This window comes from Herpetosiphon sp. (assembly GCF_003512625.1).
Lineage (GTDB): Bacteria > Chloroflexota > Chloroflexia > Chloroflexales > Herpetosiphonaceae > Herpetosiphon > Herpetosiphon aurantiacus.
Genome location: NZ_DOPT01000069.1, coordinates 56,057 through 113,727, shown reverse-complemented (window position 1 = coordinate 113,727; position 57,671 = coordinate 56,057). Strand labels below are relative to the sequence as shown.

The window sequence follows — 57,671 nt, the reverse complement described above, 5'->3', positions numbered from 1 at the left end:
ACGTTGCAATAGCTAAATACATGGGGTGAGAGAATGTATTTGGTTAAAGCAGGCACACTCAGTAAGCGCAAAAATCACTAATCGAAAAACTCGTTTCTCGACGGATACGAATTTGATTGATTGGAACATTTTTGTAACAACTCTATCGCTTTGGTGGCAATAACAATCGATAAACCCCTATTTGGTCTTTTTATACAAAAGCGACAGGGTTGGGCTGATGGTGTTAGAAGTAGGCACTTGCGAAACTCGAACAACGCTTGACAACCACGGAACAATTCAACTATTAGCAATATCGGTCGCTCGGCATATCAACTCAGACTCAAAAGGAAAGGCTCGACCAACTACTTTCGTCAGATTGATGTAACCCGCAAGTACTGTGGATGTGTGGCCCAGTGCAGCCAACTTGGCTCCGAACACACAAGGAGGATTTCTCAATGGCAGCAGAAACCGTACAATTTGACCGCAATGTGTTGGATCAAGTTGCCAGCCGCTTTGGCAAACTTGCTCAATCATCACAACAATTGATGCAAATGCTCACTCAACTGAGCCAAACTCTTCGCACAGAGTGGCTTGGTGATGCAGCAACAAGTTACCATGCAGAATGGGAACAAGACATTAAACCAGCCTACACACGCTTGATCGAAGCCTTCAACACCTTCCAATCAACCACCAACGAAATCAAGAAGACCTTCGAGCAACATGAAGAAGAAGCTGCTGGTATCTTCAAAGCTTGGCAAATCTAAACTTTCGCTATTTTTTTATTCTAAGGAGGCTCTCTCATGGCAGAGAAAACAAAATTTGATCCACAGGTTATGCAACAAGCTGCAGCAACCTTCGGCAAAGCGCATGAAGGCTTGCAAGATGTCAACCAAGAAGTATTGTCGATTGCCAACACCCTCCAAGAATCACTCAAAGGTGATGCTGGCAATGAATTCGTCGAAACCCTGCAAATCATGGCTCAATCAGTCGCCAAATTTGCTGCTAAGATGACCGAGATTCAAAACGATATCAAGGTTTCAATGCAACAAATGGCCGATACCGACAACAAAAATTCCCAAATGTTCTAAATTTAAAAAGTCATTTCAGAATATCAAGGAGTTAATTAATGAAAAGTTTCCTAATGCGCTTAGCTCGCAAGGTTTTGGATAGCGTTCTGCAACAATTGATGCAACAATTCAATGTCATTCAAGAACAAGCCTTGGCTCCAATCAAGCAAATTCTTGGCATGGTTGACGGAGTATGGCGTGGTAATGGGGCAACTCAATTCAAAGACGAGTTGCTGAATTTGATGACCCCCGAAGTTACTCGCATCGGGACTGGCATCACCAACTACCACAAAAACTTGACCAAAGCCCGTGATTTGATCGACCGTGCTGATAGCACCGCTCGCAACTTGGTCAACTCAAAATTGCGCAGCATTGCTAAATTCTACTAATTTTGACATTGAATTCTTAAGTATAGATTTTAAGGAGGCCATTTCATGGCAGAAGTAGAAGTATATCTAGAACAAGGCCCAGTTGAAAAAATTGCCAAGACTCTCAATACAATTGGGCAAGTCTTGAAAACTGTGGCTAAGGTGTTGGAAGTGCTTTCAACCACGCTTAAAGCTACCGCATTCATCGGTTTGGTCGGCGGTTATGCCGTTGCTCAATACATCGATCAATTCCGCCCAACAATCGAAAAAATGTCGGAAAAATTGCTCGAAACTGCAGGTGAAGTCAACAAAGCAGTTCAAGCATACATCAACCAAGATTCAACCCTCTCAGGTCGCTTCGGCTAGTTTTATATCCAAGTCATTTTACCCTGTATTTCAAACCGATCATGCACCTGCATGGTCGGTTTGAATTTAAATTCCCTCACCCCCTAACACCTCTCCCACTGCGGTGAGCAGGGGGATTTTCACTAGTAGGGTTGATCAGATTATAAGTATGCGCCTGAAATAAAATACCCCTCTCCCACAGAGCGGGAAAGGGGTTAGGGATGCAATGCAGCTTAATCAATGATCAAATAATATTGAGTTGGTTGAGTGTTACGAAGAAGGTAATCAAAAAGGCCACGGTCAAGAGGCTAATCACAATGATCAAGATCGTGTTGAGGCTGGGCCAGCGGCTCTTTTTAGCAGTTGGTACTTCGCCGAATAGCTTGAGCAATTCTTGCACAACTTGAGCGGCATTCTGTGGACGATTAGCCACTTGAGTATCAACCATGCGCACCGCCAACTCAGCAATCGCTCGCACGTCAGCAGTCCGGTTCATATTAATCCGATGGTTTTTCAAAACCGCTTGATAGACCTCTTCATCGCTTTTGAGCTTAAAGGGGTAAGCTGGAACCCCAACCAACATTTCATACAAAATCAAGCCTAGGCCATAGACATCGGTGGCATAGCTCGGTTTTTGCAAATGTGGTTGCATAATTTCGGGTGAGGTATAAGCGGGCGGAACCATAAACGAATACCAATCATTATTGATATTTTGCGGCGTGCTGGCTATCCCCAAATCAAGCAAATAAACCGTTGGGACTGAAGGATTATCTTCAAAATGCACCAATAACGAATCGGGGGTAATGCCAAAGTGCAACACACCTTTGCTTTGGAGCAAGGCCACTGATGAGGCTAACCGCATGACCAACCAACCAATGTGGTTGACCCACATTTGCGGGTTTTTGGTCAGCGCATCACGCAACGATTCGCCAGCGAAAAAATCTGACAAATAATAGTAAAAGAGGTGTTCGCCGAGCATGGCCCGACCATAGGCTTCGGTTTGAGCGCTAACGGTTGCATTGGCGTAAGGTGGCCGCCAGTTTGGCAAAAAAGTGTTGCGTTCGTTGGAAACCCGCACTGTTTTAAGAAATTCAGCTTCTCGTTTCAAGCGTTCGGTATTTTCGCTACCAACGTGGGCAACTTTCAGAAAAACCCGCTCTTTTTGATGGCTTGCTTCATATAAAACCGATGAGCGTAATACCACAACTGGCCGCACGATTTCAATATCGCCCAGCCATTTTCCATATCCGAGAATTGTTGGCGATTTTTCAGCTTGACAATAAACTTCTTGACAATACAAATTATTATCAAACGATGTTCGTTCACATAACAGACATACCTGTTTCATGGGCGCTTACTCCGTTCCATGGGTAGTCATGGGAAACCAGATTACGGCTCTATCGTACCGCAACGTGGATTGCTAGGCGAGGATTGTTGGCACTACTCTACTCATTTATTCAAAAGCTGTCAACCACTAGCCGAAATATAGGATTGTATGGTATAGTTGGCACGTTACACCAGCTAAACGCTATTTCTCTCTCCTCGTGCCATTTTGTAGAGTGTGTTCAAGATTAGATCCGATCAGTGATTGATCGATGGGCGGAATTTTGGAGATGCACCGATGAAAAACTCTATCCAGATGATAGATCGTCCTCCACGGATTCAACCAGAGCTACCTTTTAATAAGTTTGAAATCCCATCACCCCCAGAAAATCCTGAGGATGCGATTTCTAAGTTAATCCAATTGGCTCTGCCGATGACGATGATTGTTGGCTATGTCTTTGTAACCATGTTCGGAGGGCGGGGCGGCGGCGGCGCTTTGATTCTGATTCCGATGGCCTTATCGGTGTTGGCCTCCACAGGGTTCTCGATCTATTCGTTTATTCGCGAAAAAAACCAACGCTTAGAGCGTGAACGGCAATATCATGAACAAATCGTCGAGCTTAATAAGGATATGCACGGCTACCACGATTTGCAACGCCGTTTCTATCGCTATAACTATCCCGATACCCCGAGTACCATCAGGGTGATTACTGATGCCAAGCACGATTTAGAAAAACCTGAACGTACTCTTCGTTCAAATGCCCGCATTTGGGAACGACGGGTTTCTGACGATGACTTTGGTTCAGTGCGGCTTGGCATGGGAACACTACCCTCAACCGTGGTCTATGAGGTGCGGGGTGGTGGTAATTTTAGCAGCCCACTCGCCCGCGAAGCAATGAAGCTCGATGCTGATTCGCGCTATGTCTCAGATATTCCAATTATCATCACGTTGCGGCACAAATCTGAGGACGAAGGTGATTCAAAGGAAAAGTCTACCCCAATTACGCCAACAACCCATGCCTTGGGGATTGCTGGCGCACGCGATGCTGTCTATGAGTCGATTCGCTCAATCTTGGCCCATTATGTGGTGTTTCACTCGCCCTCAGATACTCGGTTGTATGTCTTGGCTTCAAAGTACAATGAGTGGGATTGGGTCGAAACCTTGCCTCATTGCCAGCCAGGCGAATACGAACAACTCTGTTTTGTTAGCGAAATTAAACAAGTTGCTGATGATGCCGATGAAGAAGGCGATGAATTAGATCAATACATGGAAGGCATTCGTAAAATTCTATCGCAACGTAAGATGCGCATGGAAGATAACGAAGAAAATAGTAATAATTCGGGCCGTGGCAACCCAGGCTTACCATTTATGTTGCTGGTGGTTGACCTACTCGATATGTATGAAAAAGCTGGCGAACGCCTGCGTAATATTGAATCGGATGCAGCACTTTCAATCTTGATCGAAGAAGGCCCACAGCTTGGCGCTGCGGTGATCTTCCTCGTGCCAGAGCGCAGTAAAGTGCCTGGTGGTTGTAAGTCGGTGATCGAAATTGAGCGCACCACGCCAGCAACCAACAGTAAACAAGCCCAACATCAACAATTATTCTTCCGCTACGCTGAGCAAGGGGTCAATACCTTCCGCTATATCGGGGCTGCCGACAATATCGTCAATCGCGAAGAATCACGCAAATTAGCCGAAGAATTATCAACCCTCAACTTGCGCCAAAGCGCTGGAGCTAACCTCGCCGATGCAGTAGCCTTCTTCGACTTGATGGGCTATAGCTCGCTCGATGAACTCAAAGTTGATGCCCTCAAGAATTGGCAACGCAGCATCCAACCCAAATATGCCAACTGGCTTCGCGCTAAAGTTGGCCGTATGTCGGGGAATAAAGCCCGTACTTTGGTCTTTTCGGCCAAAAAAGATGGTGTCCACGGGATGGTCGCTGGGAGTACCGGTTCGGGTAAATCGGAGTTGCTGATCTCGCTGATTGCCGTGATGGCCGTTACTTACGATCCGTCAGTGGTTAACTTTGTCTTGGTTGACTATAAGGGTGGTGGTGCATTCAAGGAATTTGAACGACTGCCCCACTGTGTCGATATCATCACCAACTTGGCTGGCGATGGCGTAACGCGGATGTTTACGGCAATTAAGTCGGAAATGCAACGCCGCCAAGTGCTCAACAACGAAACTGATACCAAAAATATCGTTGAATATCGCAAAAAGAATTTCCATACGACCCACTATCCCTACCCCTATCTGTTTATCATCATCGACGAATTCGCCGAAATGATCGCCGATCGGGCTGAATATCGCGGTGAGTTGGAAAGTATCACGCGGATTGGGCGTTCACTTGGGGTTTCGTTGATTCTGGCAGCCCAACGGCCAAGCGGGATTACCGACCAAATGCGCTCGAACATCAAATTCCGGATTAGCTTGCGGGTGGAAACTCAGGGCGAAAGCCGCGAAATGTTGCGCCGCTCGGATGCCGCCTTCTTACCAACTGGGATTCCAGGTCGTGGCTACTTGCAGGTCGGTAACGAAGAAATTGAATTGATTCAAGTCGCCTACACTGGTGATCCGTATGTTGATCCCAATTCAGTTTCCCAAGAAAAGGTTATTTGGCCGGATCGCCGCCGTGCTGAAGGGGTTGACCCAGGGATTGATACCCAAGATCAAAGCCCACCAGAACTTTACAAAGTGATCGTGACGACGCTCGATGCCTTGTCACGTGATAACAATATTCCAATTCAACGGGCACCATGGCCAAACTTCTTACCACGTGAATTGGCCTTGACCCAACACTTGATCTCCGATGATCCCAATGTGAATGCGGTTACCTTCGAGGAATATCTCTTAGGGATCGACGATATTATGGTTGGCTTGCCGCGTGAGCACGACCTCACCCTCAACCCAGCCTTGAATAAATGGATCAATGGTAGCTCAGGCTGGGTCGAAGATCTCAACTGGCGGGAATATGCGATGCGCCCAGTCGTTGGCTTGATCGATAATCCCTATGCCGCCAAACAAATACCATTGACGGTTGACTTCCCACGTGGTCATGCGGTGGTCTTTGGTGGTTCGGGTTGGGGTAAAACCACCTTCCTGCGCTCGATGTTGATGAGTTTGGCCGCGACCCACTCGCCCAATCAGATGCATATGTACATTCTCGATTTGGGTGGACGGAACTTTAGCGTTTTGGATAAATTGCCTCACTCGGGTGCGGTGATTATTCCGGATGGTGAAGGCTATGAAGAGCGGGTTGAACAATTGCTGCGCGAAATCAACGATATTGTTGATGCGCGAAAGCTCTTGCTCAACGATGCAGGGATCGCCGATATTTACCAATACAATGCGGTTAATCCTAAAAATACCCAACCAGCAATTTTGGTTGCAATCGACAACTTTGCCGAATTTACTGAAACCTTTGGCGAAGGTCCAGATGCCAATGTGGAAAGCGTATTGGATAAACTTGTTTCGATTGCTCGCCAAGCTAAACCCTACGCCATTCACTTTATCATCACAATTGGCAGCATGGCCGAGCTATCGACCCAAGTCTTTAGCTTGTTTACCGAGCGCTATACCTTGAAGCTCAGCGATAACACCGAATATCGGGCGATCGTTGGCGGTCGGGTTGATGATATTAATGATATTCCTGGCCGTGGCTATACCAAAGTTGGGCCACAGCCGCTGAGCTTCCAAGTAGCAGTATCGGCAGGCATCAGTAGCGATGGCTCACTCGATTCAACCATCGAAATGAAGGAAATCGATCAACTAGCCCAATTTATGAGCGATTATGCTCGTACTAGTGGCAAGCACTATGCGAAGCCACGTCGCGTCGATGCCATGCCCAAGGCGATTCTCTTCAAATCGATGCTGCCTGAAATGTATGCCACCATGCTGCAACGTGAGATTCGCTTTGAGCCAGATTTACGGCCCCAGCTCAATGCCTTGATGAGCGAAGCATGGGAAGATAGCATCAAGCCTGAAAACGCCGATTGGCTCAAAGTAACGGTTGGGGTAATGTCCGGCAATCGCCCACGCACGCTGCAACTCGAAGCCAAAAAAGATGGTGTCCACGGGATGATCGCTGGGGGTACTGGGGCTGGTAAATCGGAATTGCTGATGACCTTGATCATCGGTTTGGCCGTGCGTTACGACCCCAGTATTCTCAACTTTATTCTGGTTGACTACAAAGGTGGTGGTGCGTTTGATCCCTTCAAGGATATGCCACACACCGTCGATTTGGTAACCAACTTGAATAAATCGCGGGTACGGCGGATGTTTACCGCGATCAATGCAGAAATGGGTCGTCGCCAAGCATTAAATGCCCGTACCGGTACCAAAGATATTGTTGAATATCGGGCTAAGGGCTTCCACCTTGACCCACAATGGGGGCCATTCCCGCATCTATTCATCATCATCGACGAATACGCCGAAATGATCAGCGATACGCCAGAATTCCGCGATGAATTGGAAAGTATCACGCGGGTTGGTCGTTCGATCGGGGTTAACCTCTTGCTGGCTTCACAACGGCCAATTGGGGTTACCGACCAGATGCGGGCCAATATCAAGTATCGGATTTGTCTGCGGGTTGAAGATATTGACACCAGCCGCGAAATGTTGCGCCGCTCAGATGCAGCCTTCTTGCCTAGCGGGATGCCTGGCCGTGGCTATCTCCAAGTTGGTAACGAAAATCTCGACCTGATTCAAGTATCGTACACTGGTGAATCCTACGATTATGCGGTGGCGGCTGATGGAACTAAGGCTAAGTTCTATGAATTGATTGTGAGCATGGCGCAGGAATTGCTCCATCCACGCCCACGGCCACAAACGCCATGGCCAGCCCCATTACCCGATGCGATTACCTTTGAACAATTGCTCAACCCACGTTATGTCGATAAAACCTATCTGCCGTTGATGACGCTTGGCCGCTCGCAGCGGATTTCCTTGAATGCCTTCGTTGGCGATTGGTTTGAGAATAAAGGTCAATGGTTTGGAGTCGATTGGAATCACGTGGCCATGCGAGCGATCGTTGGGGTACTCGATGATCCAGGCAATGCCCGCCAAATGCCGCTAATTCTCGATTTCAATAAAGGCCATGCGGTGGTCTTTGGGGCTTCTGGTTGGGGTAAAACCACCATGATTCGTTCGATGGTGTTGAGCTTGGCAGCAACTCACTCGCCAAATGAATTCAATGCTCATGTGCTTGATCTTGGTGGGCGCAACCTTGAAGTGCTCCGCGCAATTCCCCACGTCGGGACGGTGATTCTGCCCGATGAACAAGGCTATGAAGAGCGGATTCAACAGCTTTGGCGTGAATTGAATAATGTGGTTGATGAACGCAAGAAGCTGTTCAGCGATGCTGGCGTTTCAACCCTTGCTGAATACAATAGCCAAAACGCTGCCAAACCCAAGCCAGCGATTTTGGTCGCGATCGATAACTTCGGCGAATATATCGAAACCTTTGGCGATGATAAGAATAACGATGCCAATAACTTGCTTGAGGCCTTTGTGGCTTTGGCACGCCAAGGGAAAGCCTATGGCCTACACATTCTGATCACTGCTAGTCGCTTGAACATTCTGTCAAGTAAACTATATAGCCTCTTTACTGAACGTTTGACCTTCCGCATCTCTGATGCAGGCGATTATTCATCAATTGTAGGGACGCGGCTGTTGGAAGTCGAAGAAATTCCAGGCCGTGGTGCAGCCAAGGTTGGACGTGATGCACTGAGCTATCATATTGCGCTACCACCAGGCACGATTGGCAAAGCTGATGTGCTTGGGGCTGATGGTCAACCACAAGTCACCGAAAAACTGCAAATTCGCGGTGAGGCTGGCCAAATTCGGGTTATTGGCAAGCATATGAATGCCTATATTGCTAATAATCCTGGCAAATACCAACCACCATTAGGGATTGCTGCCTTACCTAAGAGTTCATCGTATCGCCAAGTATTGCAAGAAATGCACAATATTGGCCGTGGTGATCGCCCATTCGTCGAAGAACTCAAGGAAGCCACCGCCAAAACATGGGATTATAACGGTGGAACGGGCAAGCAAGCTGGTTGGTTGGCGGCCTGTTTGGGGATTGTCTCGGGCAATCGGCCACGCACGCTGCAACTTGAAGCCAAACGCGACGGTGTTCACGGGATGGTGGCTGGGGGTACTGGGGCTGGTAAGTCGGAATTGCTGATGACCTTGATTGTTGGTCTGGCACTGAATTACTCGCCAAGTATTCTCAACTTCGTCTTGGTGGACTTCAAAGGCGGCGGTGCATTCAAGCCCTTTGAAAACATGCCACACTGTGTGGACATCGTGACCAACTTGAACAAATCGGCAGTTGATCGCATGTTTACCTCGATTGATGCTGAAATTCGTCGCCGTCAAGCGCTCAACGCCATGACCGGCACCAAAGATATTGTCGAATATCGCGAACGTGGGTTCCATCTCAAGCCAGAGTTTGGTGCATATCCCCACTTGTTCATCATCATCGACGAATATGCCGAAATGTTCGATTCAAACCCTGAATATTTGCCATCATTGGAAAGTATCACGCGGGTTGGTCGTGCCCAAGGGGTTAACCTCTTGCTGGCCTCGCAACAACCCAAAGGCGTTACCGACCAAATGCGGGCCAATATCAAGTTGCGGCTCTGTTTACGGGTCGAGCAACCTGACACCAGTCGCGAGCTCTTGCGCAAACCTGATGCCGCTTTCCTACCAAACGGTATGCCTGGTCGCGGCTATTTGCAAATTGGCAACGAAAACCTTGAGTTGATTCAGGTTTCGTATACTGGTGAAAGCCAAATCGACGATCGTGAAGTTGGGGTGCTTTGGCCTGAGCGTGAGCCAGAACCAGTTTCGACCAGCGAAGATACACCCAAGCTGTTCGATACCGTGGTGCAAATTTCGCGCGAGTTGGTCAATTATCAACCAACGCCTAAGCCATGGCCCAATTTCTTGCCTGAACGAGTAAGTTTGCAATCGCCAATTGTCAATGCTAAAGACAATACGATCATCGTCTTCCAGCCAGCGGTTACTGACTGGATCAACGGCGATACCGAACGGCTCTGGCCTGGGGTCAATTGGGAAACTGAAGCCATGCGCACAGCCGCATTGCTGGTCGATGACCCAAATGAAGCAACTCAATTGCCATTCGTCTTTGATTTCAGCACCAACCACTTGGCGATCTATGGCGACTCTGGTTGGGGCAAGACTTCGTTGTTGCGTTCGATCATTACAAGCTTAGCGGCAACCCACAGCCCCGATGAACTCCACGCCTATGTGGTCGATTTGGGTGGGCGCAACTACCGTAGCTTGCGCAACTTGCCCCACATTGGAGCCTTGATCTACGCCGATGACGAGACCTTTGAAGAACAAATGCTGCGCTTGTTCAGCAAAATGGAACGTTTGACCCGCGAACGCCAACAAATCTTTAGCGATGCTGGGGTCAATACGATCTATGAGTATAACCAGCAGTTCCCTGACCAAGCCTTACCAGCAATCGTGGTAGCAATTGATAATATTGCAATCATCCACGAAAATTATGATGCGGTTGAAGAATCGATCCTAATTCCGTTGGTACGACGCTCGCTGAGTGTTGGGATTGCCTTTATCGTGACTGCCAACTTCCCAAATAATATGTCAAGCAGATTCGGTAGCTTGTTTGGTGAACGGATCACCTTTAAACAAGGCCAGCAAGATCGTTATATGGATATCGTTGGTCGCGGCGCAATTGAGTTTGGCGATATTCCAGGCCGTGGTTATATTCGGGTTGGCAAGCGTCCATTGCTCTTCCAATCGACCTTGCCAGTTGGCTTAATTGGTCCCGATGGCCGCGATCATCGCAACGAAGCCGAAGAACTGGATCTGATGGGCCTGATGATGCAAGCTAAAGTCCAACAACTTGGTGGCATGAAAACCACACCTGATCCAATTCAAATTCTGCCGCAAATTGTGCCATTGCGTGAGATGCTGGATGCCGCCAATGAAGTTGCTGAAGGTAAAGTCATTTGGAGCGTTGTTGGCCAAAGCAATAATCTCCAACCCGCCATGTACGATCTCAAGAAGATTGGGCCACACGCAGCGATTGCAGGGCCACCAATCTCAGGGAAAACGACCTTACTCTATAACTGGGTACTTTCGTTAGCCGATCGCTACACACCTGAACAAGTCGCAATGGTCTTGATTGATACCCGTGGACGCTTCTTCAAATATGGTGGCAAGCGCAGCTTTGCTGATTTGCCGCATGTTTTGCAAACCGTCAGCGAAATCGATCAAATGCCGAGTTTGCTCGAAAATCTGCAAATCGAATGTCAAGCATTTGCCCAACAAGCAATTAGCCGACCAGTCTACATCTTCATCGATAACTTTGAAGATTTCAGCGACGAAGCCGAAAGCAAACGTTCAGTCATGAACGACATTGCCGTGCTTACCCGACGCTACGGTGGCGAAGGCGTGTTTGTGATCATCGCAGGGACACTGGATGGCTCAGTCAACGATTTACGCCGACGAGTTATGAGCGCTAACTTTGGGATTGGGCTGCGCACTGCGCAAGCAGTTGAATCGCTGCGGGTTATGCGCACCCCAAGCGAAGTTCGTGGCAAAGAATTACCAATGGGGCGTGGCTTTATGGTCAAGGCTGGTCAAACCACCCTGATTCAAGTTGCTAGCCCATACACTAATGGAAGCCAAGTAGTCGCCGAAGATGCCAGCGATGAAGCCGAACGGGTAATCAATGCGCTCGATGGCTGGGTCGAAACGATTGCTGAACGCCACCCTGAACGGGCAGCTTGGTCAAGCGGGGCGATCACGATTGGCGATAAACCAGTTAACATCGAACAAGATCCACGCGTTGTCCAAATGTCGGCGCTGATTCGTCAAGGTATCCAACGCTTAATGCCACGGCTCAAAGAATCCAATGGCGAAGGCAGCATTACCGAAAGCATTATGCAAAACTACATTACGATGGATTTTGTCAGCTGGAATAGCTCGGAACGGCTGCGATCAATGCTCCATCAAATGTTAATTGATCAGCATATGCACGATGGGCTTGATCTTGAGACTGCCACGATGATGGCCGATATGACCAACAGCGACGATGAATCGTTGATTCTGGCCTTTGAATCAACCCTAGTAGAAAGCTAGCAGTATTTGGGTGGCGGGCTGAATTCAAAGCTTGCCACCCAAGTATAATCCTGTGCGAGGAGTTACGTTCATGGCTAAACAAGCCCGCTTTGAACTTTTCATCGATGTTTATGAAAAAAAGCAACAAGTTGCCCAAGCCCTCACCAATATGCCAACTGGCGAACTTGTTGAATCGATTCTGAAGGAATTTCGGCGTGATTTCGATTTTCTCGGCCAAAACCCTGATGCTTATTGCTTGATGAAAGCTGATGGCACGGTTTTGAGCAATAATCGCACGCTCGATAAACAAGTATCCAATAAAGATCGCTTGATTTTTAGCGAAGCCATGCCAAATATGCCTGCCGACGGCCAACCAATGGCACGGCGGATTTATCTGCGCGAACATCCAACAGGCAATAGTTTTCGCTTACACTGGCAACCAGCGGTGGTTGGCCGCTTTGATAATCAATCGAACAACGATCTTTTGGCAGTTGATTTGGGCAGCCATCCTAATGGCTTACGGGTTTCGCGTCGCCAATTTGAAATTACCGAAACTGGCGGCCATTTCTATATTGAAAGCCTTTCGCCCAACCCAACCACGATCACCGATTCAACTGGGCGGCCAATTCAAGTTGATCGTCGCCAAGTGCTGCAACATGGCGATTTGATCACGCTTGATCGCAGCCAAATTACCTTTAAAGTGATCATCTCGGATTAGGTTATTCGCCGAAAAATCAATATGCAGTTAAAATAGCGCTTGGTTCAGATCAGCGCTATTTTTATGCGCAATGTAGCATTTAGGAGCAATAATGAGCGATTTAGAACATCTGCAAAGTTTGGTCGAAGATGCCTTTTTGGAAGCGCCCTTGATGTATGCAAATGGCTTTATCAACGGTTTAGGAGCAACCGATGCCTATACCGTGTTACAAACCAATGGCCGCGCCGTTGCCGTCGTAAATATGTCGTTGCCAGTCGCGAAAACCCTTGGCCAAGGGCTTTTGGCTATGATTGCAGCCTACGAGGAGCAAACTGGGGACACCGTAGCAACCCTCGATCAAATCCACGGACGTTAATTATGTAGCCTGATCAAACGAGATGCAATTACTTCATCTCGTTTGATCGATTTACGGGCCACGAATTAACTTAAAAATCCATCAAAAGCCCCTCTTGTAAAGCACTAATCCATCGAGTATGCTGGAACAGATGCGATTCTATTATTCCTTGGTAAGGCTGCGCCATTTATTGCAGTCTTAACTAAGAAGGGTGTACGCTTAATCATGGTTTAACCTGAATAAGCCCATAGCATAATCATTGGCTAGTATCTCTAGCAATGATCACAATCTTCTGTTCTTTTTATACCCGATGGAGTTTACCTCATGGCTCAAGACACCATTCAGGCCAAGTACGATGAGTTGGATCAAGTTGCCAGCCGTTTTGGCAAAGCCGCTGACACCACCACAGCAATTTTCAAATCGCTTGAAAGTATGGCCAATCGGCTTGAGGGTGGTGATTGGCAGGGCGATGCTCAAAAGGCATTTAGTGCTGAATTTCGGGGCGAGGTTCAACCAGCCTTTAACCGCCTTCACACTTTTTTCCAACAAGCACAAAGCACAACCTTAGAGATCAAAAAAGTCTTCCAACAAGCTGAAGAAGAAGCGGCTGCCCTTTTTCGTGGCGATGTCTTTGGCGGTGGTGCTAATGGTAATGGTAGCGGCAATGGGACTGCTGGCAATGGCAATGGCAGTGGCAGTGGCAGTGGCAGTGGCAATACTGGCGATGGTGGCACAGGTACAGGCGGCTCAGGCAGTGGCCCAACCTTCAAGGGTAAAGTTAAAGTTCACACCTATGATTACAAAACCAAAACTGGTGAAACCAAGCCGCAACTCAAATTAGGCGTTAGCGGCGCACTCCTTGAAGACAAAGGCGATCTGATTAAGGTTGATGGGCCGATTCCTTACACCCTCAAAGGCAAATACCAAGTTGGTTATGGCGAAGCTGGGATCGGCTTAGGGGTCAATGGCGATAAGAAATTTACGATTGGGCCATACGTCGAAGGAACTGTTGCCAAAGGTGAATTAACCAATGTTTATGGCGACAAAAACTTTGGCTATACCGAAACCCTCGAAGGCAAAGCCCTCTCAGTTGAAGGTTTTGCTGGCCTCAAAGATGGCTCAGTTGGCGCAACCATCGGCGGCACGCTCGTCTCAGTTCAAGCCACCAAAGGCTTGAATGTTGCTGGGGTCAACGTTGGGGTTACCGCCGAAGTTGGCCTCAAGGCCGAGCTTGGCTTTAGCATCGGTAAAGAAACCAAAATTAAATTGCCATTTGTCTCGTTTGGCTTCTCGTTTGGTGGAGCCAAATAACCTAGAGAAGGGGTTAACTCAATGGATGGACTTATTTTAGAGCGTAACGAGTTTTTAGTGTTACTCGAAGCAGCTCGTACCAATAAAATCATTGGCTTAGATAATGAAACGTTGGTTCCGCATGATCAAGCAACCCACCTTGCAGCGCTCAATCAAGGCGTACAAGGGTTGGTTGCCAAAGAATTAGCCACAATCAACGAAGATGAAGTCGTCATGATCGAACGCGAAATTTTAGAATTTTCGCAAATTGTGGCCTTTCCCGATATTGCCTTTATCACCACCCGCGATACACCAAATGTCGGCAGTCAATTATTCCTACACTATGTCAATCAGTTAGGTGTAGTTGAGCAAACTTTGCCAAACGAGCAACAGCATCGCTTGGCATTCTTGCCCGATATGTTGGTGCTCTTTGATCGGTTGGCATTTTTGCTCGAAGTTCAACCAAGCAAAGCCTTTGAGGCCAGTGTGCGGCTCAGCCAAAGCGAGTTCATGGCAATCAAAGAGCTAGCTGAAAATCGCGCCGAAGCCGAGGCTTTCAACCGCCTAAGCCGCGCCGGGCTTGACGAGCAAGCAGCTCAAGCCTTAATTGCAGCAATTCAAGCGCCGATCTTTAGTGCGTCGTTGGCAATTCTGCGCTGCGAAGATACTGAAATTGTCGATGCGATCAACCCAGCGATTTTGCAAGGGCCAACCAGTGCTTGGGCAATTCAGCTTGATGAAGCTGATCTCGAAACCTTCGAGGTTCAATCAATCGATCAAACTTGGCTGCGTCAACACATTCAACACTGGTTTGAGCAACTGGCAACTGCCGCCTTATAAACTCAATTGGCCGATTTAACGGCCAGCGAAGAACCATGAACCAGCGCTTAACGCCTGATTGTTCATGGTTCTTTATTTTGATCGTTGTCCAAAAGGTAGGACTTTGGTATACTGACAGTGGAGTACTAGAGTGTCACTTGGCCTCATGGGTTATTTTCTATTTAATCAAAACTTGTTCTTTTTATTGGCTCCCAACTCATGAGTCGCCCACCCTAGGAACTCTAATCGATCATCAACCCCATTTACAACCTAGGAGTATGTGTCATGAGCAAGGATGTTGTTCAGATACAGTATGAGCAAACTGCCCAAGTTGCTCAGCATTTTGGCCGCCTCAAGCAAACGGTTGAACAATTGCAAACGACAATTCGCAACGTCAGCCAATCACTGGTTGATGGCGATTGGCAGGGCGATGCCAGCGTTGCCTTTGCGAAAGAACTCGATGGTGAAATTTATCCAACCTTCAATCGTTTGATCACTGCATTCCAAACCGCCCAAGAAGTCACGCTCGAGGTCCAAAAAATCTTTGGTCAAGCCGAAGAAGAGGCCGCTGCCTTATTCAAAGGCGAGTTATTCGGCAACGCTGATGGCGGCAGCAAGGGTGGCGGAAGTTGGCTCGATAGCGTTGGTGGCTTCTTCAGCAGTGTTGGCAATGGCATCAAAGATTTCTTCGTTGGCGCAGGCAAAGAACTCAAGGATATGGTGGTTGGGGTTTGGAACATGGTCACCAGCCCAATCGAAACCGCCAAAGGCATTTGGCATGCGGTAACCCACCCAGGCGAATTCTGGGAAGCCTTCAAAGCGCCGTATGTTGAAGCCTGGGAAAATGGCCGCCCATGGGAAGCAATTGGCCGTGGCACGATGTTTATTGGCTCGTTGCTAATTGGCACTAAAGGTGCTGATAAAGTTGGTAAAGCGGCTAAGATCAGCAAAGCAGCAACCGTTGCTGATGCAGCATCAGACATTGCCCGGGTCAGCAACCCACTCCAAGCCGCCAGCGATATTGGCATGCTCGCCAAAGGTGGTGGCGCTGAAACTGCCATGGCTCGCTATATTGCCAATCAATCAAGCCATGTTGGTGCAGGCACAGCCTTGACCGATCGGGTGGTTTTAGGCGCATTCAAGGCAGATCCGGCCTCGGGCTTCCTTGGCTATATCGGTGAAGCCAACGCTCATGGTGGCCGCTATTTCAGCACCACCAGCGATGTGTGGAATAAGCTCAAACCAATTGCCGAAGGTGGCAATAATCGGATTTGGCCGGTCAATCGCGAATTCTTGCAAGCCCAGCTTGAAAGTGGCATTAGCCGCATCGATATCAAAGGCAGCTCAATCGACGATATTCTGACCAAACGGCCTCAATCATATAGCGCCATGGAAGTGCGCTTTATGCAAAGCCAAGCCTACCAATATGGCTATCGTCAAGTTGGCAATAGCTGGATCAAGACTGGCGATTGGCGGGCCAGCACAACTGGTCGGGTCATTGGCGGCAGCATCGGACCAGGTGGCGAGATTTTACAAACCAGCCAATCATTGAACGATTAAGAGGTTTTCTGTGAGCAACGATTGTGGCCAATGCCAAAGCTACATCAATTATGTTGAGCAAGAACTAAGCAGCTATCTGCAAGCTGGGCAATTTCAACGCGTTGAATGCGATTCGCAAGCCGATGGGCAGGAATGTTTGGCCTTGTATCATTCGCCAACATGCCAATTGCTGATTCAACGCACCGATGGCGCTGATTATTGCGCTTTGGGCACGTTTGAAGCCCCGTTTTTGACCGATCAAGTGCTTGAGGTCGATGGCTCACAAGGCTGGTTCAATTTGGTCTATTTGTTGGAGTTTCGTGCCAACAAAAAGATCATGACCCAACGGGTCATTGAACAATTTTGGGATGGTACTTTAGATTATCATCAGTGGTTGGCCCAATTGCTCACAGGCCAATTCGCCCAACTCTTGGCGATGTTTGAGCCTGGTGTACCAGCCACATGGTTGGCAGATTACATTCAGTTTATGCAACGCCAACGCTATTACGGCACATAAATAGCTGCCTGCCTGTAACGATACATTATAGGCAGGCACTAACTAAAGGATGTTCATGGATTCGCATTGTGCAGCATGTCAAGGATTTATCAGCTATGCCGAGAACTGTTTGCAACGCCATTTTCAAGACCAACAGTTCGTGCGCCAACAATGCGATGCCCAACATGGTGGCAGAGAATGTCTTGTGCTCTACCGTTCACCAATCTGTAGTGCCTTGCTGGTGCTCTCAGATGGCGAGTATCACCTGGCACTTGGCAAACACACTGCCCCATTTATCACCAACCAACAACTAAAACTCGATGGCTCCCAAGGTTGGTACAATGTGCTCGATTTGCTTGATCGTCAAGCCAACCCATTGCAACGCTTATGGCAGACGTTCAAGCGCCATAAACCGAATGATCTGGCATGGGTTGCCAAGCAACTTGATGGAAAGCTAGCACAACTTACAACGCTCTTTAAATAAACCGAAATCGTTAAGCCAGCCCTTGCAAATCAGGGTCAATCAGCGGAGCAACGCAGCCAACCTGAATGGTCGCATGCAACAACCCATGACAATTCATGCGGATAGTCCTTTGAAACGAAAAGCTGGTCGCGCATCAACATCACGTCTGGCGCGTATTCCTGAGTGAGTTGTCTGAACTAGTATCGAGGTGGCCCGAATGAATCGTTTTGTACTCACCCAGGCAGAATTGGCGATTATCTTGCATTATTTGGTTGGCGAAGCCCTTGCCATCCAAAATACAACCAATGATCTGGCGGTTAGCACCGAGCAATTACAAGCCGCCGAGGATGAATTGTATGATCGCGGGATTTTACTACGCGATCCATTTAGCAATCAACTGACGATCACTGGGGAGTTAGCGCTGCTGTTGGAGGCAACCTTACAGCCAAGCACGCTGGCAATTTTGAGCATTACCGAGCGTGAAGGCACAGGCTTACCCAAATATTTTAGTTTTACCGATGAATTAATCGTGCTCAATTATGTCGATTCACAAGGCTTGCAAACCTTTCTCGAATTGGGTACACTCGATCATGTGATTAATCAGATCATCGAACTAACAACCCAGCCATTCTTGGCTCATGCTAATCTACCAAGCACCGCCGAACTCACTGCATTGATGCCAGAAGCTGAAAAAGCCGCTTTACTGTTGATCATCAAGGAGCCAGCCGCCGCTACCAGCCAACCAACCAGTCTTTCCTGGCTTGTAGCCCACGATAGCCTTTGGCTGGCCGACCCACAGGCTGCCAAACCTGAAACAACGCCGGTACAGCGGATTGATCAAGCGCAGTTAAGCGACCTCTTACATACGACAATCTTGGCGCATCTTGTTCAACAACCATCCTAACTAGCCTACAGTACTAATGGATGGTATACTGCGCCGTATCCTTAATTGGTCTAGCCGTTTTTAGTTGCTGGAATGAGTGTTAACCATGAGAAAGCATAGTTGGTTCACCATCATCGCGTTGCTCAGCCTCTTGTGGGTTTTGCCAGCGCCTGCCCAATCCCAATCACAAGACGACAAACCCAAAGTCGTCATTACCCATCAAGTCGTTACCGAAAAGAACGCCTTGAGTGTCGAGGCCTATTTTAGCGTTCGCTATAACGATGGTCGCGCGGTTCCGGTCAACGAGATCTCCTCAACTGTGCTTGATCTCAAAAATGGTGAACCACCTGTCCAAGCTGTGCCTCAAGATCCAACCACCCCAATCAAAATTGCCTTGGTCATGGATCAGAGTGGCAGTATGAATCCGTTCATCGAAGAAGTTAAACGAGCAGCCAACCAAGCCATCGATCAAGCTCCAGCCAATGCCAAAATCGCAGTCTTTACCTTCACACGGATGAACAGTGTTGATGTGTATTTGCCAGCCTTTGACTTTAGCGATGATCGCAACGCCGTTAAAGATTATATCAATCAGAACTATCGCTCTGAGCCAGGCGGCGAAACCTGTCTCTACACCGCTGCGCATCAGGCTACTGATTTCTTATTAAATACGCTCAAACCAGAAGAACGGCGAGCGATCATTCTCTTTACTGATGGTAAAGATGAAGATATTAATGGCAATCAATGCAGCGATAAAACCGTAATCGATGTCACAACCAAAGCTGGCCCAACCCAAGGCACGAAAACGCCAATTTATACAATTGGGCTTTGTTCAGCCGATTGTGCGCGAATTCAACCCGAATCTTTGCGCCAAATTTCAGAAAACACCCAAGCTATCTCGTTGGTTGGCCCGCGTGACCAAATGTCAGCAGCCTTCATCACGATTATGGATAGCATTAAGAACCAAAAATATACCAGCGGGTTCTTACGGCCATGTGTTGAAACTCAAGTAACCTTGGAGGTTCAACTGATTAGCGGCGATACAATCGCTGGGATTATTCCAATCGGCGCACATAAATGCTATAACCCAACCGTGAGCGAGGCCAAAATCGCCAACCTCAATCCATTGCCTGAAAAACAAAAATACTCGTTCAATTTCACCACCACCAATACTAGCCCAGTGAATATGGTTGGGGTCGAGTTGCAAGTGCTTGGGCCAAGCCAAACCTTGGTCTATACTGAGCCGATCGCGGTTAGTATTTCACCCCAAGAAACTAAAACGATCCCGATGGAAATGAGCGATACCAAGTTGACCGTAGCTGGCAACTATACCTTACATGTGTTGGGCTATAGCAGCGATGGCTTTACCTTCCGCATTGGCAGCCCCAGCGAGCGCAGCGAAATCTTGGCAACCCAAGCCTTTGCTCACTCGCCGATTCCAATTACCTTTGAAATTCGCTCAAACCCAGTCGTCGATTATGAAACCAATACTATTCGAATCGATGATGTCGAAATTACCGATGAACAAAGTATCATCGACCCTAAATTTACCTACTATAAAGTCCGGCTATTCCGCGAAGATATGCAGCTTTTTGAATCAGAGCGGATTCAGCTCGATCCAACCAATCCTAAAATTGCAATTCCCTTAGCTGATATTCCCCAAGAGTTGATTCCAACTGAACAACAGAGCCAACTCAATTTACAGATCATTTTAGAAACCTCGAATATTCAGCCAATTGAATCGCCGTTCAAGAGTTTCTTGTTCCCAGTCAAGCCCAAAGAGCCATTCCTCAAACGTTATGGGGTCTATGTGCTGATCGCCTTGGTGGTAATTGCGATCGCGGCTGGTTTCTGGTATCTCTGGCGCAATCGCAAGCCCAAAGCTGGCAATGTGCCGATGCCATATAACCCACCAACCCAAGCCTTTAATCGGATCGACTTGCCAGGCGTGAACCCAGCTTCGCGTCAAAATGCCAATGTGCCACAACAACCGCAGCAACAATCGGCGGTTCGGCCAGCCCCGCATTCAGCAGTCAATCAACCAGCCCGGCCTCAAAGCCCGGTCTCAAACGCCAATGCCAGCATTCCAACTGCTCATTTTGACGGAATGCAAGATAATGGCGCAACCATGATTTATAACCCACCAGCAGCGGCAAGCCGCCAGCAACAGTTGCATGTGCGCGTGGTGCAAACCCCTGATCCCAGCCAGATTCAAAATAAAACGATTACGATGTTCCCATGTACGATCGGGCGTAGCGAAGCCAGCGTAATCGTGACTGGCGATAAATTACTCTCCCGCCAGCATGTCGAAATTAGCTTGATCGGCGGGCAATTCTATGTGGCCGATTTGAGCAAGAATGGCTTGTTTATCAACGAACAACGCCAGCAAGCCAATACGCCAATTCAGTTGCGCTTGCCCACAACCATTCGACTTGGCCAAGATACCTATATCGAGCTAAGTCAATAGCAGTGGTCAATTTCAGCAACCAGGGTAGCAGCAATGCTACCCTTTTTATTTGTCATCAAAACCAACACTGAGCAGTGGTGACAGCGCAGCCGAGGCTTTATGCTATACTTGTCATATAGGCCGTGTCAACGAGGACAACGCCAGTTTTTCCTTGCTTGCCCTTGCCTCGGTCGCCATACCGGGGTTTTTAACTTAACAGGGTTCGACGGACGAACAAAGTAATCCTTCATATGAGGAGTTGCCTTCATGGAGCAAGAACGCGATCAAACGCGGTTGTTAGCGATGTATCACACGATGGTTTTGGCTCGTTCGCTTGATGAGCGAATGTGGCAATTGAATCGTCAAGGCAAAGCCCCTTTTGTTATTTCCTGCCAAGGTCATGAGGCTGCTCAAGTAGGCGCAGCCTTTGCAATGCGCCCCAAACACGATTGGATTGTGCCCTACTATCGTGATTTAGCAATGATGTTGGCAATGGGAATGACCCCGCGCGAGGTGATGCTCGGCTTGTTGGCGAAAGCCGAAGATCCTAGCAGTGGTGGCCGCCAGATGCCCGCTCACTATAGCCATCGTGCTTTGAATATTGTTTCGCACTCGTCGCCAACGGGCACCCAAGTGCCGCATGCCGTCGGTGTCGCTATGGGCGCACAAATGCGCGGCGATGATATTGTGGTTTGGACGGCGTTTGGCGAAGGTACATCATCACAGGGCGATGTCCACGAGGCCATGAACTTGGCTGGGGTGATGAAATTACCAGTAATTTTCTTCTGCGAAAATAATGGCTACGCCATCTCCGTGCCGCAGCACAAGCAAATGGGCGTAGAAAACGTCTCGGATCGCGGCCCAGGCTACGGGTTTCCTGGGATCACGGTTGATGGCACCAATGTGCTTGAGGTTTACGAAGCTATGACCGCTGCGGTCGAACGCGCCCGCCGTGGCGACGGCCCAACCTTGATCGAGGCCAAATGTGTGCGTTTGACCGCCCACTCCTCTGATGATAATGACCGAACGTATCGCTCACCTGAAGATATCAAGGCCATGCGCACCCGCGACCCAATCGCGAGCTTCGAGCATTTCTTGCGCGATGAAGGCATGCTCGATGATGCCAAAGTTGCCGCAATTCGCGCCGAAATTAAAGAAATTGTCAATGATGCAACAGCCTATGCTGAAGCAGCACCCTTGCCCGACCCCAGCACCGTGCGCAAATATGTGTTTGCCGAATAACCGTGCTCGCAGGCAGTTTCGCTATTTATCATGTGCATAGAGGTATCAGGTGGCAGAATTAAATCTCTTAGAAGCGATCAATCAAGCGCTCGACCAAGCTATGGCCAACGATGAGCGGGTCTATATTATTGGTGAAGATGTTGGCCAACGCGGCGGGGTATTTCGGGTTACTGATGGTTTGCACGCTAAATATGGCAGCAAGCGGGTAATTGATGCGCCACTCGCTGAGTCAATTATTATTGGCTCGTCAATTGGCGCAGCAATGTATGGCATGCGCCCAATCGCCGAAATTCAATTTGCCGATTTTATCTTCCCAGCCTTCAATCAAATTATCAGCGAAGCCGCCCGCATGCGCTATCGCTCAAATAATACCTGGGAAGTACCCTTAGTGATTCGCGCTCCCTATGGCGGTGGTATCCACGGGGCACTCTATCACTCGCAAAGCATCGAAGCCTTTTTCGCCCATATTCCAGGTCTCAAGGTGGTTGCGCCGTCAACGCCGTATGATGCCAAGGCCATGCTGCTGGCAGCGATTGATGATCCCGATCCAGTGTTGTTTTTAGAGCACAAAAAATGCTATCGCTTGATCAAAGGCTATGTGCCCGATGAGCACTATACTGTGCCAATTGGCAAGGCCGATATCGCCCGTGAAGGCAGTGATGTTTCGGTGATCACCTATGGCATGATGCGTCATTACGCCGTTGAGGCCGCCGAAATGCTGGCCAAGGAAGATATTAGCGTCGAAGTCGTCGATTTGCGCTCGTTAGTGCCACTCGATCGCGAAACAATTCTCAATTCGGTTAAGAAAACCAGTAAAGTGTTGGTGCTCTACGAAGATAATTTGTTTGGTGGTTATGGCGCAGAAATTGCCGCAATCATCGCCCAAGATGGCTTTGAACATCTCGATGCGCCAGTGCAACGCTTGGCAGGCTTGGATATTCCAGCGATGCCCTATAGTGCACCGCTCGAAAACGAATTCTTGCCAACACCAAGCAAAATTGCCGATACGCTGCGCGATTTAGTCAATTATTAGTGGCGATTGGCTGTAGGCGATTGGCTATTGGATAGTGAAGATCCAACTTGGCTTTAGCTTATAGCCCATCAGTATCGATACCATAGAAAGGACTGGGATGTCCGTCGAATTTAAGATGCCAAAGCTTGGTGAGAGCGTCACCGAGGGCACAGTTGGGCGCTGGCTCAAGCAACCAGGCGAGAGCCTTGAACTCTATGAGCCAATGCTCGAAGTTACTACCGACAAAGTGGATACCGAAATTCCTTCGCCAGTCAATGGGCGATTGCTCGAAATTCGGGTCAACGAAGGCGATACCGTGCCAGTTGGTACGATCATTGCGGTCTTGGAAGATAGTAGTAGCGCTACGGTTGCCGCCGTTGGCGCACCAGCCGCGCCCGCCGTCGCCAGCCAAGCAAGCAGCAATAACGGCGGTGGCAATAGCTTTATGTCACCAGTCGTGGCTCGCTTGGTCAGCCAGCATAACCTCGATATTAAGCAAATTGCTGGCACTGGCAAAGATGGCCGCGTGACCAAGCAAGATGTTGAGCGCTTTATGGCTCAGGGTGATGCTGCCAAACCAGCACCGATGCCAATGCCAACGCCAACCGCGCCAACCCCAGCGCCGATGCCCGTCATCAAACCAAGCTCAACGCCAGCACCAATGCCGACGATTACTGGCAGTTTGCTGGCCAAACCAGTGGCTTATACTCCGCCAGCCACGCCAGCCGCGCCGAGCATCGAGCCATTTGTTGGTGATGAATTACAACCGTTGAGTGGTATGCGCCGCGCAATCGCTGAGCATATGGTGCGCTCAAAAGCAACCTCGCCACACGTTACCACAGTGATGGAAGTTGATCTCAGCACAATTATCGCGCATCGTGACCAACATAAGGCCGATTTCGAGCGGCAAGGGGTTAAATTAACCTTTACGCCCTATTTTGTGCAGGCAACTGTAGCAGGCTTACGAGCAGTGCCAATTGTCAATGCCACCTATACCGATGAAGGCATTTTGCTGCATAAATCGGTTAACGTTGGCATGGCCGTGGCCATTCCCGATGGCCTGATCGTGCCAGTGCTGCATAACGCCGATGAAAAGAGCTTGCTGGGGCTTTCGCGCACAGTCAACGATTTGGCCGAACGCGCCCGCACGCGCCGCCTAACCGCCGATGAAGTGAAAGACGGCACCTTTACAATTACAAATCACGGCGTAAGTGGCTCGCTATTTGCCATGCCAATCATCAACCAGCCTCAATCGGGCATTTTGGGGATTGGTGCAATCCAAAAGCGGCCTGTGGTCGTGACGATCAACGGAGCCGATGCAATCGCGATTCGGCCAATGTGCTACCTCAGTTTTACGTTTGACCATCGCTTGATCGACGGCGCAACCGCCGATAAATTCTTGGCAACCGTCAAGCAACAACTTGAGCAATTTGCCTAGATTAACCCGAAACCCCCTTGCTGATTCGGATCAGCAAGGGGGTTTTGTTTAATCCAAAACCCTTCTCACAATTTCTGCATCTGCTATATACTTATCCTAATATGCGGGAAATTTCATAGGTGCTTTGGAGGCTTCATGGCAACGCGGACAAGTGGGCAGGCTGTCGCTCTGACAGGCCTTTCGGTCATGGTAATGATGACATTTTCGCATGCCATGAATGATATGTGGACTTCACTGTTAGCGCCCTTACTGCCAAGTATTCGCGATACCTATCAGGTGAGTATTGGTCAAACTGGCATTTTGGTGGCGATTTTGTCGTTTGCTGGCTCGATGCTTCAGCCCTTGCTTGGTGCGGTTGGCGATTATATTGATCGGCGTTGGTTAGCGGCATTTGGCCCTGTGCTGACGGCGATCGGCCTAACCTTGATTGGCTATGTGCCCAATTTCTTTATGCTGGGCGCGTTGATTATGCTTGGTGGTTTGGGCAGCGCAATTTTTCATCCGGCAGGAGCAGCCTATATCGCCATGGGCGCGAATCCTCAGCAACGTGGTTTGTTTGTTTCAATTTTTTCGGCTGGCGGCACGGTTGGCATGGCCTTTGGCCCCCTAATTGCTGCCCAGTTTGATTTGGTGAGTTTGCCCTATTTGCTGCCCGTGGGAATTGCAGTTGGGGTTTTGACCTTCTTGATGATTCCTTCAGCCAAGCAAAATCGCAGCCAACCCAAAACGTTGCGCGATTATATCAGCGTTTTTCAGGGGCCGTTGCGCTGGCTTTGGTTTATGAGCGTCTTACGCTCGCTTTCGAGTGTTTCATATAGCAGCTTATTGGGCTTTATGCTGCGCGATCGTTTTGATCAAGCGATGGCTGATGCCCATGTTGGCCCGACGTTGGCGGTTTTCAATATTGCCTCAGCGGTTGGCGGCATTATTGGCGGACGCATTTCTGATCGAATTGGGCGCACAGTGGTGCTGCGTTCAAGTATTTTGAGCACAATTCCGCTTTTTATCGGCTTAGTGCTATCATCGCCATTGAATTGGTGGTATTACCCCTTGACGGCACTGGTTGGGGCAATGGTGATGGCTAATATTCCGGTTTCGATTGTCACAGCGCAGGAGTATGCACCGCAACATATTGCCACCGCCAGCGCCATGATGATGGGCTTTGCTTGGGGTACGTCGGGCGTGCTTTACCCCATCATTGGCAGCCTCGCCGACTGGACCTCGCCAACCTGGGCCATGATCGCCGCGATTGGCTTGTTATTGCCAGCCTTCTTTATCACGGTACGGCTGCCCGAGCCTGAGCGCACAACGACGATAGGGTAGTATTTGGGGATTGGTTATTGGGGGTTGGGGATCGGGAGCTTAGCTTATAACCGCGAAGAGCGCGAAGATTCACTTTATTATTGAACGCAGCGGCGCAGAGCTTTAGGATGGCTATTGGCAATAGGCTATTGACTATCGGAGATTGATTTGAAACGCCAACCACTATTCCGATAGCCACTCGCCTATTGCCTTACTGATCTTCGTGTTCTTCGCGTTCTTCGTGGTTAAATAAAATATGCTCTATGCTCTTGGTTTCACATCGCGATACTGGCCTGAGATCGCGTTCCAGCGGACTTTGAGCACATCGCGCAGGTTGCGCCAAGAATCGCGGATATTATCGACTTTGGTTTCTTCGCCGTAGCGCCAAGTGACGGGAACTTCGGCAATCCGATAGCCTCGCCGCAAGGCTAAATACAATACCTCAACATCAAAGGCCGTGACTGCCGCCCCCTTGGGAGCCTCGGTGGTATCGTCGTACAGCCGCATGCGCCCAAAAACGTCGTGGGATGCCTCGCGGCTGAATACCTTAAACCCACATTGCGTATCTTGGAATTGACCAATGCCCAAAACCCGCACGATGATATTGAACACCCGACCCATCAGGTGACGCATAAATGGCTCGTCGATGCGGCTGGCTCCTGCGCCCTCGCGCGAAGCAATCACAATATCGTAGCCTTGTTGCAGTTTGGCTTCGAGCTTGGGCCATTCTTCCATGGGCACGGCCAAATCGGCATCGGAGAAAAGCACATACTCACCAACCGCTTGAGTCATGCCAGTGCGCACGGTATAGCCTTTGCCACGATGCGGGTTTTGAATCACGCGGGCTTGGGCAAAGTTATGACAAGCGGCTTCAGCCAGCGCCACCGTTTGATCGCTACTGCCATCATCAACCACCAATAACTCCCATGACCATGGCTGGGCAGCGAGAAATTGCAAGACTAAAGGTAAGGTTTGGGGTAATCGGCGGGCTTCGTTATAGGCCGGAATTACCACCGAGAGATACGGGGCCATGGGGACTCCTATCGTCCAAGCCAAGCGAGCAGCCGCTGTGCTTCTGCTGTGGCTAACGTTCGTTCACGCCAAATTTGAGGAATGAGCCGCAAGCCAGCCCACTGACCACGTAAGCGAGCACGGGCAGCTTCGCCACGCCAATGGCGCAGCGCTTGACCAAAAATCGTCAGTTGCGACCACAAAAAAGCTGGCAAGGCATACGGCCACGCTTGCAGTGGCATATGGCGCAACCACAGCACAATAAAATTCCGCCCACAATAATAGCTGGCGCGTACCCCGCCACCAGTCGCACTTAAATGATGCAGCACTCGCGCTTGAGGCACAAAGAGGGTGCGCATTCCAGCTCGCCGCGCCCGCAAATTGAGATCAACATCTTCGCAATACATCACGAGCAATGGATCAAGCAATTGGCCATGGTGATTGACAAGTTGTTGCAAACTAGCGCGTTTATAGGCCGCTGCCCCAGCACATGGCCCAAAAACCTCGCTGATTGCATCATACTGACCACGATCAACTTGCCAAACCCCGCGACTCCATGGCAAACCATCCCAATTGTAGCCATCGCCAGTAGTGTGCAAATGATCAGGTTGGCTGTAGAGCAGCATTTTGGCGGCAGCAAAATCATAAGCTGGAAAACGCTCAAGCGTACCAATTAATGCGGCAACAAAGCTTGGCTCAACTTCAGTATCATTATTAAGCAAGATGACCCAAGGCGCACTGGTTGCCTGAAAACCACGATTAACTGCCGCCACAAAGCCTTGATTTTCAGGCTGGATCAGCCAGTTGACCTCAGGATAGGCGGCCTGTAAAGCGGGAACGCTCCCATCAGGCGAGGCATCATCAATCACTGTAATTAGAAAATCGCGGCGGGTTTGCTGGCGCAAGCTCTCAAGGCAAGCAGCCAATAAGCTAGCGCCGTTATAATTTGGAATCAGAATATCGATGTGATGGCTCATTTAAGCTGGCTCGTCGATCGCCGCAACTGCTGCAATTACAGCTGCTTGCCAGCGGCGCAAGCGAATGCCCAAGGCAGCAGCGGCATTGTTGCTCAATGCTGAAAATGGCGGTGGGCTGCTTGGCCGGCTGAATTCTGCCGACGTAATTGGCTCAACAGGCAGATCGATACCCGCCGCTGCCAAGACCGCACATGCCAATTCATGACGTGAGCAAGCGCCCTCATTGACCACATGATAAATGCCTGGCAGATTGCTATCGACCAGTTGGCGAATCGCCCAAGCTGCTTCGGCGGCATGGGTTGGCGTACCAACTTCGTCGGTCACAACGCGCAGTGGTTCGCCAGTTTGCAAACGTTCGCGGCCTAAACGGGCGATCGTGCGCACAAAATTGCGCTGCCCACCAAACAACCAAGCCACCCGCGTGATAAAAACATTGGGTGCATGGTGCAAAACTGCCTGCTCGCCACCCCACTTGGAGCGCCCATAGGCATTGATCGGCGCTGGCTGGTCGTATTCGCTATAGGCTTGCTGGCTGCTACCACTAAATACCTCGTTGGTGCTGACATAGACCAAGGGAATATCGCGGTCGCGGCAGGCCAGCGCAGCATATTTTGGGCCAAGCGTATTTTCGCGAAAAGCCCGCGCTGGATCAAGCGCACAGCCATCGACATTGGTAAAAGCCGCTGGCAAGAGCACCAAATCGGGGGTTAATTGGTTAATAGCCGCCCGCGCAGTGGCTTGACTCAAATCCAGTTCTTGATGGCTCGGCATTAATAAGTGATGGTCAGCAAACGTCTTGGCTAACTCAGTGCCCAGTTGGCCGCTTGCCCCAAGGATCAACACACGCATATAAACTCCTTTGCGCGGCGCATGGTAGAACAAGCCCTCGCATTCGTCAATTAATCGGGCTTATTTAGGCGCTAGGGGTAATTTGGTTGGCATATTCGCCAAAGTAATGCAGCTCGACCAGGCGTTTGAGTTCGTCGGTTGCCAAGGCATCATAGGGCGAGAGCCGCCATTCCGACCAACGACTCAGAAAATCGCGTACCCGCCCAAAGTTATAGCTCTCGCCTTCTTCGAGTGGGCTGGTATCTTGCGAGCAAAGCAATTGGCCACGACTATTGTAGATAAAAATATGCGGAACCCCATCGAAACCTGGTAAGTGCTCTAAAAAAGTTTTATTTTTTTGTTGCTCATCGCCCACTAAAACCTTGACTTTAACATAATGAATATCGCGTAAATAGCGTAATTGGGGGTGGGCATTGATAAACGCCTCTAAGCGATGACACCACACACACCAATCACCGCCAAGCTCAACTAGAATATTTTTGCGTTCACGTTGCGCGGTTTCTAAAGCATTGCGCATATCTGCAAAGGGATCACGTTCTGGATCAAATAATGAATCGGCCATGGAATAGTCCTCAACAGTTGTGATTTTGGGCTTGCTTTGCGGTTGCTCTCGGGGCGCAACGATCAACAGCACCTTCAAGCTCCCCTTATTATAGCGGTTTCTCTTAAATCTGTAGCGCGATCATCGGCTTGATTACTCACCGCTTGCTTGCACAGGGCTAGCCCGCCGATACACATTTTGACCCATTGTTGGGTTTGTACTACGTTGCTATACTTGTTGGTGAGAGATTTTCCACGAACCATAATCTCTTTTGTGGTCAAATCATGCTGATGTGAAGCTAAGGAGTTGAAGATGAAGCAGCTTTGGTTTTTTGCTGTGGTTTTTTTAGGATTAAGCACAATCCTGCCAGCAATATTCCAACCACCCCACCTTCCCCAAACAATGACTTCCCTTCAGATTGCAATTTAACCTAGGGGTTGAGAATCCAACCCAATAACAAATCTGGTTGATTCTTCGTTATGCTGAAGTATTTGTGGATTACAGCAGCGATATTTACCTCCAAGGATACCTAATTATGAATAAACCATCGAAAATAATTGTCCTGATCACTCTAATGGCATTGTTGGTTGGAGCGTTACAAAGGCCTGTTGCTCCAGTTATTGCCAGCGAGCCGCAAATTCCAACTAGCCCAGGCACATGGAGCCAAGCCTTTGCCGACCCACTGAAACTTGACCCCGGCTATATGCCGCTGCGCCCAATTGAATGGAATGGCACGTTATATGCAGGAATCGTTGGCGTAGACGGCTTTGAGCCGGGGGTGGGCTATTGGAGCGGTCAGCAATGGCTGAAACTTGATGGGTTATCAGGTGAGGTCGATTCGGTGGTCGTGCATCAAAACCGTTTGTTTGCAGCCGGACGCTTGACGCTTGGGGGCAACCATATCAGTATTGCTTTTTGGGATGGCAATCTGTGGACGGCGATGCCCACCCAATTTAGCCCCAATATTTTTATCTTGGCCAGCCATAACGATCAACTCTACGTTGGTGGATATTCAGAGCAGATTGCTGACCAAGCCTCAGGTTTACTCTTGCGTTGGGATGACACGCAATGGCATCCCGTCGCTGAAGGTATTTTCGGCGCAGTTATGAGTATCCTCTCGCGGCCCGATGGTCTGTATCTCGGCGGGGTCTTCCAACTCAATGGCCAAAATACCGGCTTGATCCATTGGAATGGAGCACAGTGGCAGAGCGTTGGCGGGGGCGTTCAGGGGATGGTGATGGATGTTGAATGGGCCAATGATCAACTCTACATTAGTGGCAAATTCACCTCGACGCTTGAACCAACTATGCAGAATATCGCTGCCTGGAATGGCACCAGTTGGAATACCTTTGGCACCGGGATTGTTAGCCCAACCCATAATTTGGCGCTGCTTGATGGCGACCTGTATGCCCTCAGCCAAACCGATAGACCTTATCCTTATCAAACGATTTATCAGCTCCAACGCTGGGATGCGACTCACTGGACGACACTCTCCAATTTAAGTGAAACAAGTAGCGTTCTTAATTGGTCGCGCTATCCTGATGTTGTGCTCGTCAATTATCAGCAAGAATTATTGGCATTTGGGCCAATAGGCTTTGTGGATCGCAATGTGCAAACACTGAGATGGGGTGATTCGGCCTTGCGCTGGAAGGGTAATTCTTGGGAAGCCATGACTCCGAATGGAATTTCTGCAATGAAACTCGCATTAGCCGTTGATGGTGAGGATGTCTACGCAGCCTCTGGGCGGATGACTTGGGGCAATGGACAAGCGAGTTTAGCTCATTTGTCGCCAAATAACCAATGGCAATTGCTGATAGCCTATGACTCCCAGCAGCCACAATATGCACAAGCGCTCCAAAAGTATCAGCAGAACTTTTTTAGTATTTACAATAGCACTCTATATCAAGCGGTTAACAATGCTTGGAATCAAGCCAGTCCTGCGACAGTGGAAAGTTTGGCTCAAGCCAATGATTTGTTGTATGTTGCTGGCGATTTTGAGCAATTCAATGGGGTTACAGCGCGTAATCTGGTGACCTGGAATGGCACACAGTGGCAAGCCTTGAATACGCCTGCCTCATTTGATCGGGTCGTTATTGTTGAAGCCCATGGCGATGATGTCTATATTAGCGATGGCTTTCAATTGGCCCACTGGAATGGCAGCCAATGGACAACCCTCGCCACTAATGTGGTCAATATTGGTTCCATTGAGCCAACCGCCAATGGGGTCTATATCGCTGGCACATTTAGCAGTGTTGGTGGCATAGCCACACCAAAAATTGCCTATTGGAATGGCACGGCTTGGTCGGGTTTAACAGGCGAGATCGATGGTTCAATCTACGATCTCGAAATGGGAGCCGATGGCTTGTACGTGGCTGGATGGTTCCGAGGCATTATCAATGGTATTTATAGCCCAGGCATTCTACGCTGGGATGGCACTACATGGCATGGGCTTGGCGGTGGGGTGAAGTCCAGTGCAACACCAAATCAACCAGGTGCTGTGACGCTGCTTGCAGCAACCCCAACCCGCATGCTGCTGTATGGGTCTTTTGATCGGGTGGGAAATACCTACGAATCCAAACAAATTGCAGCGTGGGAGTATGGCAACGAACCGTTGATTAAGGCCAAATCGGATTATGGCCTTACCTATCGTCCGCAGTCAGTTACGGTGAATGTGCTGGCGAATGATTGGAGCGATCAGCCAAATCAATTGCAATTGGTGAGTGTGAGCAGCCCAAGCCATGGCACGGCTGTGATTAACGGTAACTCGGTTGTGTATAGGCCGGAAGCACAATTTGAAGGCGTTGAAACCTTGACCTATGTTGTGCGCGACCCAATCAATGCTGTCACCAGCACAGCGCAACTCCAGGTGCATGTCTGGAATCACTTCCCAAGCATTGCTGATCAGGAACAAGCGGTCTATCCATTTACTGAAACGCTGCTTGACCCATTGGATGGCCTGATTGATTTGAATGGCGATAGCTTGACGATCACCCAAGCCAGTGCGGTCAGCGGCACGGTGACGATTGTCAATAATCAATTGCGCTACATGCCGCCGAATCAACACCATTTTACCGATGTGGTGACGTATAGGGTAAGTGATGGTCATGGGGGGCAACAAAGCGCCCGGATCAACATCCATAGCATTGATACAATCGTGACTGCAACCGCTGATTATGCAACAACCTATCGTCCGTATTCAGTCAGGGTTGATGTGATTGCCAATGACTGGACGATTAATGGAGAACCCTTAGCGGTGGTGGCAGTTGACGCAGCCATTCATGGCACAGCAACGATTAGTGGCAACCAAGTACATTATATTCCTGCGGAAACCTTTCAAGGTACTGAAACCTTAACCTATACCGTGCGCAATCAAACCCGTGGCATAACGGCAACCGCAACCTTGACGATTGAGGTACAAAATCATGTGCCCACTGTTGCTCCCATAACGATTACCGTTCAGCCTAATAGCATCACAACGCTGAATGTAATGGCAAATGCGGTCGATCTAAACGGCGACCAATTAACCATTACGCAAGCAAGCACCACAGCTGGCACGGTAGCGGTGGTTAATAATCGATTGCGCTATACCGCGCCAAATTCTTATCCATTTGTTGCGACAATCAGCTATACCATCAACGATGGTCATGGTGGTTCGCAGGTTGGGACAATTGTAGTCAATAGCGTAAAGTATCACTTATTCTTGCCCTATACCATCAAATAAACGATTAAATCAGCGGTAATCGCGCATCGATTGCCGCTCCCCAATCTAGCTTTGAGAGGAAGTTCCCATGTCGAGAAGTTCAAAATTAATCAGCATCGTTACCCTGTTTTTAATTATGTTAAGTGCTATCACCAAGCCAAGCGCTCCGGTGGCAGCCGTGGAGCCGCAAATTCCAAGCAGCCCTGGCACATGGAGCCAAGATTTTGGCTTATATATAAAAACTGCCGCTAACAGCTATACCCCGTTGCGCCCAATTGAATGGAATGGCACGCTGTATGCAATTTTGAATGGACATCGCAACTTTGAGTCGGGGGTTGGTTATTGGAATGACCAACAATGGCTGAAAATAGATGGCCTGAACGGTCAAGTTGATGTGCTGACGGTGCATCAAAATCGTTTGTATGTGGCTGGGCGCTTTACCATCGCTGGTAAGAACCTTAACCTTGCCTATTGGGATGGCAACTTGTGGACGGCTATGCCCATGCATGTTGTTCAAGATGGCCCGTTTTTGTTAGCAAGTTATGCCAATCAACTGTATCTTGGGAGCGAAGCCCTGTTGATCGATGATCAAGCCTATGGCAGCTTAGCCCGTTGGGATGGTGAACAGTGGCATGCGGCGGCAGCTGGCATTGAAGGTGTTGTGTTTACCATGCTTTCACGCCCCGATGGCCTCTATCTCGGCGGCTCCTTTTTATATAATGGTCAAGCAACTAGTTTACTGTATTGGAATGGTTCCCAATGGCAAACTGTTGGTGGTGGGGTTTATGGCCATGTGGTTGATTTGAAATGGGCCAATAACCAACTCTACATCAGTGGGAATTTCACCTCAACGCTTGTGCCAAGTATGCGCAATGTCGCCGCCTGGAATGGCACGAACTGGAATACCTTCGACACGGGTTTGACTGGCTGGGTTCATAATGTAACCGTTATGGATGGTGAACTCTATGCACTCCATCGGCCAACTGATAGTTCAGGCTATGAGCATCTGCATTGGGATGGGAGTGAATGGATCTTCTTAGCTGATCTTGGTTCAATGGATTATTCTTGGCTATTTTCCCCAAGAGCTGTATTTGTACAGTATAAGCAAGAGTTATTGCTGGTTGGTGAAATTAGCTATTATAGTAGTGCCGTTGAACCAACCAGCCAAGGTGATTCAACCTTACGTTGGAATGGCACAGAGTGGGAACCAATGAATTCCCATGGCTTATTGACCCGAATGGCAACTGCGATTGCCACAGTTGATGAAAATCTTTTGGTGGCATCGAGTAACTTTTACTGGAGCCAAGGTGTTGCTTCGCTAGCCCAATTTGGCAGCAATCAGCATTGGCAGAAGCTCGTTGATCGGCGATCTACTTCAGACCCGGTGCAAGCACTCGAAGCCTTTCAACAAAGCCATTTTATGGTTAGTTACTATACGCTGTACGAAGCTGCTAGCACCACCTGGAACCAAATTGGCGCGTTCCGTGTGGTTCGTGCAATTGCCCAATCCAATAACAAATTGTATGTTGCTGGTGATTTTGAGCAATTCAATGGGGTCACGGCGCATAATTTGGTGACTTGGGATGGCACGCAATGGCAAGCCTTAAATGCGCCAGCCTCATTCGATCAAGTGGTGCTAATTGAGGCCCATGGCAATCATGTGTATATCAGCGATGGCTTTCAATTGGCTCGCTGGGATGGCACGCAGTGGACAACCCTCGCCACCAATGTGGTCAATATTGGTTCAATTGAAGCAACTACCAATGGGGTCTATATCGCTGGCACCTTTAGCAGTGTTGGCGGCGTGACAGCCCCCAAAATCGCCTATTGGAATGGCACGGCTTGGTCGGGCTTGAGTGGGGTGATTAGTGGTTCAATTCTTGATCTGGAAATGGGAGCCGATGGCCTATATGTGGCAGGCAACTTTTTCGGTTTGAACAATGGCATCGTTAGCCCAGGGATTCTGCGCTGGGATGGGTCGGCATGGCATGGAGTTGGCGGTGGTGTTCAGACGTATCGATCGTTTGGTATAGTGAACAATGGGACGGTTCAGCGCTTAGCCGCCACTCCGACCCGTATGTTTATGTATGGTGACTTCAATCGGGTTGGCAACCAATATGAGTCGTATACTTTGGCCGTGTGGGAATATGGTGACGAACCATTGATCAAAGCCAAACCTGATTATGCGTTTACCAATCGCCCTCAAGCGGTTACGGTCAATGTTTTAGCCAATGATTGGAGCTACCATCCATCTCAATTGCAACTGGTGAATCTCACAGCGCCAAGCCATGGCACGGCTGTGATTAGCGGTAATTCGGTGGTCTACACACCGTATCCTCAATTTACCGGGATTGATACTCTGACCTATACCGTGCGCGATCCAATCAATGCCGTAACAACCACAGCTCAATTACGGCTCTATGTTTGGAATACCCCCAATGTTGTTTTGAATGAGCTGTATTTACCAGCAGTTATCCGATAATATTGATCTAGGTGTTGGCCTAAAATGCTAGCACCTGTCCATAGTTAGTTGAGGGCAAGAGAAAACATTATGCGAAAATTATTTCGGCGCTTAGGGCGCATTGGCGCAATCATTGGTTTATTGAGCTGCGGATTGAGCCTAGCGATTGATCCAACTCAAGCTAGGCAACCAAGTGAAACTTCAAATGCCAATTCGTGGAGCAATGAATTTGCTGGGTTTGGTATCAACGCCGACACGCGCGGATTAAGCCATCCATTGGTTTGGAATAATACCCTTTATGCAGCAGCGATTGATGGTAGTTCAATGACTGATCTTACGGGCGTTGTCTATTGGGATGGTCGGCAATGGTTAAAGCTCGGAGCCTTGAATGGCTATGTTGAAGCCCTGACGATTCACCAAGATAAGCTGTACGCTGGTGGCGTATTGAAACTTAATGGTCAAGATGTTGATCTCGCTTATTGGGATGGCACAACGTGGACTGGTTTAGCCACCGTTCTCACGAACAATTACCTGATGAGCTTGGCGAGTTACCAAAATGAGCTTTATTTGACCAGTACGCCATTGACAATCGATGGTCAAGCCTACCAAAATATTGCCCGCTGGAATGGTAGCGAATGGAATCCAGTCGGTACTGGAGTTGATGGAATTATTTTGAATGTCGTCAGTGGTGCTGATGGTATCTATGTCAGTGGCTCGCTTGAGCCGATCAATTCTCAAAATCAAGGTGGAATTGTGCGTTGGGATGGGAGCCAATGGCACGATGTTGGTGGTAGAATAACTGGCTATATCATGGATCTACAGCTAGTTGATAATCAGGTCATTATCGGCGGGGCATTTACCTCAACCACCAACATCCAAATGCATAATATTGCTGCTTGGAATGGCACAACCTGGAATACCTTTGGCAATGGGATTAACAATCCAATTGAAAGTGTGTTGCTTCGCGATCAAGGCTTGTTTGCTTTAGGTAAGCCAATTGGAATCGATGTGCCGTTATATGTTTGGAATGGCTCGGATTGGGCGATTGCAGCCCAAGCAAGCTATAAAAATTATGAGTGGCTTGAATTTCCCAAATATTCGTTGGTTGAATTTGACAATGACATGTATGCCTTGGGTGATTTATACATCTATGATCAATATTATGCGCTGAATCGTCTGGTATTTCGCGATGACCATTGGGAGTCGATGACCCCCAATGGGTTTGATAGTGCTCCACTTAACTTGAGTAACGTTGGTGAAACGATCTATGGGTATGTGCGAACCCACGCAACTTGGGGCAGTGGGCGAGGTGCTCTGATTCGTTCTGATGCTGCGACTGGATGGCAAACGTTAATTGCTGAGCCAGTTGCGAGTGTTATGAGCAATGCCGAACAACTAGAAGTAATCAGTGATACGATCTTTTTAATTCAAGCCAATCGGTTGTATCAAACTACCCAAGTTTCAACAACCTGGCTTAGCATTACGGATCAAACGGTTTTTGGCATGGCCCGTGACCAAGGCAAACTCTATGTAGCAGGTGGTTTTAGCCAATTTGCTGGGGTCAATACCAATAATTTGGCAGTTTGGAATAATGGCCAATGGCAAGCCTTGCATGCTCCAGCCACGTTTAATCAAGTAACGGTAGTTGAGGCCTTGAATGGCGTAGTCTATATCAGCGATGGCGCACAGCTAGCCCGTTGGGATGGGACGCAATGGCAAACGCTGGCTACTGGTGTGAATAGCATTCGCCAGCTTGAGGCAAGTGCTGACGGCGTGTATGTTACTGGCACATTCAGTAGTATTGCTGGAGTACCCGCCTACCAAATTGCCTATTGGAATGGCTCACACTGGTCGGCCTTGAGTGGCATGATTGATGGCCCAATCAATGATCTTGAAATGGGTGTTGATGGCTTGTACGTGGCTGGTTCGTTCAATGGCGTGGCTGGTGGGGTGGTTAGCCCAGGTATTTTGCGCTGGAATGGAATTTGGAACAGTGTTGGAGGTGGAGTACAACACCGTGATCAATATGCAAGTGGGTTTACCGTTACTAGTTTGGTTGCTACCCCAACGCGCATGTATTTGAGCGGTGTATTCGATAGCGTTGGTAATACCTACGAATCATCGAGGATTGCTGCTTGGACATATGGCGAGCCAGGCTGGGTTGCGCCAAGCTATGCAGTCTATGCACCGTTGACGGTTCGTTAAATTTGCTGAATGGAAAGCCCTAGGCCGCTCGTTATTGAGCGGCCTAGGGCTTTTTTGTTTAGATTGAAAGAATTTTGAGGAAGTTGGTTGTGCCACGCACCGCCAAGGGGTGACCGCCCGTAATCACGACCGAATCGCCGGGCTTAATTACTTGACGCTCGATCATAATTGCCCGTGCCAAGTTGCTCAAATCGTCAAGCCGCGTCACGAATGGGCACAGCAAGGATTCAACTCCCCAAAGCAAGGCCAAACGATGATAGACATCGTATTCGTGGGTCATGGCGATAATCGGCACTCGCGGGCGATCGCGGGCGACCAACCGCGCTGTAAAGCCCGATGAAGTAAATGCCACAATCGCCGCAATATCGATCGATTCGGCAATTGCACAAGCAGCATGGCTGATTGCGTGCGAGTAGGTTTCGGGGGCATCAGACGCGTTACGTTGTTGGGCATCACGTGGTGGTGCGCCGCGCTCAGTTACTTCGGCAATTCGCGCCATAATCGTCACCGCTTCAACTGGATAGGCTCCGTTGGCGGTTTCACCACTAAGCATCACTGCATCAGTGCCATCGAGAATCGCGTTAGCCACGTCGCTGGCTTCGGCGCGAGTTGGCCGTGGGTTGACAATCATCGATTCGAGCATTTGGGTCGCAGTGATCACCGGAATTCCAGCGCGATTGGCGGAAGCAATGATCAATTTTTGAATCAATGGCACTTCTTCAGGCGGCATTTCTACGCCCAAATCACCCCGCGCAACCATGATCCCGTCAGCGACGGCAACGATTGATTCGATATTATCAACCGCTTCGGGTTTTTCAATTTTGGCGATCACTGGGGTGCGATAGCCAGCCCCAGCAATTTCTTGCTTAACCAATTGCACATCTTCGGCGCGGCGCACAAACGAGATTGCCACATAATCAACCCCTTCGTGCAAGCCAAAGATCAAATCTTCACGATCTTTTTCGGTCATGGCCGGAGCACTAACGGCTACGCCAGGCAAGTTGATGCCTTGATTCTCGCGCAACATCCCGCCAGTTACCACTTCAGTGATCACTTCAGTTTTGGTGCATTCTTGTACGCGCAACTCGATCAAACCATCGGAGAGCAAAATTCGGTCGCCAGGCTTACAATCGGTGGGTAAATTTTTATAGGTGGTGTTGACGCGGCCAACCCGACCAACTTCATTTTCAATCGTAATAACGAAACTTTCGCCGGCCTTGAGCGGAATCGGCTGTTTATCAACTAATTTGCCAGTGCGAATTTTTGGCCCTTGCAAGTCTTGCAGCACTGCAATCGGGCGATTGAGCTTAATCGAAATTTGACGCAGGAGCCGAATGCGTTCTGAATGGTCGTTATGAGTACCATGGGAGAAATTTAAGCGAGCAACATTCATTCCCGCTAATGCCAACGCTGTCATTTTTTCCTCAGTATCAGAGGCTGGCCCGAGCGTGGCAACAATTTTGGTTCGGCGCATTGATGACCTCGTGTTAAGTGCGGAACACCGCGTCGGCATCTTTGGCGAAACAGTGACCTAAAGTTCTCAAGTGATGACTAATTCAATTCGCTCCAATTATAAACGAAAACGCATCCACAAGGGATGCGTTTTTAGCCGATTCTAGCAAGCTATTTTGTAATGCGCTGCGTCAAATTTAGTAATCCGACCAACTGCGAAAATGCGCTTGCAAGGTTGCTACGATCCGTTGGCCAACCCCACGTTCGCCGTAAACTGGGGAGAATTGCTGGCCTTTTTTGGCTCGCTGATTGCGCACCGCCGCGATAATTGCGGTTGGCTCGAAGCCCGTGACCACATTCGCGCCCGAATCGATCGTTTCAGGCCGCTCGGTATTCTCGCGTACCGTCACACAGGGCACGCCAAAAATATAAGCTTCTTCTTGAATACAACCACTATCAGTGATGATAATGTTGGCGTATTTTTCATAGGCCAGCGATTCAAATGGCTCAACTGGATCAAGTACCTGCACCCGACTGAGCAGATCCATGCTCAAACCATAGTGCTCCATGGCCGCCCGCGTGCGCGGATGCATCGGAAAAATCATGGCATCGAATTCTTGGGCCAGCTCATTGATTGTGCTGAAAACCTGTTGCATCAATTCGCGGCTATCGGTAAATTCCTTGCGATGCAAGGTGATGTAGGCATAAGTATCGTTGCGGCGTGGCGTGAGTTCATGGGCAAAATCATGAATCAAGTCAACCGTGGTATTGCCAATATTGAAAATTCGCCCACGCAAATCGGGAATTTTGGCCAAATAATCGGCTTGATATTGGGTGTATGAGAACAAATAATGGGCTGCGCCATCGACCATAATCCGATTGCGCTCTTCATACATGCGTTTATCGAAAGCTCGTAGACCTGCTTCAACATGGGCCAACCCAACATCGGAGTAGACTGCCGCAATTGCCCCAACCAAGGCCGCCGCAGTATCGCCATTGACCAAAATCAAATCGATGTCATGGCGGCGAATTTGCTCGCGCACCCAATCAATCGCTGCGCCGATGCTGTAGTTGCCCGGGAAAACTTCGTCGGGCATGTAGCCCATTTGGCCAAAAATCGCGGTTTGCAGCAAATGATCATGATGCTGATTGGTGTGAAGCACCACAAACGGCAAATCAGCCGCGCGTAATGCCTGCACAATCGCATAATTTTTCATCACCTCAGGCCGCGTGCCAAGCACAATCCCAATGTTCATAAATTTACAATGACCTCACAGAATGATTCGGCGACGCGCCGATTGCCATCTTCGTTGAAGTGCACTGGGTCAACGTAACAATCGCGATTTAAACCAACCATCGAAACCCAAATGGCCTTGCTAAATTCGGCAACCACTTTGCCAACCACCGCATTGTATTGTTTGCGGCGTTCAAGGGTTTCTTTGGTGAAGAAAATATGTCCATCAGCATAGATTGGCGGAATCTCGCCACAAAAAACTGCTTTATGGCCTTTAATCAAGAGGGTGCGAATAATTTGGCGATAATATTCTTCAAAAAGATCGATCGGGGTATTATTGCCGACATCGTTTGTACCAATCAACACACACGATTGATAGGTATCACTAATCGTATCAATTTCTTCGTTGAGCTTAAACCACAAGTTACGCGCAGTATAGCCATTGACACTGCGATTAATTGTGCGCCATTGATAGGGTGTGCGCTGAGTCAACATTTGGGCTAAATGTAAGGGATAACAGCCATACGAACGAGCACCAAAGGTTTGGCTATCGCCAATACATAACATATTTTGATAATGCATAATAACAATCAACCTAATAATCAAAAATAATCCCGACAGCGAATATTCCACGCAATCCGAGCAAGATTAATCTGATCATTCCCACCTCCCTCAACTCACACCCATAACCCTAACCCAGCTAGCCAGATATTAAAATTTATTTAAAATGACCAATTGCTGATTAATCTTGGGAAGCGCGGTTGATTATAGGCCAATCTGGCTATAAATAAAAGGGCCAATTTAGCTATTGACATAGCTACGTTAGTTTGATCGAGCGAGTGCTTGCTGGCAGCGTGTCATAGATGATCATAAAATTGCCCATAACAGGCGCAAATTCCTATGGTATGGTTAAGCCAGCTTATTTTCCAAGGAGTCGCTATGGGTCAAGCTAGCTCATTAATTAGAACTACCAACCTCCAACGAACCTATCAAATGGGGAAAAATACTGTCCAGGCGTTGGCTGGCGTTGATTTGGAGATTGAACGCGGCACGTTTGTGGCATTGGTTGGGCCATCTGGCTCAGGCAAATCGACCTTATTAAATGTGATTGGTGGCCTTGATCGGCCAAGCTCAGGCGAAGTGTGGGTTGATGATTTGGAGCTTGGGCGTGCCCCCGATAAAAAATTAGTCAGCTTTCGCCGCGATCGGGTTGGCTTTATTTTTCAAAGTTTTAATCTCTTGCCAACCAACCAAGCCTGGGAAAATGTGGCCTTGCCCTTGATGTTAGCTGGCCGTGGTCGCAGCGAACGGCGCAAACGGGCTGAACACTTGCTCGATCAAGTTGGGCTGGGCGATCGCGCTGATCACCGTCCGGCTGAGCTTTCGGGCGGTCAGCAACAACGGGTGGCAATTGCCCGCGCCTTGGCCAATGATCCAGTGTTGATTTTGGCCGATGAGCCAACGGGGAATCTCGATTCGCGCACGGGCCGCGATGTTTTGTTATTGATGCAACGGCTTGTACGCGAACAACAAGTGACCTTGCTGATGGTCACTCACGACATGAATGCTGCCTCGTATGCTGATCGCATTGTCCATATGCGTGATGGAGTTATTGAGCAAATTGAAATTGTTGAACGAACGGCGGAGGCTGTAGCATGACATTTGGCGATATTTTACGCACTGCTTGGAGCAATTTAACCCGCCGCAAAGTCCGCACTTCGTTAACCTCGCTGGGCGTGACGGTTGGGATTTTCACCATTGTGGTCATGCTTTCGTTGGGGGTCGGGGTTCAGCGGGTTATTCAGCAACAATTCGATGCCATCGGGCTAGAAAATGTCGTTGTTCAGCCGCGTGATGCCGAGCGCAATCCCTATACGCGCTATGTACGCCCCGAACGGGAAGTCGTGATTTCGCCTGCCAAAATTGCCGAATGGCAGCAACGCCCCGATATTGTCAGCGTTACCCCAATCGTCGATGTCAATGAATCGATCTCGAAACGGTTGGTGCTACCTGGCGATGCGACCGCAACAATTGCAGTTGGGGTTGATCCTGGGGTTGGCATCAATAATCCTTTTGAAACGCCGCCAACCGCCTTGGCTGGTGTGTTGCGCCCCACCAAAGATGGCGAAATTGTGATTTCGCAGCGAGCGTTGCGCCGTTTGGGCCTTACTGCTGAAGTTAATAATCTGATTGGTCAAGAAGTCCAGTTGGTGATGGAAACCCCGCGCGGCGAATCGCAATCGTTCGATTATACGCTTGTAGGTGTTTCAAGTGCTGATAATAATTTGGTTGCATTAACCCCCAACGATAGCATTGCCCTCAAGGCTTGGTGGTTTAACGAGCCAGATTTGTTGGCAACCGAAGGCTACGATTATGCCTTGATTCGCGCCAAAGATTTGAATGTAGCCCGTCAATTGACCAATGAACTACGAACGCAGCGCTTTCGAGTGCAATCAGTTGAAACTGTGCTTGAACTAGCCTCGAAAATTTTCTTGGTGATCAATATTATGCTTGGCTCGGTTGGTGGCTTGGCGCTGTTCGTCGCCACAATCGGGATTATGAACACCATGATTATGGCGATTTATGAGCGGACTCGTGAAATTGGTACGCTCAAGGCCATCGGAGCTTCGCGCGGCAATATTCGCACGCTCTTTATGACTGAGGCTGGCATGATTGGCTTCTTTGGGGGAGTTGTCGGTTTGCTGGGTGGTTGGGGTACGGGCCGCATCCTCAATCGCTTTGCCCTCGCCTACCTCGAACAAGAACAAGTGCCAATTCGCGGTGATTTCTTCTATATTCCACCGTGGCTGATTGCCCTGGCACTGGGCTTTGGCTTGGTAGTAGGAATTATCGCGGGCTTGTATCCCGCTGCACGTGCCGCCCGCCTTGACCCAATCAAGGCATTGCGTCACGAATAAGCTCGCTTGGTAAAGCAAATCCCCTCGCCATTGATTTGGTGAGGGGATTGCTGTTTAATCGGCATGTTTGATAAATTCGGCCATTTTGAGCGGAATAATTTCAGCGTGAAACTCACCGTTTTCCTGAATATCTAAGAAAGCCACAGTCGGCTCGCCGAGCTGGCCGCGTGGCTGCGAAGCTGAACCAGGATTGATAAACAAGACCCCTTGATATTCTTCGATTAAAGCGATATGGCTATGGCCACAAATCACCACATGCGGCAAGGGTTGCGGCAATTGGCGATACCAGCGTTTGGGAATATCGCCAATATGCTGGATCATAATCCGAATGCCTTGCACTTCAAGCGTTGTATTAATTGGGTAAATATCGAGGGCAGTATTCCAATCGACGTTGCCTGTCACCGCCGTAACCGGAGCAATCGCCCCCAAGCGTTCGATGATTGGTGGCTGTGCTCGTCCGATATCGCCTGCGTGCACAATCCCTGCTGCCCCTATAAAAAGCTGCTCGATCCGTGGGTCAAACTTGCCATGGGTATCTGAAACAATACAAATCCGTTGCATCGCGTGCCTCACCACAATCCACAAGAATCGTAATTATCATAGCATAGCTCAAAATAGCTTACTAAAATGCAATGACAGATATTGACATCTGTCATTTGATAATTTATACTTAAGCCTAGTTACGAATTTATGCGATGGAGTGATAATCATGCAAAAGCGCCAATTAGGCCGTGATGGTTTGGTGGTTTCGGCAGCAGGCTTAGGCTGTATGGCAATGTCGGGGATGTACGGGCCTTCGGATCGTGCCGAGAGTATTGCGACAATTCATTCAGCGCTTGATGCTGGAGTCAATTTGCTGGATACTGGCGATTTCTATGGGATGGGCCATAACGAACTGCTGATTAGTGAAGCCTTGCGTGAGCGTTCACGCTCCGATGTTGTTTTGAGTGTCAAATTTGGGGCAATGCGAAGCCCTGATGGTTCGTGGCTCGGCTACGATGCTCGGCCAGCTGCGGTTAAAAATTTCTTATACCACAGCCTTACACGCTTGAACACCGATTACATTGATATTTATCGACCTTCGCGGCTTGACCCGAATGTACCGATTGAAGAAACAATTGGGGCGATTGCCGAGATGGTCGAAAAAGGCTATGTGCGGCATATCGGTTTGTCGGAAGTTGGGGTTGAAACGATTCGACGAGCAGCAGCGGTGCATCCAATTGTCGATTTGCAAATTGAATATTCCTTGATGTCGCGTGGTATCGAGGCCGAAATTTTGCCTGCTTGTCGCGAATTGGGCATCGGCATCACCGCCTATGGAGTGCTTTCGCGTGGCTTGCTAAGCGGTGCTTGGTCGAAAGAACGGGTTTTGGCTGGCTCAGATTTTCGTTCCCATGGCCCGCGCTTTACTGGCGAGAATCTTGATCATAATTTAGAACTGGTTGCAGCCTTGCAAACAATTGCCGAAGCCAAGGGTGCAAGTATTGCCCAAATTGCCAGCGCATGGGTAGTGGCGCAAGGAGCCGATATTATTCCATTGTTCGGGGCACGCCGCCTACATCAATTGCACGATTCATTGACCAGCCTTGACATTAACTTGAATGCTGATGAATTAGGCATAATTGAGCGGGCGATTCCCAAAGGTGCGGCGGCGGGCGAACGCTACAATGCCTATCTGATGCAACATTTGGATAGCGAACGCTAAAGCACTTGCGATGCTGCGCTAATCGCTTAAAATGGTGCAAATCGCTTTGCTACAGGAAGACCAACTATGCACGCTGAAACGCTGACTCCCGAACGAATTTTGAATGCGACTGTTGATGTGCTGCGGCGCTATGGGCCGAATAAAGCCACAGTAGTTGATGTTGCCCGTGAACTGGGAGTTAGCCATGGCAGTGTGTATCGCCATTTCGCTAGCAAATCGGCCTTGCTCGATGCGGTTGCTGAACGCTGGTTGGCCGAAATTTCAGCGCCGTTGGATGATGTGCTGCAACGCCAAGACCGGAGTGTAGCTAAATTACGGGCTTGGCTGGAATGTTTGATGCATACCAAACAACAGCGAGCCAGCCAAGATCCGCAGCTTTTTGCCACCTATAGCGGCTTAGTGCTAGGATTGCGTCAGGTAACCGATCAACATGTGGCGCATATGATTGCCCAGATTGAGCGTTTGGTGCATGAAGGTGTGGCTAATGCTGAGTTTGTGGTGAATGATGCTAATGCGACGGCCACCGCGATTTGGCATGCGACTGCCCGTTTTCACAACCCGCTGTTTGTGGCAGCTTGGAGTGAGCCAAGCCTCGCAGCAGAATTCGAGGCGGTTTGGGAATTGATGATTAACGGTTTACTGGTACGCTAAATATCAAACTTAATCACGAATGCAGGATGTTGCTTTAGCGCTACATCCTGCATTTTGGTTAAACGAATTTCTGCTACGTGCGCCTTGCTTATTTCTTTGCGGTGGCAAGGCCAGCAATGGCTTGGGCGATCAGAATGACTTTGTGTTCGGCCAACTGACGAATTGTTTTGATTCCAAGGGCTTGTTTGAGGGCTTCAGCATCGCTTTTGCTAATTCCGGCGAGGGCATCGACTGGAGCATCGGCGAGTTCCTCGAAGCTTGAGTTTTCGAAGGCTTTGTCAAGGAAGGCTGAGAGATCGGCCATGATCAGAATCCCCCTAATGAAAGGCGTATCACGACTAGCATAGCAGGATTACTAGCTAGTGTAAATGATTTTTTGCAGGCCATCACAACACAGTAAAATTCCGATCATCGGCATACATCACTACTACGGGCGTATTGGCGGGCGGCGGCGGGGTATTACGTAAATCGTTACGAATATGACTTTGAGTTTTGGTTATGCCAATGCCCTGAGGCGAAACGAATTGATAGTTAATCACTAAATTCCAATCGCCATCGCTATCTTTTTCAAAGCGGGCATTGATAATTTGGCCAGGCAACATTTGGCCACGCTCGCGCAATGCCTTGGCCAAACGCCATGGTCGCAACACAAAGAAATAGAGGGCTAAACTACCGAACAAGCCGAATAAGATTACAAAAGCCAATTGAATTGATACCGAATTCCAATCGGTCTGCGATTCGGCTTGACCAACATCGCGCAGCAAAAAGCCCAACGCTCCACAGCCCACAAACAAAAATGGCAGGCTAAACAACAACATAAACAGCATAAATTTGCCGCTACCATAGGGTTTTTGGCGCGTTACCACGGCGGCATTCTTGGGGTCAAGTAAAAACGGCTGCATACAGTATCCTCTGATCAAACAAACTAAGACCTAGTTTAATCGTTATAGTTTATACCATTAGCAAGTGTCAATCTTCCCTCACCCCCAGCCCCTCTCCCACTGCGGCAGGTGAGGGGAGTTCCAACGCTCAAGCTAGGCTGGCTCCCCCTCTCCTCGCGTGCGGGCTAGGGGGCTAGGGGGTGAGGGATATTCATCATTGCCATCCCAATAAACCATTACAGATTCTTAGTTTAATCGTTATACGCTACGAATATCAAGTTTTTGTTAAGCAGCCGAGCGTAGTACAATGGGCGCGAATATGTGGAGGTGCTATGTACAACCTGACGATTGCGCATCTATACCCTGAGCAAATGAATATCTATGGTGATCGTGGGAATATCATCACCTTACGACAGCGCTGTGCATGGCGTGAGATTACAACAACCCTGATTCCGGTCATGCCAGGCAGTAGCATCGATTGGCAAAGTGTTGATTTGGCCTTTTTTGGTGGTGGTCAAGATAGCGGTCAAGCGTTAATTGCTGCTGATTTTGTTGAACACCAAGCCGAGCCATTACGCCGCGCCGCCGAAACTGGCATGGTATTGTTGGCAATTTGTGGTGGCTACCAACTGCTCGGCCATTATTTCCTAACTCATACTGGCGAGAAGCTGCCAGGCATTGGCTTGTTGGATGTGCACACCGTCGGCAGCACCCAACGCCTAATTGGCAATTTGCTGATCGAAGCCAATTGGGGCACTGGCCGCCAAACCTTAGTTGGTTTTGAAAATCATAGTGGCGGAACCTTCCTCGGCAAGGGCGTAAAACCCTTGGGCAAGGTGCTCGCAGGCCACGGTAACAACGGCAAAGATGGTAGCGAAGGCGCGGTTTGGCAAAATGTGATTGGCTGCTATATGCACGGCTCATTGCTGCCCAAAAACCCACACTTCGCCGACCACTTGCTGGAGCTAGCCTTGCAACGGCGTTATGGCTCAAGCACAATCCTCAGTCCACTTGACGATCAATTGGAGCTAGCCGCGCACAGCACCATGGTCGAACGTTTGCAACGCTAAGCTGTTGATAAAGGATCTTCATGCAACATTTTTATAATAGCGATCTCGGCCAGCTTCTCGCGCTTGATCCCAACCAAACCTATGCCGCTATTCCCGTCATTTGTGCCATGCTCGAAATTCCGCATGCCCCACAGATTAAGCGCATCAAAGCTCATGCGACGCTGGCAGCAGGATTACGTCAACTCAAAGTACCCAACCTTGATGGCGAGGATGAACGGCAAGCCTGTTTGCGGATTGATCTGATTCCCCTATGGGCGGCGGGGCTTGATCCCAACAGCGTTAGCGCCGAAGCTGCGCCAATTATTCAAGCGCTGAGCAGCGAAATGGCCTCAGTGCTTTGGCAAAGTTTTCGTCCACAAGCCTTTGAAACCAACGATCAACTATTGCCCAACCGTTGGGAGCAAACTCAAGCCGAGGTGGCTTATCGCGGAGCCTTGGCTGTGGCCAATCTTACTCGTGAGCAAATGTTGCTTGAGCGCCAGCTAACCGCCGATGTTGAGGCGCGTGAAATGGGCGGAATGAGCGCCGAAATCGAAGCCAATGCAATGTTATTGGCTCGCACCGTTCGGCGAGTGGCGCAGGTAGTTGGTGAGCGCTCTCGCCGCAACGAATACCCCGCAATTTTCGATGGCTTGTATCGCCAATGGGGCATTACCACCTATCGCCGTATGCCACAGGCTCGGCTCAACGAAGCCCTTGCTTGGCTCGAACGCTGGTACGGCGATGCCCTCGGCGAACCTGAGCCAATGCCCGATATTTAAAGGCAGAAGTCAAAAGTCAAAAGTCAGAAGGGAAATGAGGATATAGCCAAGAGCCAAAAGCCTATAGCCTCATTTCCTTCGTGCGCTTCGTGTCCTTCGTGGTTAAAACTAATTCCTGGCTCCTGACCCCTGATCTCTGACTCCTATGTTCTATGCTCTATGTTCTATGCTCTCAAATTAACCTAAAATTCCGCCGACCAAACTACCGCCATCCATGGTGATAACTGTGCCAGTGGTGAACGCAGCAGCATCGCTGGCTAGATATAGCGCAGCGGCGGCAACCTCATCGACTGTGCCAATTCGGCCTAAGGGCGTGCCAGCCACAATTTTTTGATTCAGATCCTCGTTATCCCACAGGGCTGAGCTAAATTTGGTTTTGATCAAGCCAGGAGCCAAGGCATTGACTCGGATATTCATTGGGCCTAATTCTTGGGCCAACTGCTTGGTCATAGCTATCACGGCAGCCTTGGAAATGCTATAAATGCCCATGGCAGTTGCCGGTTGTAAGCCAGCTACCGAGGCTACATTGATGATCGAGCCACCACCTTGCGCCTGCATGGCCTCAGCTGCTGCTTGGATCAACCAAAAATAGCCTTTTACATTGACTTCGTAGGTTTTATCCCATTGAGATGCATCGGAGTTGAGCAACGGGCCAAAGTGGGGATTGGTGGCCGCATTATTAACCACAATATCGATTCGACCCCATTCTGCCAAAGTTTGTGCCACCACCGCTTGCACTTGCTCAGGCTTACCAGTATGACAGGCCATGGCGAGTGCTGTGCCACCTGCTTGGTTAATACTATCAGCGACGGTTTGTAGGCTCTCCAATTTACGGGCACAAACCACGACTTTGGCTCCGGCTTGGGCAAAATGTTGGGCAATTGCCTCACCAATTCCGCGTGATGCCCCAGTTACGATTGCCACCTTGCCACTTAAATCGAATGTCGTCATTGGCATTACTCCTAGCTCAAGGGCGAATACATAGCCTTAAATAATCCACAACTATCTTAGCAAAGATTCGGGTTTTCTCGTTCAAATTGATCAAGTTGGCCTTCACGAGCCTCGGCCAGCAAGGTTTTATACTGTGGGCCAGCAGCAATTCCTTGGGCTTGCAGATCACGCCCAGTCAAGGCGCTAGCAATTGGCCGTAGGTATTGCAAATAATACTTAATTCGGCGTTGAATTGATGTTGCCTGATTACTTGCCCATACTTCAAGCAGCAACGGCGCAAATGGACTCAGCAAACGATCAAGTTGGCCTGCCGCGAGCGTGGTTCGATTTAACGTTGCTACAAGCGCCGCCAGTTCAGGCCATTGTTCAACCATCAAGCGAATCGGCTTGGCCAAACTAAACCGCTGGGTTTGGGTTTGGGCCGCGCTGGGGGACAATTGGCTCATCAACAGCAACCACACAATCGCCAATTGCTGATCGGGCTGGCTGGCAAGCACCATTTCAGCCTGTTGATTGAGACTGCTTGACCAGCCGCTACCAAACAATTGCCCAAGCACACCCCAACTATCCGCCAAACTTAACGCCGCCAAAGCGCTTGGCTCGGTGAGCAACAAACCTAGCTCATTCCACAAACGCGCAGGTGTAGTTTGATCAAGCCATGGCAAGGCTTGCTGCAACAGTGTAGCGGTCTGCGGTTCAAGTTCAAAATTCAAACGGGCAGCAAAGCGGATCGCACGGAGAATGCGGGTTGGGTCATCGATGAAACTCTGATCATGCAACACCCGAATCAAACTCTGTTGGAGATCAGCATAACCATGCTGTGGATCAATTAATAGGGTTGGCTGGTTGGCGAGGCGTAAAGCCAGACAATTGATCGTAAAATCGCGGCGGGCCAAATCAGCAGCTAAATTGGCAAAACTAACGACTGGTAAGGCCGCCGGTTGGGGGTAGTATTCACTGCGGGCTGAAATTAAATCCAAGCTGCAAACACCAGCTGCATCCTGCCAACTCAGGGTAGCGGTGCCAAAGGGCGGGTGGATATGCAGTTGATCTGGCCAAACGGTGGCCCAAATCTCGGCCAGCATAATCGCGTCGCCTTCAACCACAATATCAATATCGCCAACTGGTCGCTCTAGCAACCAATCGCGCACACAACCACCGACCAGATAGCAGGCTAACCCCTGAGTATCGGCAGTTTGGATCAACCATTGTAAACGTTGTTGTAATTCAGCGCTTGCTTGGCGTAAAAAAGGATTCAAATCATACAACATTGAGCGATCTCAACAAAAAAATGCCCTCACTCGCATTGAGTGAGGGCATTGTAACCGACAATTGGTCAAAACTTACGACTTGCTAACCAATGGCATGAAGATCTTGAACACTGCTTGAACTGCTTCGATAGCCACAGCTTCAGTGCTGGTATTGCTATCAGCAGCTGAGCTATATTCAAGGTTATTGGTCAAGACACCAGCTTGGGTTGCGCGAGCGCGGTAGCTGAACGAGCGCAAGCCTGGTGCGCCAGCACCCAATGAGGTACAGATGGTTGCACCTGCGGTTGGCAAGTTGGCGGCGGTCGAGCTATCACCACTGTAGTAGTAGGTGTTGCCAACCGTACCAGTCAAGTTTTCGATCCCAACGGCTGCACCATCGGCGAAGGTGGTCAAATTGCCAGTGAGCGAACCGTAAACGGTACAGAACTCTGACTCAATGCCATCAGCGCGGGCATAGTTGGTAAAGTTGAGGTTTGAAGTTGGATCGTCATATTGTTGGGCATCTTCGTATTCAACTGCAACATACGGTACAGTTGGATCGTTTGGATTGACCCCATCAACAATCAAGATGTAATACTCACCACCACCAGTATCGGTAGCTGAAGAACCATCCAAGTCCAAGTCCGTCCAAAGACCAGCGTACACTCCGTTAGGAGTTGCTGAGTTTGGCATATCTTGGGCAACATAGTTGGTATTGCCTGATGGAAGCGTTGGGTCGAATTGAATCAAACCGTTGCTCCATGGGCGAACAGCGCCATAATTCACATCGTAGGCGCGAACAAGGTACGTGCCTAAGGTGAAGTTTGGTGCGGTTTCGTCACAGGTAGTACTGGCAGCAGCACAAATCGCAATAGCGTTGGCATCAGCTGAAACATCGAAGTTATCGAATGCTACGCCACCATCGCGGCTATCGCTGAAGGTATAACCAGTTTCAGCACCATTAACCAAACCACTCCAAGTAACCGTGCGGGTTGATGCGTTGTAGCTCGCGCCAGCAGGCAAGCTGCTCACATCAACTTCCAAGCCAACTGGCAAGGTGCTGGTTACATAGAAGGTATCGTTCATTGCGCTGTAGTTAGAGAGATTCACGGTGTAGGTGACATATTCGCCAACATCAACCATGGTATCGCTAACATCAACACTGACTTCGGCTTCCAACACTTCGAGGGTGAAGGCGGTACGACCAATGCTACCTGGGCTAGCTGGGCTGGTGCCAAGGTCGAATTCGCCGAACCAGACATCACCAGCTTCGAGAGCTGGCTCATCCCAGTGAATATCAACACTGAATGGTTCGCTGCCTGAAACATTGGCTGGACCAACAACATCCCAGTTGCCAAGGTTGCTGCCAGGTACGTAGTAGATATCAACCGTGGTTGAGTCGGGAGCAGCAGGTGAAGCCTGCCAGTTTTGGACAACCACAATGTAGTTACCAGCCGTTGGGTTGTTGATCGTGACGGTTTCGTAAGCCGATGAGGTTGCTGATTCAGCAACTTGTTCACCTGCTTGAGGAATCCCGTCGCCGTTAGCATCGCGGACAACAAACAAGTCGATGTCTTCTGATGCGGTATCGGTGATCTTAGCGACAAACTTGCTTGCGCCAGTAGGCACTTGCAATGCGCGATAGAAGACACCGTTGGTCAAGCTATCGTATGGGTTACCATTGGTGGTATCGCCAGTGATAACTTCGGTTGCGCGAACACCCTTGGTCAAGCCAAATTCGCGGATGGTCAGGTTGGTTACGTTGAGGGCGCTAAAGCCACCAGCAGTCACCATACCCGTATCGCGGCGGGTGGTTGCAGAAACACTCTCGGGCACGCCACCAGCGCTCGCCTTGACGGCAATTGGGAAGTGGACGGCTGGAGCACGGTTTGCGGCTTCGGTCAAGCGGAATTCGCCAAACTTCCAAACGCCGTTGATTGGTTGGCCAGCAACATTGGCCTTGATCGTGATAACTTGGGTTCCACCAGCAGGAATGGTGAAGCTGGCTGGAGTTGCAGTTACCGTTACAGGCGAGGTTGAGCCACTAACATTCCAAGTTGCAGGAACGTTCAAGGTGTTCTTGACTGTCCGTGTCCACGTACATTCGACTGGGCACGATTCGTTAGCAGCACTTGCAATGTTCAAGGTTGCAGGGTTGCCACCAGCTGATGGGTTAGCATTGATGAAGTTTGGAATGGTTTCATCAAGCACCAAGCCAGCGCTGAATACTTTGGTCAAATCGACGCGGCCAGCACCCATGTTGAATGGATCGGCAGCGGTTACACCATCGGGCTTCACAACGCTGGTCTTAGCAGTCGTCATCAAAGCCGATTTGATTTCGAATGGAGTCCAAGTTGGGTATTTTTGGCGCATCAAAGCGGTCACGCCAGCGTTGTGCGGGCTTGACATTGAGGTACCACCGATAACTTGGAACAATTCGCCATCAGCGAAGCCATCATCCCAAACGAATGCAGTATGACCAGCGTTGACATCAACACCGATCAAAGTTACGTCTGGTTTGAGCACGTTCTTGATGGGCGAAGGACCCATTGAGCTAAAGCCGGCCATCTTATCGCCAGCGCCCATAACCTTGACACCGCCATCAGCTTTACCATTAACAGTGCCTGATTGGACATAGGTTACCAAGGCTTCGCCAGCAACGCTTTCCAAGGTTGCATTCTTTTCGAGGTGAATACAAACTTTGGCGCAGTAGTCGGCAACAATACCTTGGTTATCAGCAGCGTTGACGATGATCCCACCGCCAGCACCACCAGCAAACACGTTAGCGTATTTGAGCACCCGGGCGTTGACACCACGGCGACAAATCACGATATCGGTTGCGTTGAAGGTTCCTGGTGCATAGGGTTGTTGACACAAGCTTGGGGCAACACTTTCGCCTGCTTGCACTGGAGCCAACTTGATTTGGCCAGTGACTGAGCCTGGGTAAAGTGAAGCACCAACCAATGGTGACGGAGCTGTGCCCGTACCACCGCTCAAGTTGCTTACATAGCCTTTGAATTCGCGGGCTTGGGTGCTTGCAGCAACGGTGATCAACCATGGTGAGTTGTGAGCAACGCTCCCAACCGTACCAGCGTTACCAGCCGAGGCGCTAACAATCACACCAGCAGCGTTAGCGTTACGGAATGCAATTTCAACCGCATCGGTCCATGGTGAGTTACCACCACTGATCGAGAAGTTCAACACATCAACGCCGTCGATCAAGGCTTGGTCGATTGCATCAACCGAGTCGCCACCGTTACAACCGCCGTCATCGCTGATTGCTGGATCTTCTTCCCAACAAACTTTGTAGGCAATGATTCGGGCGCGTGGAGCAACCCCTGAAACGGTGCCGAATGGTGAAGCAGTGCCACCATTACCACCAGCAGTGGTAGCGGTGTGGCTGCCGTGGCCATCTTCATCCATTGGTGAATCAACTTCACCAGGGAATGCGATGCCGCCACCGTTATACCACCAAGCCCCGATTAGTTTGTCGTTACAAGCGCCAAACGAACCATCTTGAGCTTGTGGGTTGGATGGAGCACAAACGCCTTTGTAGCCACCTGGCCACGCGCTGTAATCGCCACCAACTGGTGATGGATCGCGCAATGATGGGTGGATACCAGTCGTGGTCAAGGTGCTCGAAGGGTTGTAGATCCCGCTATCGATCACCCCAATCACAATGCCTTCACCAGCGTTCGTGCCGGTGCTGCCACCACCAAGGTTTTGCCAAAAGCTTGGCGTACCAATGAATTGGTTGCTGCTATCTGTATCGAGTTTTTCAACTTTGGCAACTTCAACTGATGCAACATCAGGGTGGTTGCGCAAGACGGTAATCGCTGAAACATCAACATCCAAGAACATCCCGTTCAAGGCAACTTGATAATCAGCAATTTGTTTGATTTGGTTTGATTTGGCCTGCACATCCTTGAGGAAGCTGGCGTGCTGAGCTTCAAGATGTTTCAAGTAGGCTTGTGATTCAGCCGCCTTGACATCAAGCTTGGCGCGGCCAGTTTGCGCATTGGCGGTAGCCTTCAAACCCTTAACTTCGCCAGCATAGGTTGCCAACGGAGCTTCGTGGAATTGAACAATAACTTTAACTTTGCCAGACTTGGGGAAATCACCATACAATGGGGCAATTGTGGGCTTGCTTGAACGATTAGCACTGGCTTGGTTCACTTGAACCGAATCAGTAGCCGTTTCCACAACGGGCTTGAGGGGTTCTGCCGCCCGTGTGACATTGTTAGCGCTCAAATTGCCCGCTAACATGGTTAACAACGCTAAGACCGTTGCTAAACGAGTGTAACGATGTTTCACTACCAGTTACTCCTTCAGCTATATCGAATTCAGACCTGGGCGAGTTGGGAATACTACGACGAAAATCAACCTCCTTATCGACAGTGCCTTAATTCGCATATCAATCTATAGCCTGAACCAAATCAGCGTTAATCCTGATTTGGCAGATGATTGCAGATAAACCCCGTGGCTGAAAGTTGTACAACCTCTTTGGGGAGAACTTGAAATATCACGCTCCGATGGCTCTCAAATGGAATGGAAAAGCGGTACTTAATGGTGATTGCTGATATGCTGCGCTTTATTATAACACAGTCTCTTTGGCATGATGAAATGATTAAGGGGGGATTATTAGGGTAATCGTAGTTTCTGTAGTTGGACGATCAGCCAGTAATCATGTTAAGAACGACAAATTCTCTTCCGTTGCTCATTTCTTAAGATCTGCACACCTTATAGTGGTCAAAGTCGATGCATCCGTAATATAGCCAACGCCAAACCCGAAACCCGTCGGTTGTTGATACCAGCTAGCCTCCACATAGAGGGTATAGTCTCCTTCTTGGGTAATCGGAGCTGTCCATACTTGCTGAAACACGGCTCCATTGGCGGCTAATCGCGCAGGCGGATCAATTGGTTCCCAATAGTAGCGTTGTTTTGCATCACCCAACGGTCCTTCTATATAAAAACGGGTCTGGGCAAAATCAAAGTCAACACTACCTGCTTCAATCTGCATAACAATCGGTTTGGATTCCTGTGATTCCCAGCAGTTTTTGGCCGTCTGAACCACCGCGTTTGGACCAAATATATTCCCCCCTTGCTGCAAGGCATACTCTACCGGCCCTGCAGTTGGGTTAACAGGTTGCAGACTTATTCGCCCACATGCCACCAACAGAAGCATAATCACGAGGAACCTGAGTATGGTAATCCGCAGCACAACCATTCCTCCTTCTATAGATAAGCTATCGAAAACAGCGAAGAACCACCTTTTAATATAGATCGTGACTCCATTATCTCATTCAACAGCTACTTGAGATCGGCACGCGGTATCTTTCTCGTGGTATGCTGATTAACAAGATATCCAACCCCAAAGCCGGCAGGCAGTGGAGTAATAGACCCCTGATCATCCTCCCACCTGAGGAGATAGCGACCTTCTATGGTCAGTGTGATCGTCCAAGTTGTTTGAATCATCGGTTCGCCGACCTTAATTAGGGGAGGAAGACCGTCTGGTTCCCAATCGATCTGGGAAAGATTGGGAGAACTACCAGACTCCAACGGCCCTTCCACAAATAACCTTGATGTTCGTATATCCAAATCCCGTGTTCCTGCTTGCAACGTGAGGTGTATCGGAATCGGCTCATTCAGGGAAAAACAATTTTTTGCTAGCTCAATTGCTGCATCTGGACCAAATTGACTGCCGACATGCTTATCGAAACGCAAGCTGATGGAATCAAGGGGCGGATCTGGTTCTCGATTAATCGTGATACACGACGCGAGCATAAAAACCAACAACAAGAAAATGAAGCCATTATACCGTTTCATACATCTGCTCCCACCAAGACCCGCGTTATAAACTACCAAACCTTGTTGTCACTACAACGCGCTATTTATGCATTGATCAACCTGAACAAATGGTCAATTGTACGCCATTTAGTACCATCAAGATCGATCGAATGACTTCTCACGATGAACTGACGAACGGAGATAGTTATTCTGTTTCGAGTTGATTACATGGAATATTGACATCATAGAAATTCCGCAGATAGGTGATACCAAACGCCATCCGTGTGATTTTTTCACTGGTTGGATTGCCAATCACGAGCATATATATTCCCGGCTCGAGGTCGGGAAGTTTCCAATCGTACTGCTGTGCTGGATCGCTGACTCGAAGCACAGCCGCTGTGGGAGGATTCCAGACAAAGCGTTGCACTGTATCGGTATACAGCGGACCTTGCACAATGAATGAGCTCTGCGCAAGATCAAGATCGATGTTGCCTGCTTGCAGGGTGATGTGCATGGTGATTGATTCATGCAGATCGAAACAGTTCTTGGGAAGATAGATGCTTGCGTCATCACCAAAGTAATTCCCTACATCGTTAAGGCGATACGTTATTGGCCCTGCAGTTGGATCAGGTTGGCTTGGCCCACATGCCGCCAAAACCAGAACCAACAAGCCAAGAATCAAGCTGTAACGTTTCATATCGAATCCTTTAAGCCGAGTCTCAGCAAGCCGCCAACCATTCCCATCCAGCAGCTCTATGCACGAGTTGATGAGCCTGAACAAATGGGTTATACATTAATTGATTAGCACATCAATCAATCCCTTTCACCCATAACGATCATGGTGTGATTGAGATGGTGAAGAGATTTTACCAAGTAGGGAATGATTAGGGGAAATAGCGCAGCTTCTCTTACATCTCGCTGGCGATTATACAACATCCACGGCTACTCTGTCGCGGGGATTTGATGGTTTATGCCCTCACCCCTATCTCCCCTTCCAAGGCTAAGTTTCTGCTATGAACCACGGAATCAGAGGTTCATCGATGGATAATTGCTCACCACAAAATGTCCTTGAGGGGGTGCAGGGG

The 57,671-nt window shown here is 49.2% G+C and carries 44 protein-coding genes; 27 read left to right on the top strand and 17 right to left on the bottom strand.

Features of this window, described 5'->3' with window-relative positions:
* Positions 1-434: 434 nt before the first annotated feature.
* Genes DEF47_RS15415 through DEF47_RS15400 form a run of 4 tightly spaced genes read left to right on the top strand, consistent with a single transcriptional unit; the run spans position 435 to position 1,780 of the window.
* On the top strand, positions 435-743 hold the full coding sequence (locus tag DEF47_RS15415; RefSeq protein WP_012190116.1) for a WXG100 family type VII secretion target: 309 nt from the start codon (positions 435-437) through the stop codon (positions 741-743).
* 36 nt (positions 744-779) lie between these two features.
* Positions 780-1,067 carry a WXG100 family type VII secretion target gene (locus DEF47_RS15410; RefSeq protein WP_012190117.1) on the top strand — a complete coding sequence of 96 codons (288 nt, stop codon included), beginning with the start codon at positions 780-782 and terminating at the stop codon, positions 1,065-1,067.
* A 38-nt stretch (positions 1,068-1,105) separates the two neighbouring features.
* On the top strand, positions 1,106-1,435 hold the full coding sequence (locus DEF47_RS15405; protein WP_012190118.1) for a hypothetical protein: 330 nt from the start codon (positions 1,106-1,108) through the stop codon (positions 1,433-1,435).
* Positions 1,436-1,480: 45 nt separating this feature from the next.
* Complete coding sequence (locus DEF47_RS15400; protein ID WP_012190119.1) at positions 1,481-1,780, top strand: hypothetical protein; 300 nt, start codon at positions 1,481-1,483, stop codon at positions 1,778-1,780.
* 223 nt (positions 1,781-2,003) lie between these two features.
* Here DEF47_RS15400 and DEF47_RS15395 read toward each other — a convergent pair whose 3' ends face one another.
* Complete coding sequence (locus tag DEF47_RS15395; RefSeq protein ID WP_012190120.1) at positions 2,004-3,107, bottom strand: serine/threonine protein kinase; 1,104 nt, start codon at positions 3,105-3,107, stop codon at positions 2,004-2,006.
* A 408-nt stretch (positions 3,108-3,515) separates the two neighbouring features.
* On the opposite strand from DEF47_RS15395, the gene DEF47_RS15390 reads away from it, so the two are divergent.
* The 14 genes from DEF47_RS15390 to DEF47_RS15325 all read left to right on the top strand — a co-directional run bounded on the left by DEF47_RS15390 (position 3,516) and on the right by DEF47_RS15325 (position 26,203).
* Positions 3,516-12,224, top strand: coding sequence for an FtsK/SpoIIIE domain-containing protein (locus DEF47_RS15390; protein WP_041304500.1), 8,709 nt, complete (start codon positions 3,516-3,518; stop codon positions 12,222-12,224).
* Positions 12,225-12,294: 70 nt separating this feature from the next.
* Positions 12,295-12,921 (top strand): FHA domain-containing protein, encoded by a 627-nt coding sequence (locus DEF47_RS15385; protein ID WP_012190122.1) that lies wholly within the window; start codon positions 12,295-12,297, stop codon positions 12,919-12,921.
* 91 nt (positions 12,922-13,012) lie between these two features.
* Complete coding sequence (locus DEF47_RS15380) at positions 13,013-13,276, top strand: hypothetical protein (protein ID WP_012190123.1); 264 nt, start codon at positions 13,013-13,015, stop codon at positions 13,274-13,276.
* A 303-nt stretch (positions 13,277-13,579) separates the two neighbouring features.
* The gene (locus DEF47_RS15375) at positions 13,580-14,566 is read left to right on the top strand and encodes a WXG100 family type VII secretion target (RefSeq protein ID WP_012190124.1); all 987 of its coding nucleotides are present in this window, start codon (positions 13,580-13,582) and stop codon (positions 14,564-14,566) included.
* Between the two features lie 21 nt (positions 14,567-14,587).
* The gene (locus tag DEF47_RS15370) at positions 14,588-15,385 is read left to right on the top strand and encodes a hypothetical protein (RefSeq protein ID WP_012190125.1); all 798 of its coding nucleotides are present in this window, start codon (positions 14,588-14,590) and stop codon (positions 15,383-15,385) included.
* A 264-nt stretch (positions 15,386-15,649) separates the two neighbouring features.
* On the top strand, positions 15,650-16,924 hold the full coding sequence (locus tag DEF47_RS15365) for a WXG100 family type VII secretion target (protein ID WP_012190126.1): 1,275 nt from the start codon (positions 15,650-15,652) through the stop codon (positions 16,922-16,924).
* A gap of 10 nt (positions 16,925-16,934) precedes the next feature.
* Positions 16,935-17,420: a hypothetical protein gene (locus DEF47_RS15360; protein ID WP_012190127.1), complete on the top strand. Its 486-nt coding sequence runs from the start codon at positions 16,935-16,937 to the stop codon at positions 17,418-17,420.
* A 55-nt stretch (positions 17,421-17,475) separates the two neighbouring features.
* Positions 17,476-17,883: a hypothetical protein gene (locus DEF47_RS15355; RefSeq protein WP_012190128.1), complete on the top strand. Its 408-nt coding sequence runs from the start codon at positions 17,476-17,478 to the stop codon at positions 17,881-17,883.
* Positions 17,884-18,079: 196 nt separating this feature from the next.
* Positions 18,080-18,766, top strand: coding sequence for a hypothetical protein (locus DEF47_RS15350; protein WP_012190129.1), 687 nt, complete (start codon positions 18,080-18,082; stop codon positions 18,764-18,766).
* 85 nt (positions 18,767-18,851) lie between these two features.
* Positions 18,852-21,209 carry an FHA domain-containing protein gene (locus DEF47_RS15345; RefSeq protein WP_012190130.1) on the top strand — a complete coding sequence of 786 codons (2,358 nt, stop codon included), beginning with the start codon at positions 18,852-18,854 and terminating at the stop codon, positions 21,207-21,209.
* A 246-nt stretch (positions 21,210-21,455) separates the two neighbouring features.
* The gene (locus DEF47_RS15340) at positions 21,456-22,430 is read left to right on the top strand and encodes a thiamine pyrophosphate-dependent dehydrogenase E1 component subunit alpha (protein WP_012190131.1); all 975 of its coding nucleotides are present in this window, start codon (positions 21,456-21,458) and stop codon (positions 22,428-22,430) included.
* Positions 22,431-22,479: 49 nt separating this feature from the next.
* The gene (locus tag DEF47_RS15335; RefSeq protein WP_012190132.1) at positions 22,480-23,463 is read left to right on the top strand and encodes an alpha-ketoacid dehydrogenase subunit beta; all 984 of its coding nucleotides are present in this window, start codon (positions 22,480-22,482) and stop codon (positions 23,461-23,463) included.
* A gap of 97 nt (positions 23,464-23,560) precedes the next feature.
* Positions 23,561-24,880: a dihydrolipoamide acetyltransferase family protein gene (locus DEF47_RS15330; RefSeq protein WP_012190133.1), complete on the top strand. Its 1,320-nt coding sequence runs from the start codon at positions 23,561-23,563 to the stop codon at positions 24,878-24,880.
* A gap of 135 nt (positions 24,881-25,015) precedes the next feature.
* Positions 25,016-26,203: an MFS transporter gene (locus tag DEF47_RS15325; protein WP_012190134.1), complete on the top strand. Its 1,188-nt coding sequence runs from the start codon at positions 25,016-25,018 to the stop codon at positions 26,201-26,203.
* Positions 26,204-26,443: 240 nt separating this feature from the next.
* Here DEF47_RS15325 and DEF47_RS15320 read toward each other — a convergent pair whose 3' ends face one another.
* From DEF47_RS15320 to DEF47_RS15305, 4 genes are all read right to left on the bottom strand, one after another.
* On the bottom strand, positions 26,444-27,214 hold the full coding sequence (locus tag DEF47_RS15320; protein ID WP_012190135.1) for a dolichyl-phosphate beta-glucosyltransferase: 771 nt from the start codon (positions 27,212-27,214) through the stop codon (positions 26,444-26,446).
* Positions 27,215-27,222: 8 nt separating this feature from the next.
* Positions 27,223-28,170 (bottom strand): glycosyltransferase family 2 protein, encoded by a 948-nt coding sequence (locus DEF47_RS15315; RefSeq protein ID WP_012190136.1) that lies wholly within the window; start codon positions 28,168-28,170, stop codon positions 27,223-27,225.
* The gene (gene rfbD / locus DEF47_RS15310; RefSeq protein ID WP_012190137.1) at positions 28,171-29,019 is read right to left on the bottom strand and encodes a dTDP-4-dehydrorhamnose reductase; all 849 of its coding nucleotides are present in this window, start codon (positions 29,017-29,019) and stop codon (positions 28,171-28,173) included.
* A gap of 64 nt (positions 29,020-29,083) precedes the next feature.
* Entirely contained in the window at positions 29,084-29,581 is a 498-nt protein-coding gene (locus DEF47_RS15305; protein ID WP_012190138.1) for a thioredoxin family protein, read from the bottom strand.
* A 514-nt stretch (positions 29,582-30,095) separates the two neighbouring features.
* Between DEF47_RS15305 and DEF47_RS15300 the strand changes: the two genes are divergently transcribed.
* From DEF47_RS15300 to DEF47_RS15290, 3 genes are all read left to right on the top strand, one after another.
* Positions 30,096-33,281: an Ig-like domain-containing protein gene (locus DEF47_RS15300; RefSeq protein WP_012190139.1), complete on the top strand. Its 3,186-nt coding sequence runs from the start codon at positions 30,096-30,098 to the stop codon at positions 33,279-33,281.
* Positions 33,282-33,348: 67 nt separating this feature from the next.
* Entirely contained in the window at positions 33,349-35,742 is a 2,394-nt protein-coding gene (locus tag DEF47_RS15295) for an Ig-like domain-containing protein (RefSeq protein WP_012190140.1), read from the top strand.
* 69 nt (positions 35,743-35,811) lie between these two features.
* A complete protein-coding gene (locus DEF47_RS15290) occupies positions 35,812-37,926 on the top strand; it encodes a hypothetical protein (RefSeq protein ID WP_012190141.1) in 2,115 nt (704 codons plus the stop codon).
* A gap of 58 nt (positions 37,927-37,984) precedes the next feature.
* On the opposite strand, the gene pyk is transcribed toward DEF47_RS15290, so the two are convergent.
* From pyk to DEF47_RS15275, 3 genes are all read right to left on the bottom strand, one after another.
* The gene (gene pyk / locus DEF47_RS15285) at positions 37,985-39,400 is read right to left on the bottom strand and encodes a pyruvate kinase (RefSeq protein WP_012190142.1); all 1,416 of its coding nucleotides are present in this window, start codon (positions 39,398-39,400) and stop codon (positions 37,985-37,987) included.
* Between the two features lie 175 nt (positions 39,401-39,575).
* Positions 39,576-40,634, bottom strand: a complete 1,059-nt coding sequence (gene wecB / locus DEF47_RS15280; protein ID WP_012190143.1) for a non-hydrolyzing UDP-N-acetylglucosamine 2-epimerase — start codon at positions 40,632-40,634, stop codon at positions 39,576-39,578.
* Positions 40,631-41,194, bottom strand: a complete 564-nt coding sequence (locus DEF47_RS15275; protein WP_012190144.1) for an SGNH/GDSL hydrolase family protein — start codon at positions 41,192-41,194, stop codon at positions 40,631-40,633. Before DEF47_RS15275 ends, wecB begins: the two co-directional genes overlap by 4 nt.
* Positions 41,195-41,551: 357 nt before the next feature.
* Here DEF47_RS15275 and DEF47_RS15270 point away from each other — a divergent pair, with 357 nt between their 5' ends.
* Positions 41,552-42,271, top strand: a complete 720-nt coding sequence (locus DEF47_RS15270; protein WP_012190145.1) for an ABC transporter ATP-binding protein — start codon at positions 41,552-41,554, stop codon at positions 42,269-42,271.
* Positions 42,268-43,530 (top strand): ABC transporter permease, encoded by a 1,263-nt coding sequence (locus DEF47_RS15265; protein WP_012190146.1) that lies wholly within the window; start codon positions 42,268-42,270, stop codon positions 43,528-43,530. Before DEF47_RS15270 ends, DEF47_RS15265 begins: the two co-directional genes overlap by 4 nt.
* 54 nt (positions 43,531-43,584) lie before the next feature.
* Here the strand turns inward: DEF47_RS15265 and DEF47_RS15260 are convergent, their stop codons facing one another.
* Positions 43,585-44,091 (bottom strand): metallophosphoesterase family protein, encoded by a 507-nt coding sequence (locus DEF47_RS15260; protein ID WP_012190147.1) that lies wholly within the window; start codon positions 44,089-44,091, stop codon positions 43,585-43,587.
* Between the two features lie 148 nt (positions 44,092-44,239).
* On the opposite strand from DEF47_RS15260, the gene DEF47_RS15255 reads away from it, so the two are divergent.
* Together DEF47_RS15255 and DEF47_RS15250 are read left to right on the top strand one after the other, a co-directional pair.
* Positions 44,240-45,235 (top strand): aldo/keto reductase, encoded by a 996-nt coding sequence (locus tag DEF47_RS15255; RefSeq protein ID WP_012190148.1) that lies wholly within the window; start codon positions 44,240-44,242, stop codon positions 45,233-45,235.
* A 66-nt stretch (positions 45,236-45,301) separates the two neighbouring features.
* The gene (locus DEF47_RS15250; protein WP_012190149.1) at positions 45,302-45,886 is read left to right on the top strand and encodes a TetR/AcrR family transcriptional regulator; all 585 of its coding nucleotides are present in this window, start codon (positions 45,302-45,304) and stop codon (positions 45,884-45,886) included.
* A gap of 88 nt (positions 45,887-45,974) precedes the next feature.
* Here the strand turns inward: DEF47_RS15250 and DEF47_RS15245 are convergent, their stop codons facing one another.
* Together DEF47_RS15245 and DEF47_RS15240 are read right to left on the bottom strand one after the other, a co-directional pair.
* Positions 45,975-46,190 carry a hypothetical protein gene (locus DEF47_RS15245; RefSeq protein WP_012190150.1) on the bottom strand — a complete coding sequence of 72 codons (216 nt, stop codon included), beginning with the start codon at positions 46,188-46,190 and terminating at the stop codon, positions 45,975-45,977.
* A gap of 82 nt (positions 46,191-46,272) precedes the next feature.
* A complete protein-coding gene (locus DEF47_RS15240; protein ID WP_012190151.1) occupies positions 46,273-46,788 on the bottom strand; it encodes a hypothetical protein in 516 nt (171 codons plus the stop codon).
* A gap of 311 nt (positions 46,789-47,099) precedes the next feature.
* Here DEF47_RS15240 and DEF47_RS15235 point away from each other — a divergent pair, with 311 nt between their 5' ends.
* Together DEF47_RS15235 and DEF47_RS15230 are read left to right on the top strand one after the other, a co-directional pair.
* Entirely contained in the window at positions 47,100-47,837 is a 738-nt protein-coding gene (locus tag DEF47_RS15235) for a type 1 glutamine amidotransferase (RefSeq protein ID WP_012190152.1), read from the top strand.
* Positions 47,838-47,857: 20 nt separating this feature from the next.
* Positions 47,858-48,598 (top strand): phage antirepressor N-terminal domain-containing protein, encoded by a 741-nt coding sequence (locus DEF47_RS15230; RefSeq protein ID WP_012190153.1) that lies wholly within the window; start codon positions 47,858-47,860, stop codon positions 48,596-48,598.
* Between the two features lie 177 nt (positions 48,599-48,775).
* Here DEF47_RS15230 and DEF47_RS15225 read toward each other — a convergent pair whose 3' ends face one another.
* From DEF47_RS15225 to DEF47_RS15200, 6 genes are all read right to left on the bottom strand, one after another.
* The gene (locus DEF47_RS15225) at positions 48,776-49,555 is read right to left on the bottom strand and encodes a glucose 1-dehydrogenase (protein WP_041304503.1); all 780 of its coding nucleotides are present in this window, start codon (positions 49,553-49,555) and stop codon (positions 48,776-48,778) included.
* 50 nt (positions 49,556-49,605) lie between these two features.
* Entirely contained in the window at positions 49,606-50,820 is a 1,215-nt protein-coding gene (locus tag DEF47_RS15220) for a CCA tRNA nucleotidyltransferase (protein ID WP_012190155.1), read from the bottom strand.
* 72 nt (positions 50,821-50,892) lie between these two features.
* Positions 50,893-55,113, bottom strand: coding sequence for a S8 family serine peptidase (locus tag DEF47_RS15215; protein WP_012190156.1), 4,221 nt, complete (start codon positions 55,111-55,113; stop codon positions 50,893-50,895).
* 403 nt (positions 55,114-55,516) lie between these two features.
* Positions 55,517-56,020 carry a hypothetical protein gene (locus DEF47_RS15210; RefSeq protein ID WP_287045218.1) on the bottom strand — a complete coding sequence of 168 codons (504 nt, stop codon included), beginning with the start codon at positions 56,018-56,020 and terminating at the stop codon, positions 55,517-55,519.
* 89 nt (positions 56,021-56,109) lie between these two features.
* Positions 56,110-56,625, bottom strand: coding sequence for a hypothetical protein (locus DEF47_RS15205; protein ID WP_041304506.1), 516 nt, complete (start codon positions 56,623-56,625; stop codon positions 56,110-56,112).
* A gap of 166 nt (positions 56,626-56,791) precedes the next feature.
* The gene (locus DEF47_RS15200) at positions 56,792-57,283 is read right to left on the bottom strand and encodes a hypothetical protein (protein ID WP_012190159.1); all 492 of its coding nucleotides are present in this window, start codon (positions 57,281-57,283) and stop codon (positions 56,792-56,794) included.
* Positions 57,284-57,671: the final 388 nt, after the last annotated feature.

Bases quoted from the DNA above. Each gene is read 5' to 3' on its own strand.
- DEF47_RS15415 (WP_012190116.1), top strand. From the start codon at position 435: ATGGCAGCAGAAACCGTACAATTTGACCGCAATGTGTTGGATCAAGTT.
- DEF47_RS15410 (WP_012190117.1), top strand. From the start codon at position 780: ATGGCAGAGAAAACAAAATTTGATCCACAGGTTATGCAACAAGCTGCA.
- DEF47_RS15405 (WP_012190118.1), top strand. From the start codon at position 1,106: ATGAAAAGTTTCCTAATGCGCTTAGCTCGCAAGGTTTTGGATAGCGTT.
- DEF47_RS15400 (WP_012190119.1), top strand. From the start codon at position 1,481: ATGGCAGAAGTAGAAGTATATCTAGAACAAGGCCCAGTTGAAAAAATT.
- DEF47_RS15395 (WP_012190120.1), bottom strand. From the start codon at position 3,107: ATGAAACAGGTATGTCTGTTATGTGAACGAACATCGTTTGATAATAAT.
- DEF47_RS15390 (WP_041304500.1), top strand. From the start codon at position 3,516: ATGACGATGATTGTTGGCTATGTCTTTGTAACCATGTTCGGAGGGCGG.
- DEF47_RS15385 (WP_012190122.1), top strand. From the start codon at position 12,295: ATGGCTAAACAAGCCCGCTTTGAACTTTTCATCGATGTTTATGAAAAA.
- DEF47_RS15380 (WP_012190123.1), top strand. From the start codon at position 13,013: ATGAGCGATTTAGAACATCTGCAAAGTTTGGTCGAAGATGCCTTTTTG.
- DEF47_RS15375 (WP_012190124.1), top strand. From the start codon at position 13,580: ATGGCTCAAGACACCATTCAGGCCAAGTACGATGAGTTGGATCAAGTT.
- DEF47_RS15370 (WP_012190125.1), top strand. From the start codon at position 14,588: ATGGATGGACTTATTTTAGAGCGTAACGAGTTTTTAGTGTTACTCGAA.
- DEF47_RS15365 (WP_012190126.1), top strand. From the start codon at position 15,650: ATGAGCAAGGATGTTGTTCAGATACAGTATGAGCAAACTGCCCAAGTT.
- DEF47_RS15355 (WP_012190128.1), top strand. From the start codon at position 17,476: ATGGATTCGCATTGTGCAGCATGTCAAGGATTTATCAGCTATGCCGAG.
- DEF47_RS15350 (WP_012190129.1), top strand. From the start codon at position 18,080: ATGAATCGTTTTGTACTCACCCAGGCAGAATTGGCGATTATCTTGCAT.
- DEF47_RS15345 (WP_012190130.1), top strand. From the start codon at position 18,852: ATGAGAAAGCATAGTTGGTTCACCATCATCGCGTTGCTCAGCCTCTTG.
- DEF47_RS15340 (WP_012190131.1), top strand. From the start codon at position 21,456: ATGGAGCAAGAACGCGATCAAACGCGGTTGTTAGCGATGTATCACACG.
- DEF47_RS15330 (WP_012190133.1), top strand. From the start codon at position 23,561: ATGTCCGTCGAATTTAAGATGCCAAAGCTTGGTGAGAGCGTCACCGAG.
- DEF47_RS15325 (WP_012190134.1), top strand. From the start codon at position 25,016: ATGGCAACGCGGACAAGTGGGCAGGCTGTCGCTCTGACAGGCCTTTCG.
- DEF47_RS15320 (WP_012190135.1), bottom strand. From the start codon at position 27,214: ATGGCCCCGTATCTCTCGGTGGTAATTCCGGCCTATAACGAAGCCCGC.
- DEF47_RS15315 (WP_012190136.1), bottom strand. From the start codon at position 28,170: ATGAGCCATCACATCGATATTCTGATTCCAAATTATAACGGCGCTAGC.
- rfbD (WP_012190137.1), bottom strand. From the start codon at position 29,019: ATGCGTGTGTTGATCCTTGGGGCAAGCGGCCAACTGGGCACTGAGTTA.
- DEF47_RS15305 (WP_012190138.1), bottom strand. From the start codon at position 29,581: ATGGCCGATTCATTATTTGATCCAGAACGTGATCCCTTTGCAGATATG.
- DEF47_RS15300 (WP_012190139.1), top strand. From the start codon at position 30,096: ATGAATAAACCATCGAAAATAATTGTCCTGATCACTCTAATGGCATTG.
- DEF47_RS15295 (WP_012190140.1), top strand. From the start codon at position 33,349: ATGTCGAGAAGTTCAAAATTAATCAGCATCGTTACCCTGTTTTTAATT.
- DEF47_RS15290 (WP_012190141.1), top strand. From the start codon at position 35,812: ATGCGAAAATTATTTCGGCGCTTAGGGCGCATTGGCGCAATCATTGGT.
- pyk (WP_012190142.1), bottom strand. From the start codon at position 39,400: ATGCGCCGAACCAAAATTGTTGCCACGCTCGGGCCAGCCTCTGATACT.
- wecB (WP_012190143.1), bottom strand. From the start codon at position 40,634: ATGAACATTGGGATTGTGCTTGGCACGCGGCCTGAGGTGATGAAAAAT.
- DEF47_RS15275 (WP_012190144.1), bottom strand. From the start codon at position 41,194: ATGCATTATCAAAATATGTTATGTATTGGCGATAGCCAAACCTTTGGT.
- DEF47_RS15270 (WP_012190145.1), top strand. From the start codon at position 41,552: ATGGGTCAAGCTAGCTCATTAATTAGAACTACCAACCTCCAACGAACC.
- DEF47_RS15265 (WP_012190146.1), top strand. From the start codon at position 42,268: ATGACATTTGGCGATATTTTACGCACTGCTTGGAGCAATTTAACCCGC.
- DEF47_RS15260 (WP_012190147.1), bottom strand. From the start codon at position 44,091: ATGCAACGGATTTGTATTGTTTCAGATACCCATGGCAAGTTTGACCCA.
- DEF47_RS15255 (WP_012190148.1), top strand. From the start codon at position 44,240: ATGCAAAAGCGCCAATTAGGCCGTGATGGTTTGGTGGTTTCGGCAGCA.
- DEF47_RS15250 (WP_012190149.1), top strand. From the start codon at position 45,302: ATGCACGCTGAAACGCTGACTCCCGAACGAATTTTGAATGCGACTGTT.
- DEF47_RS15245 (WP_012190150.1), bottom strand. From the start codon at position 46,190: ATGGCCGATCTCTCAGCCTTCCTTGACAAAGCCTTCGAAAACTCAAGC.
- DEF47_RS15240 (WP_012190151.1), bottom strand. From the start codon at position 46,788: ATGCAGCCGTTTTTACTTGACCCCAAGAATGCCGCCGTGGTAACGCGC.
- DEF47_RS15235 (WP_012190152.1), top strand. From the start codon at position 47,100: ATGTACAACCTGACGATTGCGCATCTATACCCTGAGCAAATGAATATC.
- DEF47_RS15230 (WP_012190153.1), top strand. From the start codon at position 47,858: ATGCAACATTTTTATAATAGCGATCTCGGCCAGCTTCTCGCGCTTGAT.
- DEF47_RS15225 (WP_041304503.1), bottom strand. From the start codon at position 49,555: ATGCCAATGACGACATTCGATTTAAGTGGCAAGGTGGCAATCGTAACT.
- DEF47_RS15220 (WP_012190155.1), bottom strand. From the start codon at position 50,820: ATGTTGTATGATTTGAATCCTTTTTTACGCCAAGCAAGCGCTGAATTA.
- DEF47_RS15205 (WP_041304506.1), bottom strand. From the start codon at position 56,625: ATGAAACGGTATAATGGCTTCATTTTCTTGTTGTTGGTTTTTATGCTC.
- DEF47_RS15200 (WP_012190159.1), bottom strand. From the start codon at position 57,283: ATGAAACGTTACAGCTTGATTCTTGGCTTGTTGGTTCTGGTTTTGGCG.